Consider the following 57,671-nt stretch of genomic DNA (forward strand, 5'->3'; position numbering starts at 1 on the left):
AAAATATACAAAAAAAGACAATTTCATTTCGAAAATTGCCTATATACAATAAAAAACCTATGTCCTTACGAAAAGGTATAGGCTTTTGTCAACAATCTGAGAGGAAGATCGAATCTTCCTTTTTTTTGATTTAAACGTAAAACAAAGTCAATTATGTTATTCAGACATATATACCATATGTACACAACATATAAAAACATTATCATACAAAACAGATAACGTTTACATTGATAAAAAGACTTGAATTTCAAAATCATGAGAACTAAAATACGAGCGTATAGAAAAACGAATTTTGTCTTAATTCGTAAATTCACGGATTATCTCCATCGTTTTTTATTGTTTTGAAAGGAGGAGCTATGGAAGAGTTCACAAAAGAACTACTCGACCAGTTAAACGTTGACACCGCGTTTACTATCGGTCCCTTTGCGATTAGTGAATCTGTTGTCATCACATGGGTTGTCATGGCTATACTTGTTTTACTTTCTGCTTGGTTAACACGAGGACTCAAAGTTCATAATCCAGGCAAGAAACAAATTGTAGCGGAAAGTATTGTCATATGGCTAGATAAATTCACAATCTCCATGCTTGGTGAAAATGCCAAAGAATACAGTACCTACATTTCAACCATCCTATTATATATAGGTCTTGCGAATATCATTGGTATCTTTGGTATGAAACCCCCGACCAAAGATATGAATGTCACTATCGCACTAGCACTTATGAGCATTGTATTGATTGAAATCAGTGGAATACGAGCTAAAGGCATGAAAGGCTGGATCAAAAGCTTTACTCAACCCGTCGCCGTTGTTACACCCATCAATATTCTTGAAGTGTTTACACGTCCTTTATCACTGTGTATGCGTCTATTTGGTAATGTCATTGGTGCCTTCGTCATTATGGAAATGATCAAAATGGTCGTTCCTGTCTTTATACCTACTGTATTTAGCTTGTACTTTGATTTCTTTGATGGATTCATTCAAGCTTATGTATTCGTCTTTTTAACATCACTATTTATCGCAGAAGCGACAGAAACAGAATAAAATTAGGAGGAAATAAAAATGAGTTTAACAGCAATCGGAGTTGGAATGGCAGCACTTGCCGTTATTGGTGGAGGATTAGGTATTGGTTTTGCGACAAGCAGTGCCGTAAAAGCCATCGCCCAGCAGCCAGAAGCTCACGGGAAAATTCGTAGTACTTTATTAATTGGTGCCGCATTAGCCGAAGCAACAGCCATCTACGGATTTGTATTAGGTATTTTAATCATCTTAATGGTGAAATAGGTGGGATAATCTATGTTAAGAATTGATTCCAATATTCTTTGGACAATCATCAATCTACTTATTTTATATGCACTGATGAAACATTTTCTATTTCAACCAGTACATGACATTCTTGAAAAGAGAAAACAAGAAATAGAATCTGATTTTGCCTTGGCAAATCAAAAGAAACAAGAAGCTCTTGAATCAAAAAATAAAGCAGATCAACAGCTTGAAAATATGCAAACAATTTGTGATGGCATGCTAGCGGATGCAAAAGAAAAAGCCAGCCTTGAATACGAACAAATTATTGCGGATGCAAACAAGAAATCCGATGAAATGATTGAACAAGCACGCACCAAAACGATTGAAGCTGCCAATGAGGAAAAGGCAAAAGCTAAATCTGAAATTGCGGATTTGATCAATAAAGCGGCTGATAAAATCACAAATACAAAGAGCGATGAAAAACTATATGATGATTTTTTAAAGGAAATGAAATAAATGAACAACGAAAATTTAAACGCAAACTTACGCTGTGTAACAAGGCCTAGTGCAGCGCAAGAAGAAAAAATAAAGACATTCCTTAAAAATAAATACCAGGCCGAAAATATCACACTAACTATCTCTATTGATCCAAGTGTACGTGGAGGCTTTATTCTAAGCGCAAACAACGATGAATACGATTGGTCTACGCGTTCTCGCCAACAACAGCTTCAAGAACAAATTCAGGCGGCTCGAGATAAAGCTATTCAAATGAAAAAAGATGGAACACTTATGTCCATTTTAAAAGAGGCTATCGAACAATTTGAAGCCACTTCCCAAGAAAATGAAGTTGGCTATGTCGAAACAATTGGAGATGGTATCGCAACCATTTCGGGACTAGATCATGCGATGTATGGAGAAGTTGTTGTTTTTGAGAATGGTACAAAAGGAATGGTACTCGATATCACAACCGAAAACATCGGTGTTATTCTATTTGATACAGAAGGTACTATTGGTCAAGGTACAAAGGTTTCTCGAACAAAAAAACAAGCAGGTATGCCAGTCAGCTCTAATTTTCTAGGACGTGTCGTGGATCCACTTGGAAATCCAATTGATGGACTTGGTCCTATTGAAGCCGCTGAAATGCGTCCTATCGAAGAACCCGCCCCAAGCATTATTGACCGTAAACCTGTCACAACTCCTATGGAAACCGGTATTCTATCCATCGATTCTATGTTCCCTATTGGAAGAGGACAGCGTGAATTAATCATTGGGGATCGTCAAACGGGTAAAACTTCCATCGCATTAGATACTATACTAAATCAAAAAGGAAAAGACTGTATTTGTATTTATGTCTCTATTGCCCAAAAGGCAAGTACAGTGGCTAACCTAGTCAATACATTAAAGAAAAATGATGCGATGGGATATACCGTTATTGTAAACTCTACAGCTGCCGATTCAGCCAGTCTACAATATATTGCCCCTTATTCTGCGACTTCTCTAGCTGAATACTTTATGCATCAAGGCAAAGACGTACTTATTGTCTACGATGATTTAAGCAAGCATGCTGTTGCCTATCGTACGATCTCCTTATTACTAGGAAGATCTCCAGGACGTGAAGCCTATCCAGGTGATGTATTCTATTTACATTCTAGACTACTAGAACGTTCTTCTAGATTAAATTCAGGAGGATCCATCACAGCTCTTCCAATCATCGAAACCCAAGATGGAGATGTAAGTGCATATATTCCAACCAACGTTATTTCAATTACAGATGGACAAATCTTCTTGGAAAGTGATTTATTCTTTGAAGGACAAAGACCTGCTGTTAATGTTGGATTATCTGTTAGTCGTGTCGGTGGTGCCGCTCAAACTAAAGCCATGAAGAAAGCATCTGGATCTTTACGTATCAATTTAGCTCAATACCGTGAAATGAAGGAGTTTACACAATTTGCCTCCGATTTAGATGATGCGACAAAACGACAACTTCAACACGGACAAGTACTTATGGAGCTTTTGAAACAACCTTTAAACCACCCTATGTCACATGCAGACATGGTTATTATTCTAGTAGTTGCAGACGCAGGAATTCTAGATGATTTGAATTCAAAACAAGTCAAAAAAGAAGAAACAAAATTATTAGATTGGTTTAATGAAAATCACAGTGAAATCAGTCGTGAGATCAACACAACTAAAAAAATGGATGACAATTTAAAGACAAGAATCATTACATTAGCCAAACAATATAGAGGACAAGAATAATGTCACAAATCCGAGAAATCAAAGATCGAATGAATGGTATTCAATCGACTATGAAGATCACAAAAGCCATGTATATGATTTCTTCAACCAAAATGAATACGGCCAAACAAAAATCCGCAAATACCGATCCTTATTTTTACTCATTACGAAAACAAATTTTGACAATTCTTCAAAATCTTCCTGATCACTTTGAACATCCTTACTTAGATAGTCGAGAATATATTGACGAGAAGCATCAAAATAAGGCCATCATATGTGTTACTGGAGATAAAGGGTTGGCCGGTGCCTACAACCTTAATGTTTTAAAGCTAACTGAACAAATCATTAAGGCTCATCCAAACTATAAGCTCTATATGATTGGAGAAGTTGGAAGACAATACTTTTTAAGACGACACATTCCGGTTGAAGAAAGTTTTCTATATACAGCGCAAAATCCAACTTTGAGTCGTGCAAGATCCATTTCGAGTAAAATGCTTGAACTGTATGCTGAAAAAACAATCGATGAAGTATTAATTATCTATACACGTATGGATCAACACAATCAATTTACGGTCGATGTTGAACAGTTACTTCCTTTGTATCGTTTAAATCAGGAAGTTGAAGTTGGTGGACAAACCATTCACTCCATTCAGTTGGAGCCAAGCCCTGCTGAATTATTAAACATTGTCATCCCTGATTATTTATCTGGGTTTATTTATAGTGCCCTTGTTGAATCTTATGCATCCGAAAACTTTGCGCGTATGCAGGCAATGGATTCAGCAAATAAAAACGGTGAAGAATTATTAAACAGTTTATCTTTACAATACAATCGTCAAAGACAAGCAAAAATCACACAAGAAATAACAGAGGTTGCAGCTGGTGCCAAAGCTAGAAGGCAACAGCTACAAAAGAAGAAAAGGAGTCAATCCACATGCAAATAGGAAAAATCACACAAGTTATGGGTCCTGTTGTAGACGTACATTTTGATGAAACGCCACTTCCATATATTCAAACCGCTTTGCAGGTTGATAACCACGGCAAAAAAGTTGTAATGGAAGTTATGCAGCACATTGGAACCGATACAGTTCGTTGTATCATGTTATCGCCTAGTGAAGGCTTACAAAAAGATATGCCTGTCTTATCTACAGGAATGGGCATTGAAATTCCAGTTGGAACACAAAATTTAGGTCGTTTGTTTAATGTTTTGGGAGATACAATCGATGGAAAAGAAGCGATTGATACAGATACATATTGGCCTATTCACAGAAAACCACCAAAATTTGAAGATCAATCTCCTGTTACAGAAGTTCTTGAAACAGGAATCAAAGTTATTGACTTATTAGCACCATATGCCAAGGGTGGAAAGATTGGATTATTTGGAGGTGCCGGCGTTGGAAAAACCGTACTGATCCAAGAATTGATTCGAAATATTGCCAGTGAGCATGGAGGCTATTCCATCTTTACAGGTGTTGGAGAAAGAAGTCGTGAAGGAAACGATTTATATACTGAAATGAGTGAATCCGGTGTAATCAAGAACACTGCACTTGTCTTTGGACAAATGAACGAAAGTCCAGGAGCCAGAATGCGTGTTGCCGAAACCGGACTGACTATGGCCGAATATTTCCGTGATGTTGAACATAAAGATGTATTATTATTTATCGACAACATCTTCCGTTTTGTACAAGCTGGATCAGAAGTTTCTTCTTTACTTGGACGTATGCCATCTGCCGTTGGATATCAACCTACTTTAGCTAATGAAATGGGACAACTTCAAGAACGTATTTCTTCCACAAAAAATGGATCTGTTACTAGTGTACAAGCTGTATACGTTCCTGCAGATGATTTAACTGACCCTGCTCCTGCAACAACATTCGAACATTTGGATGCGACAACCGTCTTATCTCGTAAAGTTGTTGAACAAGGTATTTATCCTGCTGTAGATCCACTTGAATCAAGTTCAAGAATTCTTCAACCCGATATTGTAGGTGAAGAACACTATGAAACAGCTCAACGTGTTTTACAATACCTTCAAAAATATAAAGAACTACAAGATATTATTGCCATTCTAGGAATGGATGAACTAAGTGATGAAGATAAAACCGTTGTAGCTAGAGCCCGTCGTTTACGTAACTTTATGGCTCAACCATTCCATGTAGCTGAACAATTTACTTCAATTCCAGGAAAATATGTTCCTCTACAAGATACAATCAAAGGCTTTAAAGCAATCTTAGATGGAGAAATGGACGAATATCCTGAAAGTGCTTTTTTCAATGTAGGAACCATTGAAGAAGTCAAAGAAAAAGCGAAAGAAGTATAATTATGGAACTTTTTGATTTAAAAATCATGGCCAGTGATCACGTGTTTTATAATGGTAAAGCACAAGTATTAACAATACATACGCCAAATGGAAGTAAACAATTTCTTGCACATCATGCCAAAGCCATCTATGCGATAACGCCTGGACTTTTAAAAATTCGAAAAGAAGATAATTCTGAAATTGAAGTTGTTAGTGGATTAGGATCCATGATCTTTTCAAACAACCAAGCCGAAGTTTTAGTTGATACATGTGAAACACAAGAAGAACTAGACGCAAGAAGAGCCAAAGAATCTTTAGAACGTGCTAAAGAAAGAATGAGACAAAAACAATCCATTCGTGAATATTATATGTCACAAGCCAGTATGGCAAGAGCCTTAGCTCGTTTACAATTTAAAGATAAACACATTAATTAATAAACACATAAAAAAGCCTATACCTTTCATGAAGATATAGGCTTTTTTCCTTTATATAAAGATCTTTTACATTTTTTCTAGTCTCAATTTAGTAAAATCATACACTTTTTCCGGCCTAAACTATAAATTGAAAATTCAATCAAGAAAAGAGATTTCTAGCTTAAAAGCTCTTTTTACATACAACATTTTATTTTTAATTTATACTTTATTTAAAGTAAATATTATAAACAACTGTCGAATAAATTCGAATTATTCATTGGCTTTTAAGCTTGAAACCATATCAATTGTTTTAATTTTTCTTGCCAACAACTTATTCATTACATACGAAACTAAAACGGTTCCTATGATTGCGTACACATAAGAAATCCATTCTACAACGGCTGGAAAATCATATGTCTCATTTAAAGCATTTGTATAAATATACGACAACATATAATAGCCTAGTGGCAAACCAATCACCATTCCCACCAACATGATCCATGTGTTTTGTTTGATAAAGATTTCTTTGATTTGTTTATCCTTAAAACCTAACACCTTTAAAGTCGCAAACTGATATTGTTTTTCAGTAAATGATAACACGCCCAAGTTATATAAGATGACACAGCCTAATAAGGCCGCAAATACAATTAATAAAACCATCATCGACTTCATCGCTTCAAGCATACTCTCTACACCTTCTTGAATCGATTCAATACTGCTAACTTTAGAAACACCATCTATTTTTTTAGCCTTTTCATTTGTATAAATAGAATCTGGACGATATGTATATCCTAACTTTTCAAAATATTTCTTTGACATTGTGAATTGTTGTGTTTGAGGATCACGATTCAAGCTAATAACCTTACTTGTATGCCAAGAAGAATCTCCAGTCAAATGCCAAGTAACTTTGTCCCCTACTTGAATCCCATACTTTTCAGCTAGTTTTTCTGTTAAATAGATTCCATTTGATTGAACAGACATAACTTTTTCATCATGATCTGTGATATTCAATTTATCTTTTCCATCCAATACAAGCATCGATCTTGTTTCGGTTTTTCCCTTATTTTTAAATTCAATCGCAACACTTTTACTTGTGGCTGCTCCATACAAGTGAGTTAAATGATCATATTGTTCTTTTGTATAATCACTATTTAAACTAATTTTATATTGATATGTATTGATTATTTTATATTCCCAATCCATATAAGATTCAATCGTATCCCACAAACCAAACGAACATACAAGTAACATTGTACATCCAATAATTCCAACACATGCTGCAATACTTCTTCCTTTATTGCGAGCTATATCTCGAATATTCCATCTTGTCGATAATTTACATTTATTAAATTTTACAGACCAATCCAAACTATTCTTTTTTACCTTTGGCACTTCTAGACGCAAAGCCTCACTTGCCGTTTCCTTTAAAATCTTTCTTGAAGAAAGGTACGTTACTAAAGAAATCAAAGCTACAACCAAAACTGCTGTTTGAATCACAACCGGCAACAATACAGTATGTATATTTGGCATTTCAAAATAACTAGCTTCCATATCAATAAAGAATTGACCAATTGTTAGATATCCAACCACAACACCTAATACAGCCGCAATCAAGCTAATCATAAAACCAAACCCAATATAATGGATATAGATTTTTCGATTTTTAAATCCAAGTGCTTTTAAAGTACCAATCTGCACTCTTTGTTGGCGAACAAAACGATTCATTGTACTCATTACACTTAAAATTGCAATCATTAAAAACAATCCCGTAAATACAGGTGCATAAGTTTGACCTTCTTCTACTTCCGCTTGGTAACCTGCATATGAAAAAGAATTGTCACGATCTGTTACAGATAAAAAATTAAAATCCTTTTGAATCTCTTTTTTTACTGATGACACATTATTTTTCTTATCCACATCTACATAAGCCTTATTATATGTAACATCCACATGCATTGCGTCTTGAAAAGTTTGAGCGGACATATATACAAAGCCATAGTTTTGATGTGTTGGAAATATTTCTGTAGAATCTTTCACAAAATAAACATGATCCGGTGTGTTTACTAACCCCTTAACTTTTAGCTTCAAAGTCTGTCCAGAAACATCCAACTTTAAAGTATCTCCCACATGAATATTTAAATGATTCGCCAAATAACTATCAAACCATAATCCCTTTTTATTCGATGCATACTTTTCCCCCTCAACAATATGCATTTTAGAAATTGTATTCTCTTCCAAAACATTTGTTTCTAAAGTCACATCTTTGTATCCCTTTAATTTTGAATTTAAAACCAATGCTCGATTTACATCACTTATATGATCCATAGACTTTAATTTCTCTAAATCCGAATCTGCAACATTCGTATTTGTAATCCATAGATCCTGTAAATTATATTCTTTATAATACTCTTTAGCACTTTCATCCATACCATCCATATAGCCATGGATACCACTAAATGCCAACATTCCAATAAACACCATCAGAAAAATTGTAAAGAATTGTCCCTTATAATGCCAAAGATCACGATATAGTTTTCTTCTCAACATTACCAGTTCACCTCATCTATGTTCTTTGGTTGTTTATTCACAACATTCTCAATAATTTTTCCATTCTTTAAACGAATTACACGATCCGCCACATCTGCAATCAACGCATTGTGCGTTACAATCACAACTGTATTGTCTTTTGTACATTCGCGTAATAACTTTAAAATCTCTACTCCCGTATTTGAATCTAAAGCCCCAGTAGGTTCATCGCAAAGAAGAAGTTTTGGATTTTTCGCAATGGCACGTGCAATCGATACACGCTGCTGCTCCCCTCCACTTAATTGATTCGGAAATTTGTTTTCTTGTCCACCTAAACCAACTTTATTCAATATTTCAATGGAATCCTTTGCGTTTTTTACTACATCATGAATCAAATCCACATTTTCCTTCACCGTCAGTGTCGGCAAAATATTATAAAACTGAAAAATAAACCCAATATTTTCAGCACGATAATCCGTTAATTCTTTTTCACTATACCCACTAATATCGAGCCCATCCATATATACTTTTCCATCAGTCACATGATCCATTCCACCCATAATATTTAAAAGTGTCGACTTACCCGCTCCACTTGGGCCTAAAATCACAACCATTTCATGTTGATCAATCGAAAAAGAAACATCATCCAATGCATAAAATGCTTTTTCTCCTACTTCATACTTTTTTGATACCCCATTAAATTCTATACATTTCTTCATAATCATTCTCCTGTTAGTTATATCTAACTTTATGGTTAGTATACTCTAACTTAAAGCGTTCCTCAAGAATAAATTACGCCAATAGCGATTAAAAAGTTTTTTAATCTTTTCTTTCATGCTAAGATAAGGATACAAAAAAGAACATACAAATATGTAAGTTCTGGAGAATTTTGCAGTAAAAACTACCTACAAACTTTGTGAGAGTTGGCGTAGGTAGTTTTTATATTGTTTATTCATTTCTTTTTGATTAATTCAATAAGAAGCTAAATTACAGTGCCAATGTGAAATAGACATTAAATATACACATACAACATTATATTTTTCACATTCACTTTATATAAAGCATAAATCTATGTTTGCTGTCGAAGAAAAAAAGAACAAGATTTCTCTTGTCCTTAATTTAATTGATATCTACATTCTTGATTATTGACTAAATTCTTTAGACTTTCCAATGAACAATGCACCATATCATAAGATACTTGATCTGTATAGAAGGCTGCATGCGGTGTTACGATCACATTAGGATAAGCCTTTAATATCAATAAGTCTCGATTCTTAATAACATTATAATTATGGTCAATGTGGATAACTTCCTGTTCATTTTCAAAAGAATCAATGCCTGCTCCACCAATAATGCCATTTTCAAGACCTTCAATCAATGCATTGGTATCAATAATTTCACCACGTGATGTATTGATCATTAATACACCCTTTTTTATCTGTTTTTCACAAGTTCTTACAACCTCTTTCTTATGATATACTTCTAGTATGTGTACAAGCTTTCGATATACACCTAAAGTAGCCAAAGCCTTTGGTTTAGAAGAAAAAGACATTCATCCAAGTGACAAATGTCTTGTACTTACTCGAAACCAAAAGAAAATGGTGCCATTTGGGTATAAAACCAACAATTTAATTTTAAATGCTAGACAAGAAACGCTCTTAGAAAAGCCTTTATTTAAAGATTCCATGCATTGTATTGTGCCTGCTGGAAGTTTCTACGAGTGGGATTTAGGTAAAAATAAAGTGGAATTTTATTGCGATCACATTCTCTATTTTGCAGGAATTCTTATTGATGATCACCTTGTCATTGTTACCACGGATGCCAATGCATATGTAAAACCTGTGCATTATCGAATGCCAGTCATACTTGAAAAAGAAGATATAGATCCTTGGTTAAAAGATATTTCTAGAACCCAGGAAATCTTATCCAAACCAGGCATTGCACTTCAAAGAAAGCAGCTACAAGAACCACTTTTCTAAAGGAGATCTTATGAATATTACAGAGTTTCAAAAATCTAGATTCGGACTTTTTATCCATTGGGGAATCTATTCCATTCCAGCACGAGGTGAATGGGTCAGAAGCAACGAAGAAATGAAAGAAGAAGATTATATTCCTTTTGCGAATGAATTTGACCCAGATCTATTTGATCCACACCAATGGGCTAAATTGGCCAAAAAAGCCGGTATGAAATATGCCGTAATGACTGCCAAACACCACGATGGATATTGTATGTTTGATACAAAGACTACAGATTGGAAGGCAAATCATGATTATGTCAGAGAATTTTTAGATGCGTTTAGAGAAGAAGGATTAAAAGTCGGTCTATATTATTCCCTACTTGATTGGCATCATCCGGACTATCCTCACTATAAAGATCGACATCATCCAGAAAGAAACAATGTAAAATATGATAAACCGATTTGTTTTTCAAACTATTTGAATTATATGCATACTCAAATCAAGGAATTACTTACAAACTATGGAAAGTTGGATATCATGTGGTTTGACTTTTCTTATGACAATATGACAAAAGATGTATGGGATGCCCACAAAATCGTAACAATGGCAAGAACTTACCAGCCAGACATGATCATCGACAATCGTCTAGAAGGAGATGGTGTACATCCTGGAACCATTATGGATGCACATCCTAGTTTTACAGCCGGTGATTTTACTTCACCTGAACAAATGATTCCTCCTCAAGGTTTACCTGTGCCTTGGGAAGCTTGCATCACTATGAATGAACATTGGGGATATTGCGCTAAGGACACGAATTATAAATCTGCTAAGCTAATCATCCGTACTCTAGTTGAATGTGTATCCAAGGGAGGAAATATGATTTTAAATGTGGGACCGGATGCTAGAGGACAATTTCCTAAAGAATCTATCCAAGTATTGAATGAAATCAGGGAATGGATGAAATTAAATGAAGCTTCTATTTATGGATGCACAAAATGTGAATTAGATAAACCCGAATGGGGAAGATACACACAAAAGGGAAATAAAATTTATGCGCATATTTTAGATGAGAGTATTTTTGATATACCTATTAAAATTCGAAAAGAAAAAATCCAAGGCATAAGAAGATTGTCTGATCATTCTCAAATCAAAATTCAAACGCCTTGGAACGCAGAAAGTTTTCCTGACTATACATTTATCCATATTGATTCCAATTCACACCATTGTCCAGATCCAATTGACACAGTGATTGAAATCACATTAAGAGACTAGCTTAAATTCTTGCTGGTTTCTTTTACTATATAGATCGGTCTTTGTTTACTTTCCATATAATCTTTTGTCGTATATTGACCTAAAATGGCCACAAATAACATTTGAAGTCCACTCAAGAACAGGATCAAACATACTAAATGAAACATGGATGTGACATGTACTAATAGTCCAAATATAGCCATTATAATCGATGAAATCATAATAACGGTCCCTATATTTCCAATCCATACAATCGGTGCTATAGAAAAGGAAAACATACCTTCCATCGCATATGCGAATAGTTTAGAGAAATTCCATTTAGAATTACCTGCTGCTCGTTGTACATTATGGAATTCAATCCATTTTGTATCAAATCCTACAAAAGAAAATAATCCTTTCATATAACGATTGTATTCTTTTAATTCTAGAATCGCATCCACCATTTGTCTTGACATCATACGAAAATCACCACAACCATCGCTCATATCCATTTTGCACATCTTCTGCATCACTTTATAAAAGGTATGCGATAAAAAGTTACGAATCTTACCTTCACCCGTACGGTCCACTCTTTTTCCTGCACAACAAGCATAGCCTTCTTCACTAACCGCCTTATACATTTCTTTTAATAAGACAGGAGGATGCTGCAAATCGGCATCCATGATCACAACATAATCGCCACTTGATTTCTTTAATCCGGCAAACATGGCAGCTTCTTTACCGAAGTTTCTAGAAAAAGAAACAAATTCACAACGATCATCCTTTAAGCTTAATGCTCTTAATATATCTTTTGTATGATCCTTGGATCCATCGTCCACAAACAACAATTCATAGGTGATTCCTTCTATTTCATTCAATACTTCACTTGTCTTTTTATAAAACATAGAAAGAACTTCTTCTTCGTTAAAACAAGGAACGACAACGCTAATTTTGTTCATACAACATTTCCTCCTTCTTAGAAAATATATGGGATTTACATAAGAAATAATTGGCCAAAACAGTAATCACACTGACTAAAATCTTAGATAATAAATTTGAAATATGTAAGCCATCAATACAAATAGCCAATAGTAGGTTTTCAACAAGTAATGTCATAAATCGAAGTCCAAAAAACTCAATACACTCTTTTTTCATATCATTACTTGAATGAAATACAACTTTACGGTTTGAAAAATACGCAAAAATAACGGCTACCATCCAAGCTAAACTATTACTAATTAGCCAATGGATTCCTATTTTTAAACTTATAAAATAAACCATATAATTCACAAGAGTTGTCATAACTCCAACGATTCCATAGCTTATAAATTCTTTGACTTTTTCCATATCCATAATCCTCCTATCATAATTGAAAGAACACTTATACATAGTCCTAGTTTTTTTAATGGCGCATGAAATTGAATCGTAATTGTGTGGCTTCCTTTTTTGATTTTGCATCCCACAAAAGCCTTATTCACAATTTCAACATCCTGTTTTTTTCCATCCATATATATTTCATATCCCTTTTCATAAGGATATGAAGTTACAAGATAGCCATCCTTCTTTACGTTTACCTGTCCTTTAAACACAGCATCTGATCTCATCTCATTTACTTTCGTTACACTTCTTTTAAAAGCACCCATATCACATGTATATACACGAATATTGGATATCTTATATTTTCCTTTGGATAAAGTAACATCAAATTGTTTTAATTCTTTTCTAGAAAGAATATACGTAAAATGTTTATTTCCGTTTGGATATACAGAATGTTTTTTTGACAATGTATTCTTCATTCCGTTTATAGATATAAAAACTTTTTTATTCGTATAATTCTTTATATCAAAATCAATACAGATCAGTTTATTTTTAGCATCAAAATCAATGGGTATTATTTTTTTCGTTTTCTTTTTGTTCTGAATCAAAATCGATTGATCTAAATTCTTTATAAGTTTCATCTTTGAGGCATAATCATTACTTGTTTCACCATTCACAATCGTACGATTATAGATGGTATCCAAATTATATGGATAAAAGAGTTTATCAAACTCAGATTCACTCAACGTATCACTTGTGACATAGACCATTGGAAATACATTTTTATTCTTCAATAATTTATATTTTCCTTTACTATCTACTTCTTTATATCCATATAAATTAGAGTCTTTACTCAATACATTTTGAATCCCCATCATACTCAAATATAAATAATTCTCACTATCCGTTATGATTGTTCGATTGGATTGGGAAATCGGACTTTTTATAATGTCATAAATGAAAGTGTTATATAAAGAATTGCTTGTTGACGTATAACTTGATGCCTTCATTTCTTTTAAATCATATATGTGATTGACACTATAACCCACCTGATCTAAATCGGCTGTTCTTTGTTTCAAATCATTTCTTTGCATCAATTTTTGTTTATCCTTGGAATACATTGAATTATAGAGTTTTAAATCTAAACACTGATTGTAGTTGAATCCTGTAAAGACAATCATAGGTACAAGGGCATACGTCATTAGACATTCTTTTTTATCCATAAAGTAATAGCCAATAAGCACAAGTGAAATTAATAATCCAAGAAGTGTTGTTTTTGTACAAAGAAATAAACTAGCTAAAACAAGTAAACCTTTATTCAACTTTCTTTCTTGTAACCAATAGGAAAGGATCATAAGCACGAGTGGTAAACATAGCACCAATATTTTTGTGCGTGCATATAAAGTTCCATTCAATATATAAGAGAACATTGGAAAAACAAACATTAAAATCAACAGAATCGATAGTTTCCTTGTCTTTTCAAATTGAATTCCTTGAAATAGGGCAATCCAGCTAATCACAGTCAATCCACATCCATAGCTATCATAGACAAGTCCTTTTAAAGTAACGTTTGGGATTAATAAATTGAATAGGTTGGTTTGTACAACAGATTTATGATTGTTTAAAATCAAATATCCGGTTGGCAGCCATAAAATCGTAGCCATACCAATACCAATAAGAATCGGAATCAGAATATCTTTTATCATATGGTTTTGATCATAATCATATAAAAGCAGAATCAATATCATGCCTGGTGTATAGAAATAGTTATGGAAAAGTGCCATAACTACACATAGACTAATCCATTGTCTTTTATTTTTATCGATTAGAATGAATGAAAGAAATAAAAAGGGTAAAATTTCTACAAACATGATTTGTTGGTGGGACTGAAAGAAGCAATTGGCGCATATGCAACACACGCTTGAAAAGAAGCTTACTGTGTCTTTGTATCCTTTATTTCTTAGCCAGTAATAACAAAGTCCTCCTGTAGATGACCATAGAAGTGTTGCATAACCTATAATAAAGAAATGTATTGGAATATTTGGAAATAAATAAGAAACTAAAACGTCTGGCCTTAATAGTCCATAATATGAAAAGCTAAAGGCATTGGCTTGTCCTTGAAGATTCGCAAAACTATCTGGAAGTAATTGTTGGGTCTGTCAAAAATAGTCTGCCAAAGATATATGTTGGGATAACCAATCTAACTTTGATCCATACATGGAATATGTGGATACACAGAGCACAAATAAAATGGGTAATATAAATAGTATTGTAATGTAAAACGTATCTCTCTTTTTCATGGTTTTACTATACAAAATAAATCTTAAGTATCGACAAAAGGAAATATTAAACTTTCCTAAATATATTAAGAAGATTTAAGAAATGCATAAGTAGAGTGTTAAGAAATGTTTGATAGAATTTTTTTGGTGATAAGTGTGAAAAAGTTATTATTATGCATCTTAAGTTTAATACTTTGTCTAAATACATCTGTAATTCATGCCCAAGAGCCTGAATCTTTAATGATTGTGGCCCATCCGGATGATGAAACAATTTGGGGTGGATCTCATTTAATCAATGGAAATTACACGGTTTTATGTATTACGAATGGAAACAATAAAAAAAGAAAAAAAGAATTTATGAAAGTCATGGAGAAAACACATTCTAAAGGTATTATTTTATCTTTTCCTGATAAGACAAAGGGTAAGCGTGATAACTGGAAATCTTGTAAAAAGGATATCCAAAGAGAAATCAAAAAAGAAATCGATTCTAAGGATTGGTGCAAAATTGTAACGCATAATCCAGATGGAGAATATGGTCATATCCATCATAAAAAGGTATCTAAGTATGTTACTATGATTTTAAAAAAAGAAGATAAGACAGATCAGCTTATATATTTTGGTACGTATACATCAAAGAAAAACAAGGCTAAATTAGAGAATGAAAAGAAATTATCCAAAATAGATTATGATAAGAAATTGGATATCATTCAATTGTATTCTTCTCAATCGAAAGTGATGGATCATTTACATCATATGTTGCCTTATGAAAATTGGAAACCCTATAGTAATTGGGGTAAAATAGAATAAAAGAAAGGGGATGTGAACATGCAAACGCGTATTTTAGTGGCGGATGACAATGCAGAAATCCGTGAAATATTAAGAATTTTATTAACTGGCGAAGGATATGAAGTGATTGAAGCTAAAGATGGAAATGAGGTCCTTCAATTGTTTGATTCTTCCATCGATTTAATCGTCCTTGATATTATGATGCCGAATATGAATGGTTACCAGACTTGTTTAAAGCTTCGTGAAACAAGCAATGTTCCCATCCTATTTTTAACAGCTAAAGGATTAGATTCGGATAAGACGCTTGGTTTTTCAAGTGGTGCCGATGATTATTTGGCAAAGCCTTTTTCGTATAGTGAATTAACGGCAAGAGTTAAAGCTTTACTTCGTCGTTATCAAGTTTACAAGGGTAAAAAAGAAGAAATATTACTTGATACAGAAAAGGATTTAAGTATGGATGGTCTTACTTTGCGTTATGCCCAACAAAATGCAGAGGTCAACGGAAAGGAAGTTGAATTAACAGATATTGAGTTTAATATTTTGAGTACGTTAATGAAGAATCCTAAACAAATTTTTTCAGCTGAACAATTGTATGAAAAAGCATGGAATGAGCCGTATTATTATTCGGCAAATAATACAATCATGGTTCATATTCGTAATCTTAGAAAGAAAATCGAGAAGGATCCCGCCAATCCAGTATACATAAAAACAATTTGGGGAAAGGGGTATCGTTTTGAATAAAAAAATAACGAGACTGTATCTTTCCCTTCTTGTTTTTTTATTGAGTTTTTTCGCAATATATTCTCAAAGATTTGTCGTATACGATTATTTAAATACTCATTATAAGTATTCGGATACTTTATCTAAGGAAAAAATAAAAGAGGCGAAGGCTTATTTAGATGAACAAGAACAAGTGGATTTTATGAACCACACTCAAATTCGTAAAGATTTAAATCAATTATTAAAAAAGGGAAGTTATCAAGTCATTTTATATAAAACAAAATCAAATAAACCAGATGATAAAGTCATCGATTCTATACTTGCGTTTTGTGGTCGGGCTCCTTTAAAAAATGCACAAAAGTATAATATTTTTATAAACAGTTCAAGTAAAATAAGTTGTATTGAGTGGTATCCATCTTTCACGAATTATTATCATTCTTATCGTATTTTCGACTGTATTTTAAGTCTTATTATAACAATTCTTTTTTATTTACTTTTAAAAAATCTTAAACCACTCCGTTCAAAGAAAAACGTCTTCTATTCTTTATCCAGTCGTATGATGTTCTCTTTTCTTTGTGCAACATTGTTGGTATTAACTTCTTTTTCATTTCTATATTTAAATCGCAGTGCTGTCTTTGAGTTTTTAATGGATACTTTTTATCAATCGGAAGATTATTCTTCTTATGTAAAGAAATTAGAAAAACAACTCCAAAATTTTGATTTAACGAAAGAAAACAAAAAAGTCATCAATCATATATTAAAAGAAAATGCACTCAATCATGCGTATGTGGAATTATATGATCAGGATGGAATCTATTTTACGGACAAATCTCCATTAAGCAGCAATAATTTATTGTTTTTATATAGTTTTGATGATTTAGATGTCTTGGAAGCCCCATTGTACTATGATTATCCAATACATTTTAAAAACCAATCCGTTTATTTATATATCACTTCTTTTCCAATGATTCCATTCCAAATTCCTTATATTATTCTTTCACTTTTGGTTTCCTTCTCTTTCTATTTGATTATCCTACAAAGCTTTATCCGTAAACGAATTCAGTCCATTCAAAATTTACAGGAAGATGTGTTTACTTTAGCGATTGGTGATTGGAATCATGAAATTACAGTTAGTGATAAAGATGAGATTGGACGTTTAGCTCAGGATTTGAATCAAATGCGTATTGCCTTTCTACAAACAATGGACAATGAACAACAGGCGCGTGTTGCAAATAAAGAATTAATTTCTTCTTTATCCCATGATTTAAGAACTCCACTAACAACATTAAAGGGGTACCTTGAAATCATGAATTTAAAAAGGGATGATATTAAATTTCGTGATCAATATCTTCAAAAATGTTTAGATAAGGTTGAAGAAATCACGTATCTTTCCAATAAAATGTTTGAGTATTCTCTTGTCTTTTCAACAGAATATAATTCGGATTTATCGAGTATTCCTGTTCAAAAGGTCATGGATACATTGGTTGATCATATTCAGTATTTAAGAGAAATGGATCTTCATATTTTATATGAACCTTTACAAACTTCTCTATCTATGGATGCGAATTTTGCGATGATGCAAAGAATACTAAACAATATATTCTCAAATATTCAAAAATATTGTGATCCTTGGAAAGATATCGTGATTCAAACAACGATTGAAGAAAATCAATTAAAAATGAGTTTTACAAATTCAATCAATCATCATTTGGATAAAGTCGAAAGTAATGGAATTGGTTTAAAGAGTGTCAAAAAAATGATAGAAATCCATCATGGAACTTTCTATCAAGACGAAACAAATGATTTATTTACTATTATATTGACTTTCCCTATTTATCAGTAAGAGTGATTCTTACTGATTTTTTATTACAAAAACAAAAAAATTATGATATTATTACTAGCGTTCGCTTTTTGGTACATATTGGAAACGTCTTTGATTGAACAACACAAAAAGTCATTTAGGAGGAGAAAATATATGCCAAAAACAAAATTCGAAAATATTGTATTCACTTTATTCATGTCTTTTTTAATGGTTTATGCCATGATTTGTTACAACATCGCACTTAATATGGGTGGAATGTCTAATCAAGTCTTTTTATTAGCCTTTCATGAATTGGTTATCATGTGGCCGATTGCTTTTATTTTAGAATATTTCTTTGTTGATAAACTAGCACATTACTTTGCCTTTAAAGTTGTAACACCGAAGGATCGTCCTTTCTTTATCACACTTGCGATTTCTTTCTACATTATTTGTATTATGTGTCCAATCATGAGTTTGATTGCGACCATTCTATTCAAAACACCAGGTGTCCAAATTATTTCAGTTTGGTTTATGACTATTTTATTTAATTTTCCAATGGCTTTCTTTTGGCAAATTTGTTATTGTGGACCAACTATAAGATGGTTGTTTGGAAAGCTATTTAACTAGAAGCAAATGTTGCTTCTTTTTTTTCTTTGATTATAATTAGATTGATATTGAAAGGACTGTTTTAATATGAATAAAGAGTTGATTGAAGAACTAAAAGCACAAGATTTTAATGTAGTGGCTGTATCTAAAACGCGTACAAAGGAAGAAATTGATGAAGTCGCAAAAATGGGTCTAACTACTTTTGGAGAAAATCGTGTACAGGAATTTATAGATAAGTATGATCCAAAATATACTTGGCACATTATTGGGCATCTACAGACAAATAAAGTGAAGTATATTGTTGGAAAGGTTGATGTGATTGAAAGCTTGGATTCATTGAAACTTGCTGAAGAAATTGAAAAACAGGCAAATAAACATGACATCATTCAAAAAGTATTGGTAGAACTAAAAATTTCGGAAGATCCAAACAAAACGGGATATCCTTTTAAGGATGCGAAAAATTTTATTTCTCAATTACAGGAATTTAAACATATTCAAATCAAAGGAATTATGTGTGTTGCTTCAAAAACAGAAGATCAAGCATTAGTAGAATCTGAATTTGAACAGATGCACACCCTTTATTTAGAGCTAAAAGAGCAATATCCAGATATAGACACTTTATCCATGGGTATGTCTCAAGATTATAAGTTAGCAGTTAAGCATGGTTCGAATACAGTTCGAATTGGACGCGCAATTTTTGAATAATTTTTTAAACAGTGCTATACTAATCCCATGCAAAATTCAAAGAAAAGAAAGTTGAAACCACAAAACCTACTTATTGTTTTGGCATGTATATGTTTGATTATAGGGACTTTCGTAGTTTTATTATCCAATCACTCAACTTCTAATTCAGATTCAAAGGCAAAAACAGGCAATAAACATTACGAAACGATTGCGACTGTCATGATTGATGCTGGACATGGTGGTTATGATGGGGGAACCATTGCAGAAGATGGTACTACCGAAAAAGATTTAACTTTGGCTTTAGCTTTAGAAACAGGTAAACAACTAAAAAAACTAACTCCAGAAATCAAAGTTGTCTATACTCGTACAAGCGATAAAGTAACGTGGCCAGAAGATGAAACAGAGGATTTAAAAGCGAGAGTTAAGATGGCAAAAAAAGAAAAAGCCGATTATTTCTTCTCATTCCATATCAATTCAAATGTAGATCCTACTTGTTCTGGATATGTTTCTTATATTCGTCAAGACGATAAAGCAAGTGAACAGATCACAGAATATATATGTAAAAACTTATCTGGTTTAGATTGGACACATGACCGTGGTACTCTTACAACTGAATTTTATCCTCTACATGTGGTTGACGAGCAAAAAATTCCAGCCATATTATTTGAAGCTGGTTTTAGTACGAATACCAAGGAAATACAAAAGCTTAAAAATCCAACAAATCAAAAGAAGGTTGCCCAGGCTATTGCGAAGGCTTTCAACAAATATATTACTGAAAATAAATAAAGGATGTTTACTACGCACATGTAGTTAAACATCCTTTTGTGTTAATGTATCTGGTAAAATCAATCGTACAGATTCTATACGATTTTTTTCTACTTTCAAGACTTTAATGCGAATTCCATTTGGTAAAGTCGTTTCATCATTTGTCTGTGGTAAACGACCAAGTGCATCGATTACTAAACCTCCAACTGAATCAAAGTCTTCACTATCTAAATCTAAATCTAAATAATCGTTTAAATCATGTAAACTTAAATATCCTTTGACATCATATGTTTGATTATTTAATTTCACAATATTTTCTTCTTCGTGTGCATCGTATTCATCCTGAACATCACCGACGATTTCTTCAATGATATCTTCTAACGTAACGATACCTGAAAATTCTCCATATTCATCCATGACTATCGCAAGATTAAATGTGGATTGTTTCATTTCAATCAATAATTCTGATACTTTTTTATTTTCATATGTGAACTTTGGTTTACGAAGAATCTTTTGCATATCAAAATGTGAAAAATCATCATACATCAACAAGTCTTTCATATTGACAATACCTATAATATTATCAATTTTATCTTGATAGATTGGAATACGCGTAAACTTTTCTTCTCTAAATATTTCCAATAAGTCTTTATATGTACTATCCACTTCTGCCATTACAACATGTACACGAGGTACCATAACATCTTTAGCTTTGGCATCCCCTAAATCAAACACTTTATTGATCATATCTTTTTCATCTTCTTCGATGACACCTTCTTCGTGAGAAACGTCTACAATTGTACGCAACTCACTTTCAGTCATAGATATGTTTTTATTTGGATCTTGTATGCCCATTAATTTTAAAATACCTGAACTGAATAAATTCACAAACCAAATAATCGGTGTTAAAACTTTCATCAAAAGTGAAATAATCGGAGCATACGTAATTGCGAGTTGATCTGCATTCACTGTTGCCCATGTTTTAGGTGTAATTTCTCCAAAAACCAAAATTAAAAAAGTAATGATAAAAGTAGCAATACTAACAGCTGCTCCACCAAAGGAATAAGCAATCAATGAGGCAATACTTGCAGCTGAAGTATTCACTAAGTTATTACCAATCAATATAGCACTTAGCATTTTTGATTGATTTTCTAATATTCTTAAAGCTAATGATGCTTTTTTATTTCCTTCATCTTCTAAAGTTCTCAAGCGAATCTTACTAACTGAAACCATTGCCGTTTCAGCTGAAGAAAAGAAGCCTGATAAAGCTAATAAAATAACTAATTCAAGGATTTGTATCCATAAATCCGAGTCCATTTTTCACACTCCCTATATTTTTGAATATTGTATCATACTCACGATATTCTAGGAAGAGCAAGTCGAATCGCTTTCTCTACGATTTCTATTGTTGGATTTTTAAATCCTTTTACTTCTCCATCCATATTCGCATAAATCATTTCATTTTCTGTATCTAAATGAACTGTTTTAGCTTGATACATCGTAACTAAATCTTTATATTGAAGGTGATTTCCTTCTTGATATTTCTTTGCCAATCGAACTATTTGATGTCTCTTTACATCTGAAATCAAACAAACATCCATCCAGCCATCATCAATATTGGCATCTGGACACGGCTTAAATCCTCCACCATAGTATTTTCCATTCGCAAACACAAGGAATCCATATTTCCCTTTTGGTAATTTTTTAGTATCAATCTGAATTTGATAGTCTTGACCTATTGGTTTTCTTAAACTAATCAATGTTGATAAAACATAGGGTATGATTCCTTCTGTCTTTATATTCTTTTTTAATGCATTTACCTGACGTGCAACCTCCACGTCAAATCCAAAAGAAACTGTATTTATTGAATATTCTCCATTCACTTTAATCAAATCACAGTCCATATATTCTGGATCTGAATAATTTGCCAGATTTAAAAAGTCTTCACGTTTTAAATCTTCGAAATATTTCACAAAATCATTCCCCGTTCCAATTGGAATCACAGAAATAGTCACATTTTCTTTTTCGGCACACCCATTAATAACTTCATGCAAAGTACCATCTCCGCCACACACATACAAATGTACAGGTTCATTGGATAGAGCATACTTTTTTGCGATAAACGTTGCATGTTCAGGACCTTTTGTTTTTTCAATGATAATACGTTTTCCTTGAAAATGCTCTTTGACTTCTTGTATTAATTCATATTGACTGTTTTTCCCTGATTTGGGATTTACAATAAATACATCCTTCATATAATTATTACCTCTTTATGACTCAATCAATCTTTGTACACATTCACTCGCAAGTACCAATCCGGCACTTGCTGGTACAAAAATAGCACTAGGCAATGGTTGTCCTGACTCTACTGGAATCGGTTGTTCTAAAGATGCCACCACCCAGATTTTATTGCGTATACGATTTTTTCTTTTCCACTGACGAATCTGTTTAGCCATTGGATCATAACTCGTTTTTTCTACCTCTGTAACTACTAATTTTTTAGGATCTTTACGTCTAGCCATTCCCATACTTGATAAAAACGGTATATTTCGCTCAATACATGCTTGCATCAAATCTTTTTTACTCTGAATGGAATCAATACAGTCTACGACAAAATCAATGGGTTGCGAAAATATTTCATCATCTTTTGTTTGATCATAAAAACATGCATATGTATCTACAATACAATTAGGATTTAGTGTACTAATTCGTTTCTTTAATACATCCACTTTAACTTCATTAACTGTATCTAAAGTCGCTACTAATTGTCGATTGATATTACTTGGTTCCACACAATCTTTGTCTATAAGAATTAAATGACCAATTCCAGTTCTTGCTAAGGCCTCTACGCAAAAAGAACCGACTCCTCCAACTCCAACAACAAGGACTGTCTTATCATTTAGTGCTTCTAACGCTTCTTTTCCCAGCAACAATTCACTTCTCTCATTTGTCTTCATCCATCAACCATTCCTTTACTGCACTATATATTTCATCTCTATTCTGTGCTTCAAACCAATGTACAGGCATCTGATTCTTAAACCATGTATATTGTCTTTTCGCATATTGTCTAGAATGTGTTTTTATAGCTGTCTTTACTTCATCGATACTCTTTTCTTTTAAGAAATAATCTTTAAACTCTTTATATCCAATTCCTTGAAAACTTGTATATTCCCACGTTTCTGGATTTGTAAATAAATCTTTTACTTCTTTGACCAAACCATTCTCGAACATAATATCTACTCTTTTATTGATTCGATCATGTAAAATATCTCGATTCACATCTAAACCTAAAAAATATACATCATACAATGGTATATGCTGTTGTTTGTCTTCTTGTTCTGATTTTGAAGTACCACTATGACAAATTTGTAGAGCACGAATCAATCTCTTGCGATTGTTTGGATGAATTTTTTCTAGAGCTTTTTCATCTTTTTCTTTTAACATTGCGACCAATTCTTCATTCGTTTTCGAATTCAAAAAAGTTGTATAGGCGATATCTTCGTTTTCTTCTTGAAATTCATAGTCATATAATGCTGCTTTTAAATAAAGTCCTGTTCCTCCGCATAAAATAGGAAACTTTCCTCTTTTTACAACATCTTCGATAGCTGTACGACATTTTTCTTGAAAAACCTTTACATTGTAAGGTTCATTATAATTTTGAACATCAATTAATTCATGATGTATGCCTTGCATTTCTTCTTGTGTTACTTTGGCCGTGCCAATATCCATTTTTTTATATACTTGCATACTATCGCAAGAAATAATTTCTCCATCCAATTGTTTGGCTAACCATACAGAAAGGCTTGTTTTTCCAATTCCAGTTGGTCCTACGATTGCTAAAACTTTTTGTCTATCCACGTTCAAATTCCTTTCTCAGCTCACCATCACTCATCACAATAACTGTAGGTCTTCCATGAGGACAGTGATATGGTTGTTTACACTTTTGTAAATCTAAAATGACTTGCTCCATTTCCTGCATAGATAATGGTCGATTAAAACGAATTGAACTATGGCATGCCATAGTCGCAATCATATGTTTTCTAAGTTTTGCCATATCTACATCTTGATTTTCCACAAAATAATCTAATAAATCTTGTAAGAATTGTTTTTGGTCCACATCATGAAACCATAATGGAATTTCACGAAGAATCAATTGATCCGTTCCAAATGGTTCAAATTCAATCCCAAAGAATGCTGTTTTTTCATTAATAGTCATATATTGAGCCAATACATTACTTGAGACGTCCAATTGAATAGGAACCATAAGCGGTTGTTTGTTTGTACATTGAACCAATAATTTTTCGTTTAACTGCTCATAATGATATCTTTCCTGAGCAGCATGCTGATCCACGATAACCAAACCTTCTTCATTACTACATAAGATATAGGAATCATGCAATTGAGCTAATACTTGAAGGTGCAAAAAAAATTCTGGACCTTTATCATTCTTATCTTCCTTAGGAATTGGATATGAAATCGGTTCTTCCTGTATTTTTATTTCAGGAGCTGGTTTTTCTTCATATATCTGTATCTGCTCCTTTTTTTCTTTGATAACTACAGGATTATAATTTTTAAAACTCTGTTCAATCGATTTATTCTTTTTTGGCTCTTGCTTAACAGGATATGAATATTGTATTTCTGGCTGTTCAAATGCAACACTCTTCTTTTCAGGTTTACTAACAGCTACTGTTTTTAAAGAAGCATTTAAAGCATCTTGAATTGTTGTCTTGATTAAATCTAGCATTTCGCCTTGTTTTGACAAACGAACCTCCCATTTATTAGGGTGTACGTTTACGTCAACCAATTGTGTATCTGAATCCATTTGTAAAACAACGATTGGAAAACGATTCGGCGGCATATAATCACTATATGCATCTAGAATTGCTTTTTGGATTGCGACACTGCGAATCAATCTTGTATTTAAAGTTAAAAACATAAAATATTTTGTGGCCCGATTGATTTTGGGCTGGATTGCATATCCATGAATATGAAAATCTTCATTGTTTCCTTCAAATGGAATTGCATTCTGAGCTACTTCTTTACCATACATTTGGTATAGAATTTCTTGGATATTTCCATTGCCACTTGTTTGAAACACTACTCTTCCATCATGAGATAGTTGAAAACGAATTTGTGGATGGGATAATGCCATCTTATTCATTAAATCGGCAATTACAGAAAATTCATAAGAAATACTCTTTAAATGTTTGAATCTTGCGGGTGTTTTAACAAATAATCCAGAAACATCTAATTTTGTTCCTCGTGGACAATTACAACTTTCATCAACATCCAAACTTCCATAGTTGTATCTTAATAAAGTACCTTCTTCACCATTGCTTGTCTGCAATTCAACTTGGGTAACAGAAGCAATACTTGGTAAAGCTTCCCCTCTAAATCCCATAGTTTGAATATTGAATAATTCTTCTTCTGAATGCATTTTACTTGTGGCATGTCGCATAAAAGCTAAATGTGCATCTTCATGATCCATTCCACAGCCATCATCTGTAATCACAATTCGTTCAATACCACCTTGGTATACTTCAACTTCTATGACTGTAGCACCTGCATCAATACTGTTTTCAACGCATTCCTTTACAATTCCAGCTGGTCTTTCTACGACTTCACCAGCCGCAATCATATTTGTCAAATGTTCACTCAATACATGTATCTTAGCCATACTTCGCACCTCCATTCATATGAATTTCATATTTATGATTCAATTTTTTCACTTAGTTTTTTTAACTCATAAAGACAATCCAAAGCATCTCTAGGAGTCATTGAGTCGATATCTAATTCTTGTAGTTGTTGTAAAAGTTGTGACTTTTCTGGTTGAACTTGATCCATCACAAATAAACTTGGTTGATAATTTTGATTGTTATCTTGATTTTCAAAATTCAATAAAAGTTGTGAAGCTCTGTCTAAAACCACTTTTGGTAAATGTGCGAGTTTAGCAACATTGATACCATAAGATTTATCAGCCTTTCCTTCAATAACACGATATCTAAATTCAATCTCATTTTTTTCTTCACGAACATCAACATGTACATTGCGCATAGATTGATGTTCTTCCGCCAATTCCGTTAATTCATGATAGTGCGTCGAAAATAATGTTTTTGCTCCGATTGCTTCATCAATATATTCAAGCATTGCTTGAGCAAGAGCCATACCATCATAAGTTGCAGTTCCACGACCAATTTCATCAAATAAAATCAAGGAATGTTTTGTAGCATAACGTAAAGCTGTATTGGCTTCCATCATTTCCACCATGAATGTACTTTTTCCTGTCAATATATCATCCGATGCGCCGATTCTCGTAAAGATTCGATCAAAAATTGGAAGTTGTGCTGTTTTAGCTGGAATAAAACTTCCCATTTGTGCCATAACTACAAGTAAGGCATTTTGTCGCATATATGTAGATTTACCACCCATGTTTGGTCCAGTAATCAATTGTATATGTTCTTCTTCTGACATTTTCCAATCATTTGAAACATATCTCTTCTTTTTCATACGATCATCCAAAATTGGGTGCTTACCCTCTACCACATTAACATTGTAACCTGGATGGAAAACTGGACATACATATCCTTTTTCACTGGCAAGAATTGCCAAAGATACAAGGACATCAATTGTAGATAATGCTTGTGCACATGCATGCAAATCAAATAAATCTCTTTTGATTCGCATTAATAAATCATTAAACAAACTTTGTTCTAGTTTTACCTTTGTCTCTTGTGCATGTAAAATTTGTTCTTCTTTTTCTTTTAATTCTTGTGTAATGAATCGTGTCGCATTCGCAAGTGTTTGTTTCGGGTGATACCCAAATTCTTCTTTAATATTACCTAAATTTCCATTACGAACTTCAATATAATATCCAAATACACGGTTATATCCTACTTTTAATGATTTAACCCCTGTTCTTTCACGTTCTTTCGCTTCTAATTCCAGGATAAAGTCTTTTCCTTGTTTTGCTATTTTTCGAACTTCATCCAATTCTTGATTGTATCCATCATTAAAGACTCCACCTTCTTTTAGTGTTAATGGTGGATTTTCTATAATCGCATTTTTTATTTCATTGTATAATTCTTGGCAGTCTGGCACATCATTAAATTCTGGATATGAATTCAACGAAGACGCTAAATCTAAAATAGGCTTTGCGTGTTCTAATGTTGCTACAAGTTGAAGTACATCTCTAGGACTTGCATTCCCATAAGCCATACGACTCGCAAGTCTTTCCATATCATACACATACACTAAATGTTCTTTTAGATTTTCTCTTAACATAAAGTTTTCTTTTAAATCTTTGACCGCCACTTGTCTTTTCGCAATCTTTTCTGCATCAATCAATGGATATTCAATCCATCGTTTTAACATTCTTGATCCCATTGCACTTTGACACTTATCCATAAAAGACCATAGACTTTCTGCCTTGGCATTCGAAGATTGACTTGAAACCAACTCCAAATGATTCTTTGTTTCATAATCCATAACAAGCACTTTATCTTTGTCCATAGATTCTATGGGCAAAAAATGATCAATCCGTTGTTTTTGTGTGTCTTTTAAATAGGCCATTAAAAGTGCAAATGCTTCTTTCAAAGATTCAGATTCAATTCCATTTAACAAAGGTAGATCCTCAAGATCAATATTTGCCTTTTTATGTTTTGAAATGAGCATCGTATCCATTTCTTCTAGGGCAGCCATCCATTTTTTATCCATTGTCATCGGACAAACAAGCTCACTTACATTTTGTTCCAAAAGAGCCTTTTGTAGCGCCACCAAAGATCTTTGTAGCGTTTGATACTTTAATTCCCCTGTGCTTAATTCACAATATATGACTGTAATTTCAAAACTTGAAACATCACAAGATGCCATATAATTTGTTGACTTGGCATCCATTGTTGCATCCATATAAGTTCCAGGTGTAATTATTTTAATAATTCCCCGGTCAACCAATCCTTTTGCGCTAGACGGATCTTCCAATTGTTCGCAAATAGCTACTTTATACCCTTTTTTGACTAATCTTTGAATATATGAATTTGCGGCATGAAAAGGAATACCACACATAGGTACCTTTTCTTCAACGCCTGCACTTCTTCCTGTTAATACTAAATCTAATTCTTGAGAAACCAATTTTGCGTCTTCAAAAAACATTTCATAAAAATCTCCTAAACGATAAAACAAAATCGAATCTGGATTTTCTTCTTTCATTTTCAAGTAATGCTGCATCATTGGTGTATATTTTTTTTCTGCCATAAATCATCATCCTAACATGACTATTATACCAAAAATTCGAGATAATTATGTTATAATTAAAAATACTGAATAAGGAGGTTTTGTTAATGAAACAAACAATTCAATGGAAAAACAAATCCATCCAAATTGATATTGGTTTGATTCTAATTCTTATCCTTTTTGGTATGACAAGTTGTTTTGCACTATACAATTCTTTTAACCTGATAAAATTTGGAAGCGGAAGTTCCTACTTATATCGTCAGTTATTTTGGTTTATTGTAGGATTTGTCGCAATGTTTTTCCTTTCAATTCTTCAAAACAAAAAAATATATTCATATATGGATATGGCCTATAAAATTTTAATGCTATGTCTTGTTTATTTATTTTTCTCACGCTTATTATTTAATTTTGTGGGAATCACACTTCCTTTTGCCAGTGAAGTTAATGGTGCTATTTCATGGTTTCAATTGCCTTTGATTGGTAGTTTTCAGCCAAGTGAATTTATTAAAATTGTTTTAATTGTTTTAGTCTCACAAATTATCGTTGATCATCAAAATGCACATCCAAATCCAACACATAAAGATGACTTGATGTTGTTGTTGGAAATTGCAAAAATATTATTTCCCCCATTATTGTTAATTATGATGCAGCCAGACACTGGTGTTTGTATTATCATCGTATTCAATATCTTCGTCTTAGTATGTTGTAGCGGTATTCGTAAAGAGTATATTATTGGAATTTTTGCCGTTGCGATAATCGTTGTAGGAACATTTTTATTCTTATATTTTGAGTATCCCAATATTCTTACCTCATTTATATCTGCATATAAACTTCAAAGAATTGATGCCTGGTTAGAACCAGAAAGTAACATTCGAGGTAGTTCGAATCAGTTATATACTGCGTTATTGTCATTAGGTAGTGCCGGATTAACTGGATATGGATTACAAGCAAATATCATCTCTATTCCAGAAGCACATACCGATTTTATCTTTGCTGCTTTTGGGCAATGCTTCGGCTTTATTGGAACAACATTTATCTTATTATTATGTTTATTATTAGATATTTATTTATGTAAAATAGCTTACGCAACAAAAAATAAAAAAGATCGTTTTGTTGTAATCGGTATTATCGCAATGCTGCTATATCAACAACTACAAAATACAGGGATGATTGTTGGATTACTTCCAATCACTGGTATCACATTACCGTTGATTTCTTATGGAGGTAGTAGTATTCTTTCTTACTTCATTTCATTCGCAATTATTTTAAACATTTCACCAGCAACAAAAAGAACGATTCGTTTGAATCGTTCAAAAAGACGTAAGTTAATTAATATAAATTCTTAAGTCGAGTCAAATATGAATAAGTACGGTATCTAGCGAATCGTACTTTTTTTGTGCTCGAATGAATAATTATTTCAGAAATTGATTCTAAATCTCTTTCTAAGTGATCATAACATACATGTGCATAGGCAAGCGTATCCCCTCTAACTCCTATTTTTCGCGTATCATTCATAATGTATGGATTTTTTAAAGAATGATGGTTCTTATGTGAGATAGGCATGATTTCACAAAGCTGTAAAACCTTTAAACCTGGATCCACAACTGCTCCTTTAAGTGCTCTATTCACAGCAGTAGAACCAGATTGTGTACTCACACAAATACCTGAGCCTTGACTACTTTCAAAAAATTCATCATCTATCGAAATATCAAGTACCAATGTTTTAGCTAAACTCTCAATACGAACTTCATTTAATGCATATAATGTTTCATTGACTTGAGGAAGGTCCATTTGTAGTAAATTAAACTCTTCAATTTTTGGCTGATTATGTTTTAAATCATAAACCAAATGATCCACTTCATCTTGCGTATAATCGGTAAAAAAGCCTAAATTCCCTGTATGTATCGCAACGAATTGAATTTCATCCAATCTATCTATATAAGTGTGAATTGCTCTTAATAGAGTACCATCTCCTCCAACAGAAAAAATAACTTCAGATTTTTCATCATCATATTCCCATCCGATAGCTATACATTTTTTCTTTAGAGTTTCTGCAACTCTTTTTGAGTTATCGTCTCCTCTGTCTACTATACTGAAACGCATCAAATCACTTCCTCTTTTGTTAAATCTATTGTAACATATTTATGGGTGATATGAATGTACGATAATATTGAAAGAGAATTGAAATTATTGATTAATGAAAAAATTTATAATGAATTACTCCATTCATATGATTTTCATAATTTAATAACACAGACAAATACATACTTTGATACAGAAAATCAGGATGTAAAAAAACAACGTGGTGCAGTCCGGATTCGAACAATTCAAGATAAAAAAATATTCACATTAAAAATCAGAAAAGATGAGTACACACACTATGAATTCGAAAAGGAAATATCTGCAGAAAATATTAATGAGATTGAAGACCCAGAAATATTAAATTGGTTCAACCAATATCAAATTCCTAAAAATTTACATCCGACAGCTAGTTTTACTACATTAAGAAATGTATATACATTTGAAAACGGAGAATTATGTTTAGATAAGACATATTATAAAAATCATACAGATTATGAAATTGAGTATGAATACACATCCGATCATGATGGAATCCATTTTTTTAATTCTATATTAGAAAAATATGGTTTAAAATGGGTAAAAAATTGCCCTAGCAAAATCGCTAGAGCGTTAAATGATTAAAATTTGTGTGTTAAACGATAGAAGAAGGATTTAGAGTTATATTCTTCTTCTTTTTTCTTATAATTTTCCACTTCTTCTTTGTTCTTATTATAAAGTTCTTCTACTTCTTTTAATTTCTGATTTTCAGATTCTAATTCAGAAATTTTCTCATCTTTTGTTTGTGTTTCTAATAGGAAAGTTTGTTTACTCTTTTCGATTTCTAATTTAAGCTTTTCTTGATATAATTGTTCAATCTGGGCTTGTGCCTTCTCTTTTTCTTCTATAATGGCTTTAAGCTTTTCATTTTCAAATCGAAGTTCCATTTCAACTGTAGATAATTCATGTTTTTCTTTTCTAAAATAAGTAGATAATCTTTCAACACCTTCAGCCTTAATTGTAATACGACGAGTGGCTGGATTTTTGTATTTCCAATCTTTATCCGGATTATCTTTTACCAATTTTGCAATTGCTTTATCTACTGTGTTTCTTGATTTATTGAAATGTTGGCATATCTGCGCAATATCCATATCATAATATACATCAATTGCTGATGCTTCTTCAGGCATATTCACGTCCCCTTCCTATGAAATTCATAATAATAATCTAACGAGTCACGATAAGTCTATCATAGTTTTATCAAGAATGCTATACCTATATATGAATTTCCTATATTATTTATTACTTTTTAATATGCTATTCAATTTTTCATATATTTCTCACATGAACCTTCATATATGCTTATTTATTGAAATCATATTCTATTTCATATTTTATATTTTCATATCTATATCACATGAATTTAATTATTCCATTCATATTCAAAATTTATAATTCATATGATTAATATACATAGCATTTAATATTCATATGAACACTCAGAAGTCTATTTTTGGAGTTTCTTTCTCTTCATGTGATAATTATATGAATAATCTTTATTTAAAGCACTTTTATGCTGTACTATATGATTTTACTATATAGTATACTATTTTGTTCATATGAATAATTAATTCTATATGATTTTTGCACTTATTTTCCTATAAATATAAAAAAATCGTATGAAATATCATATATACTTCATACGATTAAGCATATTTACGAACTTTTACGTCCTTCAAACGCTTTTAACAACGTCATAGCGTCTGTATAGTCCAAATGACTACCTACAGGGATACCATGGGCAAGTCTGCTTACCCTACACTTCCCTTCTAATAATTTAGATATATACAAAGCAGTTGTTTCTCCTTCTACTGTAGGATCTAGAGCTAATATAACCTCTTCTGTTCTTTCATTCACTCTATTTAAAAGAGTCATTATATTCAATTGATCAGGTAATACTCCTTTTTGAGTATTGATCAATCCATCTAGCACATGATATACACCATTATATTGCTGCATAGACTCTATTACTGATATATCTTTCGGATTTTGTACCACGCATATGATATTCTGATTTCTATTAGAGTTCTTACAAAACTCACAAAGCTCATCTTCTGTTAAATTACCACATCGCGTACACTTCTTTACTTTCTTTTTTAAATTTACTAGCGTTTCTGCCAATTCAGATATTTCTTCATCAGACCAACCTAATACAGTAAATGCATATCTCTCTGCCGTTTTAGCACCTACTCCTGGTAATTTCTGAAATTCATATATTAAATCATCAAATGTTTTTGGATACATGCTTCACCTTCTAATCTTCTTTTATTTCTATATTAGGAAACAAACTTTTCATATGATCTTCAATGCTCATATTATTTTCAGATTCTGCGTCTTTTCTTTTTAAACGAACTTGATATGGTTCTGGAAGATTACCACTAATCATTCTTTCTTTAAACTCATCCAATACGCGAGATTGTTGTGTCTTATCTAATGCGAATACTTTCTTAGCTTTTCCTAATAACACTTCCGTAAAATCTTCATATCCATAATTCAGTTCAAATTCATTTATTTGTTTTGCAAAGATTTCACTAGATACACATACGACAATATAATTAGATCCACTAGCCATAATACTACTGTTTCTCAATGTAGCCGCATATTTTCCAAATTCTAAACTTGATATGAATTGTCCTATATTATTGAACTTATTCGTATCAATACTTCTTTCCATCTTTGTAGCTCCAACTAACAATTGAATGACAAATTCATCGTTTAATATGATTTTATTATTTGTATTTTCTGACTGTTTTAATGTTTCACGTGAAACATCAGAAATTTCAGATTTTTCTAAAACCCCATTATTATCATCTTTTTGAGTGTTTTTCTCAATTATATCTGAGTCATCAGAAGTATCGTCATATGATGTTTCATAGTTTTCTTCTTCCTCTGCCTCTTTAAAATCATTATGATCTGAATCAATAATATGTGTTTTCGATTCATATGAATAACTTGAAATCTTTAATAAAGAGGCGTCTAAGTAATCTAGTGCGTTAGATGCATATGTATATTTATTATATGTATCCATTAATTCTTCCATACACTTAATTCTGAAATTAATAGGTGCTAATTTGAAATATTTCCTAATCATATCTTTATTCATATCCGAAACTAGAGTTGAATTTTCAGAATAATCTAAAATCAGGCTATCCTTCAACATATGAATAAAGTCTGCTGTCAATCGTTTAATATCCATTCCCATATCTGAATATTTCTGAATATCTTTGACAAAACTATCTACATCTTTTTTATATACTGAATAAAATAATTTTCCGATATCTTCAGATGTTACGACACCATAAATTTTACGAATATCATTCACATCAATATGAGATGAACAGTATGCAACACATTGATCCAATATGGATAACGCATCTCGCATTCCTCCATCAGCTAATTGAGCAATTAACGTTAATCCATTCTCATCAATTTCAATTCCTTCGTTTTTACAAACAACAGATAATCTATATTTAATGTCATGCATACTCACTTTATTAAAGTCAAATCTTTGGCAACGAGAAATAATAGTTGGTAAAACTTTATTAGGTTCTGTAGTCGCAAAAATAAAAATTACATGAGCAGGAGGTTCCTCGATTGTTTTTAACAATGCATTGAATGCTCCAGATGTCATCATATGAACTTCATCAATAATATAAATTTTATATTTTCCCTGCATTGGAGCATACTTCACTTTATCAATCAGATTTCTTACTTCATCAACACCATTGTTGCTGGCGGCATCAATTTCAATAATATCTGGATGACTTCCATTCGCTGCCATTTTACAGTTCTCACAAACTCCACAAGGAGCATCTTGACTATTCGTACAATTTAATGTTTTCGCAAATATTTTTGCGATTGAAGTTTTTCCTGTTCCTCTAGGACCACAGAATAAATAAGCATGAGCAATACGATTTTGAACAATCGCATTTTTCAATGTCTGAATTATATGTGTTTGTCCAACAACTTCATCAAAATTCGTTGGTCTATATTTTCTATATAACGCTTGATATGCCATTCGTAAAATCCTTTCTATATGTTTATCTGTATCTTATTTTATCATAGTTTTACTTATTTTATTTGATCGAAATAGGGAAGTACAATATATATGAAAAGCAGAAATCTTTCAAATTTATGATTTCTGCTTCTTTTTCATATCTCTTTTCTTCTTAAAAAAATGTTTTAATAAATCTGAACATTCAGATTCAAGAATTCCTTTTCTATATTCAGGATGATGATTAAATTCAGACACTTCAAACAAATTTGTACATGTACCCACACAGCCTCCTTTAGGATCGGATGCTCCATATACAACTTCTTTAATTCTAGATTGTATAATCGCACCTGCACACATAGGACATGGTTCTAAAGTTACATATAATATACAGTCCTCTAATCTCCATGTATTTAATTTTTTACATGCTTTTTGAATTGCCATAATTTCTGCGTGTGCAATGCTTTGTTGTAAAGTCTCACGCTTATTATATCCACGAGCAATCACTTTATCATCTTTCACAATGACACATCCAATTGGAACCTCATCATAGCTTTCTGCTTTTTTAGCCTGCTTGATAGCTTCCTTCATCCATTTCACATCATCCATACTCATATCCTCAAAAAATAAAAAACTACTACACATGATGGAGCTTACTTAAGGCTGCTTCGTTCCCGACCTGACCTGATTCATAAGACATCATTGTAGTAGCCAAGTTATTATATCAAATCCATTTTCAATTCGCAATAGAAAAAAGCTGTCAAAGACAGCTTTTAAGATTAACCAATTTTCTTTTTACCACCCATGTAAGGTTGTAATACTTCTGGAATCAAGATTGATCCATCTGCCTGTAAATTGTTTTCTAAGAATGCAATCAACATTCTAGGTGGAGCAACACAAGTGTTGTTTAATGTATGCGCAAAGTACTTTTCTCCATTTTCACCCTTAACACGAATCTTTAAACGACGTGCCTGAGCATCTGTTAAGTTAGAGCAACTTCCAACTTCGAAGTATTTCTTTTGACGTGGAGACCACGCTTCAACATCCACTGATTTACATTTTAAATCTGCCAAATCACCTGAACAGCATTCCAATGTACGTACTGGAATATCTAATGTTCTGAAGAATTCTACAGTATTCATATATAATTTTTTAAACCATTCCATACTTTCTTCTGGCTTACAAACAACGATCATTTCTTGTTTTTCAAATTGGTGAATACGATACACACCACGTTCTTCAATACCGTGAGCCCCTTTTTCTTTACGGAAACAAGGTGAATATGAAGTGTAAGTATATGGAAGATCTTTTTCTTCAAGAATTGTATCCTTGAATTTACCAATCATAGAGTGTTCACTTGTACCAATTAAATACAAATCTTCACCTTCGATTTTATACATCATACCTTCCATTTCCGCAAATGACATTACTCCATCAACTACTGAACTACGAATCATATACGGTGGAATTACATAAGTAAATCCTTTTTTATCAATCATGAAATCACGAGCGTAATTTAAGATTGCTGAATGTAGACGAGCAATATCTCCCATTAAATAGTAGAATCCATTTCCAGCTACACGACGTGCTGCATCTAAATCAATTCCGCTTAAACGTTCCATGATTTCAGTGTGATAAGGAATTTCAAAATCAGGAACAACTGGTTCACCGAATTTTTCTAATTCAACATTTTCACTATCATCTTTTCCAATAGGAACACTATCATCAATGATGTTTGGGATCTGCATCATTTTTTCAGTAACAGACTCTCTTAATTTTATTTCTTTTTCTTCCAAAGCTGTTAGCTCGTGAGCAATCTCAGCCATTTGTTGCTTAATTTCTTCAGCTTCTTCTTTTTTACCTTGGCCCATCAACTTACCGATTTCTTTAGAAATCTTTTTACGATTAGCACGTAAATCGTCTGCATGTTGTTGTGTTTGGCGAAGCTCTTTATCCTCCATTAACACTTCATTTACTAAAGGCAATTTGTAGTCTTGGAACTTTTTCTTAATGTTCTCTTTGACAATGTCCGGATTTTCACGGACAAATTTCATATCTAACATGATATCCTCCTCTGCATAAAAAAAGAGACACTCGCACCCATAAAGGGACGATGTCTCGCGTTGCCACCCTTTTTACCATATATATACATATATGATCTCTTAACATGATAACGGTATGTACCGGATCAAACTACTAATTTCATTCGATCACTCTAAGGTGCTATTCAATTATTCATATCAGTATTTTCACCAGCCATACTGTCTCTATTTAATATATGGAATAATCTACTTATCCTTATCTTTGTTTTCAACACATTTATACCATTAAAACAAAGCTAAAGTCAACCGCTTATTCTGTGAAATAGCTTCATTAAATCGGATTTATCATATGATTCTACTTATCTACAAATCATATTTAATATTACAACGATATAAAGTATCAAAATATAAGAAATCCAGCTGTAATCCTTTCACATATACAGTAAAACTAAATGAATAATAGTAAGCCTAGTAGGGAAAAGAAGGCATAAATTCGTTTTGATGAATTATCATAATACAAATAATATAAGCCAATTACTGCCATTGCAAAAATAGCACCAATACATAAAGATCCTATAATGCTTCCATGACCAGAAATATAAACACATGCCGCAACAAAGATCATACATACTAAGGAAATTTTATCTGCTTTTCTATCTTGTCTAAAACTTTCCATTTTGTATACATCTAAATTGTGAATAATATTTGTGACTTCTTCATTCGAATAATTCAAACTCTTTTTACATGATATCAATTCAGCCACAGAAACATGCAAAGATTCAGATAGGGCAGGTAACAATTGAATGTCTGGATATCCTATTCCACGTTCCCATCGGCTAACAGCTTTATCTGTGACATGTAGCTGTTGAGCTAATTCCATTTGCGTCATATTGTTTTCTTTTCTTAACTTACAGATAAACATTCCCATATCTTTTGCGTTCACATATATCACTTCTTTCTATAATAATTTATATACATTCCATCAAATTGGCAATCAACGTGTCGTTTATATAATGCTTTTGGGTTATTTCTATCTGATTTATCATATGAAAAAGGAGTAAAATCATAATTCTACTCCTTACATGCTTTATTCTTCTGTGTTTCCTTCTGATTCTGCTTCAGGCTCTTCATGATCTACCAATGTCATACGCGTTACTTTCGCATCTCCATTTAAGTTGATCAATCTTACACCTTGTGTATTTCTTCCGTAGATTCCTACATTCTCTAAAGCTACACGGATCATGATTCCATCACTCGCAACAATCATCGCATCTTCTTTACCAGTAACCGCACGCATACACATTAGCTTACCTGTCTTTTCTGTGATATTAATTGTGCTAACACCTTTTTTACCACGAGAAGTCAAACGATAATCTTCGAACTTACTACGCTTACCATAACCATTTTCAGAAACAACAAGAACTGTATCACCTTCACTTGATAATGCAGCACCTACAACTTCACTGCCATCACAATTGAATCCTAATACACCACTTGCACTACGTCCCATGATACGAACTTGATCTTCATTGAATCGAACAGCTTTACCATTTGATCCAGAAATAATTACTTCGTCTTGCCCCGTAGTTAATTTCACAAAGCGTAACTCATCATCTGGTTTTAAACTAATCGCAATCTTACCATTACGATTGATATTTTCAAATTCAGATACAGATGTACGTTTCACAATACCATTCTTTGTAACAAATAATAATGTTTCACTTTCATCATCCTTAGGAACAGCTACAAGAACATTTACTTTTTCACCTTTTTCCAAAGTCATTAAATTCACAATTGGAATTCCTTTAGATGTTCTAGATCCACTTGGAACATTGTATCCTTTTAATCGATATACACGACCCTTATCTGTAAACAACAACAAGAAATCATGTGTTGACATCGAAATCATAGTATCGATAGAATCCTCTTCATTTAATGTCAATGATTTGATTCCACGACCACCACGATTTTGAGCACGATATGTATCTACAAGCTGACGCTTAATATATCCAGACTCAGTTAATGTGATAATTACATCTTCCACTGGAATTAAGTCTTCATCTTCCATATCAACAGAAGCATCACTAATTTCAGTTCTTCTTTCATCACCATATTTCTGATCAATTTCAGTTAAATCGTCACGAATGATTTGAAGAACACGATCATGATTTGCCAAGATATCCTTCAAATCTTCAATCGTTAATAATAATTGTTGATATTCATTTTCAATCTTATCTCGTTCCAATCCAGATAATCTTCTTAACTGCATAGCCAAGATTGCTTTTGCCTGAATCATACTCAATCCAAACGCATCACATAAATCTTGAGATAAACCGGCCTCATCTTTTTTTGAACTACGAATCATATGAATAACTTCATCGATATGATCCATCGCAATTCGTAAACCTTCTAAGATATGTGCACGATCCTGTGCCTTCTTTAAATCAAACTGTGTTTTTCTTACAACTACATCAACCTGATGATCAATATAATCATGAATAATATCTTTTAAAGGCAATTGTTTAGGACGACCATTTTCAAGTGCCAACATATTGATACCAAATGAAGTTTGAAGTGGTGTTAATCTAAATAACTGATTTAAAATTACTTCTTCCTGCGCATCCTTCTTTAGCTCCATTACAATACGAATACCTTCACGGTTACTTTCATCATTTAAGTAAGTAACACCCTGAATAGCTTTATCACGAATTAAAGAAGCCATTTTAGTAATTAAGTTTGCCTTATTGACCTGATAAGGAATTTCATAGAAAATAATCTGTTTCTTTCCATTTGATAATTCTTCAACACGATACTTAGAACGAATCATAATGGATCCACGTCCTGTTTCAAATGCTTGACGAATACCTTTACGACCCAAAATGATTCCTCCAGTAGGGAAGTCCGGTCCTTTAATGACTTCCATCAATTGAGGAACCGTAATATCCGGATCATCCATTACCGCAAAAATGGCTTGAATCGTTTCTGATAAATTATGAGGTGGAATATTTGTTGCCATACCAACCGCAATACCCACAGCACCGTTGATCAACAAGTTTGGAATACGACTCGGAAGCACAACTGGCTCGCTTTCTTCACCATCATAGTTTGGAATAAAATCGACCGTATCCTTTTGAATATCTCGCAGCATCTCCATAGAGATTTTTGACATACGAGCTTCCGTATAACGCATTGCCGCAGCTCCATCTCCATCTAGAGAACCAAAGTTTCCATGACCATCCACTAATGGATATCGATACGAGAAATCCTGGGCCATACGAACCATCGCATCATATACAGCTGTATCCCCATGAGGGTGATACTTACCAATAACTTCACCAACAATACGTGCACTCTTCTTATGTGCAACACCTGAAGTAATTCCCAATTGATTCATCGCATGCAAAATACGACGATGAACTGGTTTCATACCATCACGAACATCTGGTAATGCACGTGAAACAATAACAGACATTGAATAATCTAGAAAGGCTGTACGCATTTCTTTGGATATTTCAACATCTTCTACATAGTCATATCGCTTATTTTCTTCTTCCATAAGGACCTCCTACTAGTAATCCAAATTAGCGTATACAGCATTTTCCTGAATATATTCACGACGAGGCTCTACATCCTCACCCATCAACATATCAAATACACTGTCCGCTTCCATCGCATCATCAATAGTGACACGTTTCAATACTCTATGATGTGGATCCATCGTTGTTTCCCACAACTGTTCTGCATCCATTTCCCCTAAACCTTTATAACGCTGAACTTTGTACCCATCTTTAAATTCTTCACGCAACTGATCCATTTCCTGTTCCTTATACGCATAGGCAATCTTTTTTCCTTTTTGCACCTTATATAAAGGAGGTTGTGCAATATAAACATATCCACCTTCAATAACAGGTTTCATAAAACGATATAAGAAAGTCAACATCAATGTACAAATATGACTACCATCGACATCGGCATCGGTCATAATAACAATTTTGTGATAACGTAATTTTGATACATCTACATCTTCTTGAATTCCACATCCAAAAGCAGTAATCATACTACGAATTTCCTGGTTTTCAAAAATACGATGCGTTCTAGCTTTTTCAACATTTAAAATCTTACCACGCAAAGGTAAAATAGCTTGTGTTTTCGCGTCACGACCTTGTTTCGCGCTGCCCCCGGCAGAATCACCTTCGACGATATAGATTTCACATTCACTTGCATCTTTACTTGAACAATCCGTTAATTTACCTGGTAATGAACTAATTCCATCCAACGCAGATTTACGACGTGTTAATTCACGAGCTTTTTTTGCCGCAATTCTTGCCTTGCTAGCAATTTCTGCCTTTTCTACAATAGCCTTGGCAATATCTGGATTTTCTAAGAAGAAACGATTGATCTGTTCACCCGCAATATTTGAAACAATCTTACGAACTTCACTATTTCCTAATTTTGTCTTTGTCTGTCCTTCATACTGAGGATCCGGGTGCTTAACGGAAATAATTGCAACCAATCCCTCTTTAACATCATCCTGAGATAAACTTTCATCCTTTTTGATCATATTATTATTTTTCGCATAGGCATTAATACAACGAGTCAAAGCCATTCTGAAACCATCTTCATGATATCCACCTTCATGCGTATGAATATTATTACAGAAAGAATAAATACTAGATTGATAGCCATCGTTATATTGCAAAGCAACTTCTGCAAGAATACCATCCTGCAATCCCTCTACATAAATGACTTTATCACTGATTGTACTCTTATTCTTATTTAAGAATTGTACATACTCAATAATTCCACCCTCATATTTATAGTCATTACTTGGACCATCTGATGTTCTTTTATCTGTTAAAGTTAAACGTATATCCTTATTTAAGAATGCAAGCTGGCGCAGACGAGAATTCAACGTTTCATAATCATAAACTGTTGTATCCTTAAAAATCGTTGGATCTGCTTTAAAACGAACTAAAGTACCTGTTTCTTCTGTTGTACCAATAATTTTTAAAGGCTCCACCGCATGTCCACCATTTTCAAAACGAATAAAATAGATTTTACCATCCTGATAAACAGTAACCTCTAACCATTCACTCAACGCATTAACGACACTGGCACCAACACCATGCAAACCTCCGGAAACCTTATAAGCGCCTCCGCCAAATTTACCACCTGCATGTAATACCGTCATAATTGTTTCTACTGCGCTAATTCCTGTCTTTTCATGAATTCCAACTGGCATACCACGCCCATTATCACGCACTGCAATTACGTCACCAGGTTCAATTGTCACATCAATTCGATTCGCAAAACCAGCCAAGGCCTCATCAATACCATTATCCACAATTTCCCAAACTAGATGGTGAAGTCCACGTACAGAAGTGGAACCAATATACATACCTGGTCTCAAACGAACCGCTTCTAACCCTTCTAACACCTGAATATCATCCGCTGTATACGAATGTTCTACTTGTGTAGCTTGTGTTTCTAATTCTTCAAATTCAAGAATCTCTTTTTGTAATTCATCCTGACTCATTTGTAGACCTCCTTGATTCTCCCTTGTTCTATATCATAGAATCGAACTTCACGATTCCAATGCATATTCAATCGTTCTGTTGTTGTTATAAAAATCTGCATATCATTAGGAAGCTTTTCAATTAATTGTCGCTTTCTAAGATTATCCAGTTCACTAAATACGTCATCCAATAATAAAATTGGATATTGCCCACTCTTTTCAAAAATAATTTGGGCTAACCCCAATTTAAGTGCCAGTACAAAACTTCTTTTCTGCCCCTGACTAGCCACTTCACATACAGGTTTTCCATTCAATTCAAATAAAATATCATCCCTGTGAATTCCAATCAAAGTCTGATGATATTTTTTTTCTTTTTCAAAAACCTTGGCATAAGCTTCCTTCATATCTCCATCCAAATCAATAAACGTTATATACTTAGCATCTATATATTCTTTTTCATTTGAAAAGAATGGATATAGCTCACGCGCTTTTATCATCAAAGAATTCAAAAATTCATTTCTTTGTTTCATAATGATTTTTTGAACATCTATCATCTGATCCAAATAAATTTGAACTAAACACTCATCCACTTTACTCTGTTTCAAAGCTTGATTTCTCTGCTTTAAAATTTTTTGATACGAAGATAACGTAACCGTATACGTTTTTGACAATTTCATTAACTCCATATCAATAAATCGTCTTCGATTTTTTGGAGATGAAGTAAATAAAGATAAATCGTCTGGACAAAATAAGATTGCATTTTCAATTCCAATAAAATCGGAATACTTCTTAACTGGATTTTGAAAACGAAACAAATGCTTTTTTTGATGATCCACGATCACTTTCAATTCTTCTTTTCTGTGATTAGACTCCACCGTTGCCTGAACACAAAATTCATTGCACCCATGCATGATCATACTGTCCAATTGATTTGTTCGAAACGAACGCAAATGACTTAAAAAATAAATAGCTTCAATTAAGTTCGTTTTGCCCTGTGCGTTTTTTCCATATAAAAAATGAATGCATTTTGGTGTAAAAGAAAAAGACATGGTTTCATAATTACGGAAATGAAAACATGTCAGTTTTTCAACATTCATTTCACTTCAATCCTTATTCCATTAGTTTCTACAATATCTCCATGGTAGATCTTTTTTCCACGACGATTTTCATTAACGCCGTTGACTAATACTTCCATGTTTGCTAAATATTCCTTGGCCTGTCCACCACTATAGACAACATCGCAAGCTTTTAGCAATTGTGCTAATGTAATATACTCATCTTTAAGTTCAAATTCCATGAAAATACCTCTTTTCGCACTATAATTATATCATAAAACGACATAAATAGCTATGCGTACAGAGATACCGATATAAAAAGAAACCGTTTAAAACGAGTTTAAACGGCATTTTCTTTAATCATAACTACGAATTGGCACTAAAATCATTAAGACTGAAGCATCTTCCGGATTTGATACCTTGATAGGCTTCATAAATCCAGAAAATTCAATTAATACTTTTTCACATCCCAATGCCTTGATTGCATCCAACATATATGTACCATTACATGTCAATGAAATATCTTCTCCTTCATATTCACACTTAGTCAATACTTCATCAGAGTTTCCAATTTCACTTGAATACGTCTTAACATGAGTTTCTGCAGTTGAACATTCCAATTTAATTAAATGTACTTTATCATTACGAATGAAGTTAGTACGATCAATTGTACCTGCAATTTCATATGAATCCACCAACATCTTAGATACACAACTTGTAGGAATAATTCTTTGTACATCTGGGAAAGTTCCATCAATTAAACGAGTTTGGATAATTGTTTTATCAAATACAAACTGTGCTTTTTTAGAATCTGCATAAATATCGATTGTATCATCATCCGAAACAGAGCGAACAACCTCAGTTAAAGATTTACTAGGAATTGTGATATTAAAATCTTGACTTGAATTCAATTCAATGGTTTTTCTAGCTAAACGATATGAATCTGTTCCAGAACAATACAACATATTACCTTGTGAATTGAAGTTTACCCCCGTTAATACCGGACGTTGATCTTTGTCGCTGCACGCAAATGCAGTCTGAGAAACGATTGATTTTAAATCTGTTGCCTTCAATACAAAATGATGATTAGGTTGTGTAAAATCAATATCAGGATATTCATTAGAACGAATACCATTTAAGTTAAATTGACCATTATCACTAGAAATACGAACTAAAGAGTAGTCAATGACTTCAATTTCAATATTTTTACAATCCAACTTACGAACAATTTCTAACAAATACTTAGAATCAATAATAATAGATCCTTCTTCTTCAATATCTAAATTATTCAATTCACCAGGAACAATTACAGTACGAATGGATATATTTGAATCACTACCAGTTAAAATCATTGAACCATCTTTTAAATCAATACAAATACCTGATAGTGCAGGTAATGGAGAAAAGACACTAATAGCTCTAGAAACAATAGATAGCTTGTCATAAAAATATTTTCGATCAATAGAAAAATGCATAAAATCCTCCTTTTATTAATATATTTATATATAAATTATAATATAAGGGACTGTATAAGTGTGTAAAAATTGCACAGACCCTTTAAAATACGTATTCTACGCTAATTTTTTGGATGTGGATTCCATGAGGAATACAGTGTATAAATTAAGAATCCAAAGTGCTACGAATTTTTTCAACAGCTGTTTTAAAAGCTTCATCTTTTTGAATTAATTTCTTAGCACGCTCATACGAACTAGAAATTGTCGTATGATCACGACCCCCTAATTCTTGCCCAATAGATACATAAGATTTATGAAGCAAGTCTCTAGATAAGTAAACACAGATATGTCTTGCGTTCGCAATAAATTTTTGACGACATTTACCCTCTAAATCCTTGTAAGATAAGCCATAAAAACGTGTTACAGCCTTCTTTATCTTTTTGATTGTTAATTCATCCGATTGCGATACAATAGGCTCTTTAACTAATACTTTACGCGTAAAATCCATATCGATTACATCTGGATTAAATAGTGTCGCATTAAATATCAAGCGATTTAAAGTCCCCTCTAGATTTCTTACGTCATTTGAATATTTACCAGCTAAATAATCAATAACATCTTCGCTCATATTCACACTTTCTTCACGACCTTCGATTTTCTTCTTTAAAATCGCTTTGCTAGTTTCGAATTCTGGTTTAGAAATACTGATTGTAAGCCCAGAAACAAAGCGTGAAATTAAACGAGACTGTAATCCACTAATTTCACTAGGATGCATATCACTTGTGATAATAATCTGTGTATTCTTTTGAATCAACTGATTATAGACAGTGAAGAATATTTCCTGACTGCTAGAATGTTGCTGCAAATTTTGAATATCATCAATTAAGAAATAATCACAGTCTAGAAGTTGTTCCTTGACTCTTTCTACAGTATTGCCATGAACATTTTTGGTTTTCATAGCTTCAATCAATAAAGAAACTAAATCTCCACTATACATATAAATTACTTTACATTCAGGATGTTCCTTAGCTAGATAATTTCCCATCGCATGTAGTAAATGGGTTTTACCTAAGCCAGAATTACCATACAACATAAGGGGATTGAAGGGATGAGAAGTCGTTTGTGTACAACAAGCTAAACATGCGGCATAAGCCTCCGCATTAGAATTACCTTCGACAAAATTTTCAAATGTATAAGAAGGATTGAATTTATTTTCTAATAAAACATTCGTTCTTTGTTTGACAACCTCTTCAGGCATCATCTTTTCCATTTCTCTTTGGTGGATAAACTGAATTGTTAATGTATCGCCCCAGACCTCACTTAAAGTGGATTCAAACAGTTCTTTTTCTTTCTGTTTCTTTAAAATACTAAAAGTGATTGTAGAACGATAGGCTACATAAGCTATATTATCCTCTATTTTAAATAGAGTGGTTTTTGAAATCCATGAATTGAATGTATGACTATCAAAATAGTTGGATTCTTGTATTTTTTGTAAAGTTTCATTCCATATCGATGCATAAGACATGGTAGACATAGTAAAACCTCCTTGCAGTATTACTATTATACACGATTTTTACACTTATCCCCATTTATTCTTTTGGGATAAATTTTTTCCCAATGTGGACTTATGTGCAAAAAAAATGAACAAAATCGGGATAACTCACTTTATATTCATATTAAATACATAGAGAATTATTGATAAACAAAGGCTCTCAATGACTTTTCCCAAGTTATACAGAGAATGAATTTAGAATGCCTTTATCCACTGTATAACTTATGATTTTATATACATTTTATATGTATATTTTGAATTAAAATAAAATAGAATACAGATCCATGTATATAATATGTGGATAATATATAGACCATTTTGTGTAAAACTAATAAAATGTTATAATGAAGTGCAGGAATATAAAGGGGTATAAAAGTATATGTATATTTTTAAATCGAATATAAATCAAAAAGAATACGATCACTTTGTAGAAAATCATCCTAGTTGTAGTTTGCTTCAAAGCTACAAATGGGCAAATATAAAAAATAATTGGAACGCCATTTATACAGGGGTTTATGAAAAGGATACATTAGTAGCCGCTGGGTTGGTATTGATTCGTCCATTACCACTTTCTTTTTCTATGTTTTATTTGCCTAGAGGACCAATTTTAGATTATAAAAATAAAGAGTTATTGAATTTTTACTTTACAGAATTAAAGAAAATTGCCAAAAAAGAACATTGTTTATTTATTAAATTTGATCCAAGTATTTTAATTTCAAGCTTCCACTTAGATGAAGAAAGAAAAGAATTTAATTATAAGGAAGAGTTTGAAAATATTAAATCATGTAAAGCCATTCATTATGGATTCAATAAAGATTTTGAGACAACCATTCAACCAAGATACAATATGGTAGAGTATGTGGATGATTTTGGAATGGACAATTTATCTAAAAAAGGGAAAAAGAACATTAAAATTGCTCAGAAACAAAATTTAGATATTCAATTTGGACACAAAGAATTATTGGAAGACTTTGATAAAGTCATGAAATGTACAGAGGAAAGAAAAGGAATTTCTTTACGAACAAAAGAGTATTATGAATTACTTCTAGATACATATGCAGATGATGCATTTATCACTTTAGCCTATTTCCATATCCACGATATGTTAATAGAGACAAAAGAAAGATATGAACAGTGTTTACTAGATTTAGAGAATTGTCCAGAAAACGCAAAGAAGAAACGTTTTACATTGGAAGAATTAAAAGACTCATTAGAGAAGAAAATCAGTAAATATGAAGAAGATGTGAAAACATATGGTGAAACAGTCTGTGTTTGTGGAACACTAACCGTAAAATATGGACATACATCAGAAATTTTATATGCAGGAATGAATGAAGATTTTAAACGTTTGATGGGACCCTATTTAACTTGGTATAAAACAATGGAAAAATGTTTTGAACTTGGATGTAAAACAAGTAATATGGGTGGAATTGAAGGAACTCTTAAGGGAGGACTTGTTGATTTTAAAGAAATATATCATCCTAGAATCAATGAATACATTGGTGAATTTGATATTCCGGTTAATTCATTATTGTATAATGTTGCATTTAAATTTTATAAGAAGATTAAGGAAAGAAACGCAAAACACAAATAATTTAAGCATGATTTAAGTACGACTATCTATTATATCCAAGTAAGGATGGAATTTGATATGTCGTATTTATTTTTTAAGAACATAAACCGTGAAGAATTTGATGAATTTGTGAAAAATCATGAATATTGTAATTTACTACAAAGCTACAATTGGGCAAAAGTAAAAAATAATTGGGATCACATGTATACAGGTGTATATAGAAATAATGAATTAGTCGCAACAGGCTTAGTATTGATAAAAAGATTACCAGTATCATTTTGTATGTATTATTTACCTAGAGGTCCCATTATGGATTATAAGGATAAAGAACTTGTTCAATATTATTTTGATCAATTAAAAAAGGTCGCCAAAAAAGATCATTGTATCTTCATTAAATTTGATCCAGCCATTCATGTTAATGATTATGATTCAAAATCATATAATACAAATAGATATAAGGATACAGATACATATTTAGAAATATTCAAATGCTGTAAAGCTATACATCATGGCTATATAATGAGTATTGCGGATACAGTACAGCCTAGATTTCAATCGAACGTATATTCATATGAAAATATAGAGGAAACATTGCCAAAACATACGAAACGTTTAATTAAGGATGCAGACCGTAGAAATGTTCAAATTATTCATGGACAAGGTGAATTGCTAGATGAATTTAGCCGACTTGTAGAATTGACGGAATCAAGAAAAGGCGTTGCGCTAAGAGATAAAGAATATTTCAAGACATTATTAGAAAATTATCCTGAAGGAAGCGTCATCTTTTTAGCGACTTGCAACGTATATCAATTAGATAAAGAGGAAAAGGAAAAGAAGGTACAGCTCGAAAAAGAAATGGCCGCAACACCTGAAAATGCTAAAAAGAAATTGCATCGTTTAGAAGATCAATTACGAAGTGTAGATAAAGATATAAAAGAATTTAAAGAAATATTTTCTGAATTTGGCCAAGAAGATAAAGAGATTGCGATTGCCGGAATACTTAGTATTCAATATGGAAATACTTGTGAAATGTTGTATGCTGGAATGGATGAAAGATTTAAAAAATTCATGCCTCAATATAAGGAATATGTTGAAAACTTTAAATGGGCCTTTGATAGAGGATGTCTGTGGAGTAATATGGGTGGTGTAGAAGGATTTTTAGATGATGGATTGACAAAATTTAAAGATAATTTTAATCCAACTATAAATGAATTGATTGGAGAATTTGATATACCAGTTTATCCATTTATGTATCGTTTAACACAAAAAGCATATGAAATACTGAAAAGTAAGCATAAGTGATAATTATTTTATTGACAATCATTTTAATTTGTGTTTATAATGTTTGAGCAATCTTATTTGAAAATTTAGAATGAAGAAAAAGACTGAGAGGTGTAATCAAGATGAAAAGAACATATCAGCCAAGTAAGAGAAAACACCAAAAAGTTCATGGCTTCCGTGCTCGTATGGCAACTGTTGGTGGACGTAACGTTCTTTCTAGAAGAAGAGCGAAAGGCAGAAAGGTTTTATCCGCATAGAAATCACCTGCTAGGTGATTTTTTTGTCTGGATAGGGAAATAACATGAAAAAAGAATTTCGTGTATTAAAAAACTATGAGTTTTCTTCCATCATCCAGAATCGACAATTTGTTAAGTCGTCGTCTTTTGTTTGTTATTTTCAAAAACGTAAATTAGACCATGCAAGAGTCGGAATCAGTGTTGGCAAAAAATTAGGAAATGCGGTCTGTCGAAATAAAGTGAAAAGACAGCTTCGTAGTATAGTAGATGATATTTTTACATTTGAAGAGGGATATGATCTTATTATTATAGTCCGACCTGCCTACGCAAATAAGTCGTTCGAAGAAAATAAAAACGAAATGAAAGAAAATCAAAATCGGATAAATAAAAGATTTTTGAAAAAGTAGAGGAATAAAAAATGAAACAATTTTTGCAGAAAAAAGCAAAATTGGTCTTTCTATGTATGTTGGTATTATTAACATGTACGGCTTGTGCAAATCCAAGAGGTAGAGATGGAAAAACATTAGCAGACCAAATTATTGCAAGTGAAGAAACTACAATTGATGCAAGTAAAATCAATTACAAAGACATTTCTGATAAGGAATTAAAGAAAGAAATTAAAAAGAATATCAAAGATGGACAATATACAATTCAACCAACAACTTTTAAAAATTCTATGTCTAAAGGATGGTTTGAAGGTTTAATTGTTTGGCCAATCGCACAAATTATTAACTTAATTTCATCAAAAACAGATGCCGGTGTAGGTATCATTTTAACAACATTGTTAATTCAGATGCTTGTATTTGTATTTACACGTAAATCACAAATGTCTACACAAAGAATGCAGGAAATTCAACCTGAAATTCAAAAGATTCAAAATAAATATAAAGATAAAACAGATGAGCGTTCTAAAATGCAGATGGCTCAAGAAATGCAGAATATTTATCAAAAATACGATATTCACCCATTTGGTTCAATGTTAATTACTTTCATTCAGCTACCAATCATGATGGGTATGTATTATGCAACAATGCGTTCAGTAAGTGTTGTTAGTGGAAGCTTTATGGGTATTTCTTTAGCAGGTACTCCACTTGATGGATTTAAAGCACTTGATATCGCATATATTTCAATTTATGTGTTGATGGTTATCTTCTATATTGTATCAATGAAATTACCTCAATGGTTAAAGAAATGGCAAGATAAGAAAGATAACGTTAAAGTTAAAAAATATGCACAGGAACAAACAAATCCTATGGCTAACAGCATGAACATGTCAATGTACTTCATGACAGCAATGATCTGTATTATGTATATTTCATGGCCAATGGCGATGTCATTCTATTGGTTAGTATCAAGTGTAATTCGTGTATGTCAATCATTGATCCTACACAAAGTTATGAACAAAAAGTAGGTATAACATATGGAATTTGCTAAATTTACTGGAAAAACTTTAGATGAAGCTTTAGCAGCTGCTTGCAATGCTAAAGGATGTACAAAAGAAGAACTTCATTATGAAGTTACAGAAGAAAAAAGTGGTTTTTTAGGAATCGGAAAAACAATTGAAATTGAAGCATATTGCCCAAAAGATATTGAAGATTTCATTAAGTCATATATTCAAACATATTTTGACAATGCAGAATTAGATGGAACTGTTGAAATTGAAAATGATCATGGTTTCTATCGTATTACTGTAAATACAAAAAACAATGCGATTATGATTGGTAAAGCGGGTAAGTCTTTACAAGCATTCAATCGTTTAGTTAAAGCTGCAGTAAGTGCAGCATTTAAAAAGCGTATCGGACTTTTAATCGATGTGAATGGTTATAAGGAAGAAAGATACGAAAAAATCTGTAAAATGGCAGTTCGCATCGCAAAAGATGTACGTCGTACAAAAGTAGATGCCGTATTAGATCCAATGCCAGCCGATGAAAGAAAAGCAATTCACAATGCTTTAGCAGGAATGAACGATATTTCTACTAAGAGTGAAGGTGAAGGCGAAGGACGCCGTTTACACATTTTATATACACCAGGAAAAGATGAAGAATAACGGGATTATCCCGTTATTTTTTTGAAGGAGGGCTTCATGAAAATTATTATTGGATTAGGGAATATTGGTAGAGAATACGAAAACACACGTCATAATGCAGGTTTTATGGCGATTGATAAATTGGCACAAATGCTAGAAATGGATTTTAATCAGGAAAAGTTTTCGGCTTATTTTGCGAAAAAGAAAATTGATGGAGAAGACATAATTTTATTAAAACCAACCACATATATGAATAATAGTGGTATCGCATTAAGACAATGCATGGATTTCTATAAAGTGTCTTCTGAAGATATCCTTGTATTATATGATGATATGGACATGCCTGTTGGAAAACTTCGTTTGCGTCAAAAAGGTAGTGCTGGTGGTCATAATGGAATCAAGAGTATTATTTCTCATATTGGCACACAGGAATTTGATCGTATTCGCATAGGAATTGGTAAAGATAAATTAATTCCAGTTGTAGACTGGGTACTAGGTAAATTCCCTCAAGAACAACAAGAGGATTTAAATCATGCTTTAGAACAAGCCGCAAAAGCAGCTAAATTTTCAATAAAACACTCTTTTAGTGACACAATGAATAGGTATAATAAGAAGTAGAAGGTGGTATTTTTGAGAGATACAATATTAAATAAATTACAGTCCAATCCAGTAGCTCAACAAATGCTTCAATTTGGCAATAATATTGGTAACTTATTTCCAAATGAAGAAGCTTTATGCATGGCCAGTGCTTTTATGCAGGATAAACAAACACGAATTGTAGTTAAGAAAAATCGTTATGAAGCGCAACAACTCTATCAAAGATTGAAACCACTTATTAATGATACATTATTATTTGTGATGGAAGAATCTTTGCGTGTACAAGCCATCGCTTCAAGTCCAGAAGATAAACAAGAACAACTCTATGTATTAACTCAGCTTGTGAAAGAAGATAAGCCACGTATTATTATATGTAATACGGCGGCCTTTTTGCGTTACTTACCCGATAAAGAATTATTTAAAAGTCTTTGTTTTAAATTTGAAGTAGATCAAGAAATTACGATGGCAGAATTGAAACAAAAACTAAATCGTGCCGGCTATACAAAGGTCAATTATGTAGATCGTCCATGTACATACGCAAGTCGTGGAGGAATTGTCGATGTATATTGCCTTGAATATGAACATCCAATTCGTATTGAATTTTTTGATACAGTGATTGAATCCATTCGTTTATTTCATGAAGAAACTCAGCGAACAATTCAAACAATTGATTCTGTATTGATTAATCCAGCTACAGATTTATTGTTTACAGATGATCAGATTGAGTATCTTCAAAAAGAAATTGATTCTGAATTAGAAAAACAACAGGCAAAATTAATTCAAGATGATTATGACTTTTTATTGGATTATATTGAAAAAGATAAGATTTCTATAGAAAACTATGATATTGATCCACATTTGTATATTTATTTTAGTTATTTAAATGCAAATAAATTAACTGACTATGTCAATGGACACATTATTTTCTCAAGTCAGGAAGAAGTGGAAAGTGGATATAAAAAATTGAATGAGGAAACGATATCTTTTATTCAGGAAATGGTTGAATCTCATCAATATTTACCTAAATATAGCATGTTTCATGACATATTCACATTTGAAAAAGAACATACGATTCAGATGTTCCATGATTTCTTAGATTTTAAACATCCAATCTTCTCAAAAATAGAGACATTAGAAAAATCAGATCAACCATTGATTCAAATTCTAGAGAATCTAAAAGGGGAAAATATTTATATTTCTTTGGATGAGGAACATACAAAAAAAGTGCAGGAAGCCTTAAAAGCTTATTCAATTCATAGGAATATCACATTTATTGAAGATGACTTTTATGAAGGATTTACATATGAAGATATTTCTGTTTATACACAACAGGAATTATTTCATCATCCTAGTCAAATTAAGCGTTATCAGAAAACATTTAAACAAGGTCAGATTTTACAGAATATTCTTGAACTAGAACCAAATGATTATGTTGTACATGAACAATATGGTATTGGCCAATATGTTGGAATTACAACGCGAAAAATAAAAGGAAAGACATTAGATTATTTACATGTTTTATACAATGGAGGCGATGAATTATTTGTCCCATTATCACAATTTCAGTTGGTAAGAAAATACGTGTCCAAAGAAGGTGTGGGCATCAAATTATCGCAATTGGGTTCTAACAAATGGAAAAAGACGAAGGAAAAGGTTTCTAAAAAGGTTGAAGAAATTGCGTCTCGATTAGTTGAGTTATATGCGAAGCGAAATGAAGATATTGGTTTTGCGTTCAGTAAAGATGATGATCTACAAAGAGAATTTGAAGAAGCCTTTGAATATGAGGCAACACCAGATCAAATGAAAGCTACAGAAGAAATCAAACGAGAAATGGAAAAGCCAAAACCAATGGATCACTTATTATGTGGAGATGTAGGGTTCGGTAAGACAGAAGTAGCTATGCGTGCTGCATTCAAGGCTATTTCAAATAATAAACAAGTAGCTTTACTGTGCCCAACTACAATTTTATCTATGCAACATTATCAGACGTTTATAAAGCGTTTTGAAAATGTAGGTGCTAATATTCGTGTAGTGAATCGTTTTGTGCCAACAAAAGAAATGAGTCAGATTAAAAAAGAATTGGCGGACGGGCAAGTTGATATTATTATTGGTACACATAAATTATTGAATAAATCTTTTCAATATAAAAGCTTAGGTTTATTGATTATTGATGAAGAGCAGCGATTTGGAGTTGAGCACAAAGAAAAAATTAAAGAGATGAAAAACACAATCGACGTTTTATCTTTAAGTGCAACACCAATTCCTAGAACTTTACAGATGTCTTTGATTGGGGTACGTACGATTTCACAATTGAATACACCACCATTGCATCGTCATCCAATTCAAACGTATGTGATGGAAAACAAAAAGAGTGTCGTGAAAGAAATCATTCAAAGAGAATTATCTCGTGGAGGACAAGTTTTTTATTTGTATAACCACGTATCGAATATCTATTCTGTAGCTAAAAATATTCAGAATATGTTCCCTGATGCCAAAGTAGCAGTGGCACATGGACGTATGGATAAGAATGATATTGAGCAGACGATGATTGATTTTGAACAAGAGAAATATCAAATTTTAGTTTGTACAACAATTATTGAAACTGGACTAGATATTGCGAATGCGAATACGATGATCATTGATGATGCTGATCGTTTTGGATTGTCTCAACTTTATCAGATTCGAGGCCGTGTTGGGCGTCGTGAAAAAATCGCATACTGTTATTTATTGGTACAGCCACAAAAAGAATTGACAGAACAGGCACATAAAAGGTTAAAAGCCATTAAAGAATTTACATCTTTAGGCAGTGGATATAAAGTGGCTATGCGAGATTTAACAATTCGTGGAGCCGGAGACATGCTTGGGCCGCAACAAGCAGGATTTATTGATGATGTAGGATTGGATTTATATCTTGAAATGTTGGCAAGTGCCATTAAGAAAAAGCAAGGCAAGCCAATTGAGAATAAAAAGAATGATAAAGTGGCTCAAGTTCAGTTATCGGGATATATACCTAAAAAATTCACAGATAATGATGGAGATAAATTGGAAATCTATCAACACATTAAGAAAACAGAGAGTCTTACTGAATTGATTGAATATGAAAAACGTGTTGAAGACTTATTTGGGCATATTCCAAATGAAGTAAAACAATTGTTTGAACAGAAAAAACTGGATTTCTTTGTGAATCGAGAAGGTGTTGAATCATTAAAAGAAACAGATGACGTCGTTATAATCACAATGAGTGCTGAATGGTCAAAGAATTGTGATGGTGTTAAATTGTTTGGTGCTATTAATGATATTAGTCGAAAGATCAATTTGAAATTAGAGAGTGGAAAAATTAAGATCATGATTTCTAAACGATTAAAGAAACATATTGAATTGATGGTGCAGGTTATTGATAAATTAGAAGGAGAGTTTTGATGCGATTAGATAAATATTTAAAAACAGCACGAATCTTAAAAAGAAGAGAAGCCGCTAAAGAATTAGCTTTACAAGGACGAATTTGGGTCAATAATCGAGTTGCCAAACCAAGCACGGAATTAAAAATTGGAGATACAATTCGTATTCGTTTTGGGGCAAGACTTCTTGAAATTCGTGTATTAGATATTCAAAAACAAGTTTCTAAACAAAACGCCCAACTGTTGTTTGAAATAATTCATGAAGAAAGAATTGAAGATGAACAAGCTTAATGTTGTGTGCGGAGCTCTTGTGATTGATGGAAAAGTGATGATTGCCCAAAGAAATTATGGTTCAAGCAAAGGTTTCTTTGAATTTCCTGGTGGAAAAGTTGAGAAAAGTGAAACAAAAGAAGAGGCATTAATTCGGGAATGGAAAGAAGAATGTGATATTGACATTTACAATGTGCAATATTTAGCTTCTAGCGTGGATTATCAAGATGGATATGAAATTCACTTAACTTGTTTCACATGTACTTCTAATGAAAAACCAACAAAATTAAGTGTGCATTCAGAATATATTTGGACAACTCCAGATCATATATATGACTATAACTTCTTTAAATCTGATAAAATGCTTGTAGAAGCATTAAAGGGGGTATGGCCATGTTTAACAAAACCAATGAAACCAAAGTATTAAGAGATCCTGTGCATGGATATATTCATGTGAAGTATCAAGTGATATGGGATTGCATCAACGCAAAAGAATTTCAAAGATTGCATCGCATTCATCAATTGGGTGGGGATTTTCAAATCTATCATACGGCGGAGCATTCCCGGTTTTCTCATAGTTTAGGTGTATATGAAATCACAAGGCGAATGTGTGAAGAAGTGGATTCAATTGCGGCTACTTTAAGTGAATATGAAAAAATTCAGGTTTTATGTGCTGCTCTGTTGCATGATTTAGGACATGGACCATTTTCTCACTTCTTTGAAACACTTCACAAGAAACATCATGAACAAATGACTTGTGATTTAATTTTGGATCCAGAAACAGAAATTCATAAAGCACTTATTAAAGAGGATGAGGCTCTTCCACAAAATATTGTGTTGATTCTAACACATCAACATTCAAAACCAATGATGTATCAAATGATTAGTTCACAACTGGATGCGGATCGAATGGATTACCTATTAAGAGATGCCTACGAAACGGGTACAAGCTATGGTAATTTCGATTTAGAAAGAATTTTGAGAACTTTACGAGTAAAAAATGATTCTCTATGTGTGAAAATGAGTGGAATGCACAGTATTGAAGACTATATTATGGCAAGATACCACATGTATTGGCAGGTGTACCTTCATCCAGATGCCAAATCATATGAAATTATGATTCAACAATTCTTTAAACGATATGCACAAGTACGAAACATAGAAGTATTTGAACCATTATTGAATGGCGAGTTATCGAATAAGGATTTTTATTTAATGGATGAACATCGAATGTTCTATGGTTTTCAACAAGCTCTAGAATGTGAAGATGAAATTCTAAAGGATTTCGCAAGTCGAATTTTGAATCGTCATTTGTTTGAGTGGATAGAAGATCCAAGTCACCAACAAATTCAAGAAATCAAGAATAAATTGGTGGCCTCCGGATACGACTTAGATTATTACTATTATGAAGCTATTTCACATTCTAAAGCATATTTGCCTTATACAGAAAATGATGAGAATCAAATAATA

The 57,671-nt window shown here is 32.6% G+C and carries 53 protein-coding genes, 1 other RNA gene and 1 other annotated feature (1 of these 55 running past the window's edge); of the genes, 28 read left to right on the forward strand and 26 right to left on the reverse strand.

The features are described 5' to 3' along the window. Window positions 1–356 precede the first annotated feature (356 nt). The 7 genes from NE544_RS00635 to NE544_RS00665 are packed head-to-tail and all read left to right on the forward strand — an operon-like array spanning window position 357 to window position 6,209. A complete protein-coding gene (locus tag NE544_RS00635; protein WP_227992372.1) occupies window positions 357–1,040 on the forward strand; it encodes a F0F1 ATP synthase subunit A in 684 nt (227 codons plus the stop codon). Between the two features lie 18 nt (window positions 1,041–1,058). Then, window positions 1,059–1,280 (forward strand): ATP synthase F0 subunit C, encoded by a 222-nt coding sequence (gene atpE, locus NE544_RS00640; RefSeq protein ID WP_040466409.1) that lies wholly within the window; start codon window positions 1,059–1,061, stop codon window positions 1,278–1,280. A 12-nt stretch (window positions 1,281–1,292) separates the two neighbouring features. Continuing rightward, window positions 1,293–1,757 (forward strand): ATP synthase F0 subunit B, encoded by a 465-nt coding sequence (locus tag NE544_RS00645; protein WP_118114459.1) that lies wholly within the window; start codon window positions 1,293–1,295, stop codon window positions 1,755–1,757. After that, window positions 1,758–3,500, forward strand: coding sequence for a F0F1 ATP synthase subunit alpha (gene atpA, locus NE544_RS00650; RefSeq protein WP_256267991.1), 1,743 nt, complete (start codon window positions 1,758–1,760; stop codon window positions 3,498–3,500). It begins immediately after the preceding gene. Then, window positions 3,500–4,420 (forward strand): ATP synthase F1 subunit gamma, encoded by a 921-nt coding sequence (atpG, locus tag NE544_RS00655; protein ID WP_256267992.1) that lies wholly within the window; start codon window positions 3,500–3,502, stop codon window positions 4,418–4,420. Before atpA ends, atpG begins: the two co-directional genes overlap by 1 nt. Continuing rightward, complete coding sequence (gene atpD, locus NE544_RS00660) at window positions 4,405–5,796, forward strand: F0F1 ATP synthase subunit beta (protein ID WP_370866033.1); 1,392 nt, start codon at window positions 4,405–4,407, stop codon at window positions 5,794–5,796. The genes atpG and atpD overlap by 16 nt, the downstream gene beginning before the upstream one ends. A gap of 2 nt (window positions 5,797–5,798) precedes the next feature. Further along, entirely contained in the window at window positions 5,799–6,209 is a 411-nt protein-coding gene (locus NE544_RS00665) for a F0F1 ATP synthase subunit epsilon (RefSeq protein WP_117925749.1), read from the forward strand. Window positions 6,210–6,458: 249 nt separating this feature from the next. Here the strand turns inward: NE544_RS00665 and NE544_RS00670 are convergent, their stop codons facing one another. The 3 genes from NE544_RS00670 to NE544_RS00680 form a co-directional block, all read right to left on the reverse strand. Beyond that, on the reverse strand, window positions 6,459–8,735 hold the full coding sequence (locus NE544_RS00670; RefSeq protein ID WP_256267993.1) for an ABC transporter permease: 2,277 nt from the start codon (window positions 8,733–8,735) through the stop codon (window positions 6,459–6,461). After that, complete coding sequence (locus NE544_RS00675) at window positions 8,735–9,433, reverse strand: ABC transporter ATP-binding protein (protein WP_118114453.1); 699 nt, start codon at window positions 9,431–9,433, stop codon at window positions 8,735–8,737. Before NE544_RS00675 ends, NE544_RS00670 begins: the two co-directional genes overlap by 1 nt. Before the next feature lie 395 nt (window positions 9,434–9,828). Further along, a complete protein-coding gene (locus NE544_RS00680; protein WP_256267994.1) occupies window positions 9,829–10,266 on the reverse strand; it encodes an NAD(P)-dependent oxidoreductase in 438 nt (145 codons plus the stop codon). Here NE544_RS00680 and NE544_RS00685 point away from each other — a divergent pair. Together NE544_RS00685 and NE544_RS00690 are read left to right on the forward strand one after the other, a co-directional pair. Continuing rightward, window positions 10,202–10,693, forward strand: coding sequence for an SOS response-associated peptidase family protein (locus tag NE544_RS00685; RefSeq protein ID WP_256267995.1), 492 nt, complete (start codon window positions 10,202–10,204; stop codon window positions 10,691–10,693). The genes NE544_RS00680 and NE544_RS00685 overlap by 65 nt on opposite strands. A gap of 10 nt (window positions 10,694–10,703) precedes the next feature. Continuing rightward, window positions 10,704–11,945 (forward strand): alpha-L-fucosidase, encoded by a 1,242-nt coding sequence (locus NE544_RS00690; protein WP_256267996.1) that lies wholly within the window; start codon window positions 10,704–10,706, stop codon window positions 11,943–11,945. Here the strand turns inward: NE544_RS00690 and NE544_RS00695 are convergent. The 3 genes from NE544_RS00695 to NE544_RS00705 are packed head-to-tail and all read right to left on the reverse strand — an operon-like array spanning window position 11,942 to window position 14,926. After that, window positions 11,942–12,862: a glycosyltransferase family 2 protein gene (locus tag NE544_RS00695; protein ID WP_256267997.1), complete on the reverse strand. Its 921-nt coding sequence runs from the start codon at window positions 12,860–12,862 to the stop codon at window positions 11,942–11,944. The genes NE544_RS00690 and NE544_RS00695 overlap by 4 nt on opposite strands. Continuing rightward, window positions 12,849–13,250 carry a GtrA family protein gene (locus tag NE544_RS00700; protein ID WP_118114448.1) on the reverse strand — a complete coding sequence of 134 codons (402 nt, stop codon included), beginning with the start codon at window positions 13,248–13,250 and terminating at the stop codon, window positions 12,849–12,851. Before NE544_RS00700 ends, NE544_RS00695 begins: the two co-directional genes overlap by 14 nt. Continuing rightward, window positions 13,226–14,926 (reverse strand): YfhO family protein, encoded by a 1,701-nt coding sequence (locus tag NE544_RS00705; RefSeq protein ID WP_256267998.1) that lies wholly within the window; start codon window positions 14,924–14,926, stop codon window positions 13,226–13,228. The genes NE544_RS00700 and NE544_RS00705 overlap by 25 nt, the downstream gene beginning before the upstream one ends. Before the next feature lie 729 nt (window positions 14,927–15,655). On the opposite strand from NE544_RS00705, the gene NE544_RS00710 reads away from it, so the two are divergent. The 6 genes from NE544_RS00710 (at window position 15,656) to NE544_RS00735 (ending at window position 20,882) form a co-directional block, all read left to right on the forward strand. Beyond that, the gene (locus NE544_RS00710; protein ID WP_256267999.1) at window positions 15,656–16,306 is read left to right on the forward strand and encodes a PIG-L family deacetylase; all 651 of its coding nucleotides are present in this window, start codon (window positions 15,656–15,658) and stop codon (window positions 16,304–16,306) included. Window positions 16,307–16,324: 18 nt separating this feature from the next. After that, window positions 16,325–17,026: a response regulator transcription factor gene (locus tag NE544_RS00715; protein ID WP_117925741.1), complete on the forward strand. Its 702-nt coding sequence runs from the start codon at window positions 16,325–16,327 to the stop codon at window positions 17,024–17,026. After that, on the forward strand, window positions 17,019–18,848 hold the full coding sequence (locus NE544_RS00720) for a histidine kinase dimerization/phospho-acceptor domain-containing protein (protein WP_256268000.1): 1,830 nt from the start codon (window positions 17,019–17,021) through the stop codon (window positions 18,846–18,848). The genes NE544_RS00715 and NE544_RS00720 overlap by 8 nt, the downstream gene beginning before the upstream one ends. A gap of 132 nt (window positions 18,849–18,980) precedes the next feature. Further along, on the forward strand, window positions 18,981–19,433 hold the full coding sequence (locus NE544_RS00725; protein WP_256268001.1) for a DUF2798 domain-containing protein: 453 nt from the start codon (window positions 18,981–18,983) through the stop codon (window positions 19,431–19,433). Window positions 19,434–19,499: 66 nt separating this feature from the next. After that, window positions 19,500–20,117, forward strand: a complete 618-nt coding sequence (locus NE544_RS00730) for a YggS family pyridoxal phosphate-dependent enzyme (protein WP_256268002.1) — start codon at window positions 19,500–19,502, stop codon at window positions 20,115–20,117. 93 nt (window positions 20,118–20,210) lie between these two features. Further along, the gene (locus NE544_RS00735) at window positions 20,211–20,882 is read left to right on the forward strand and encodes an N-acetylmuramoyl-L-alanine amidase (RefSeq protein ID WP_256268003.1); all 672 of its coding nucleotides are present in this window, start codon (window positions 20,211–20,213) and stop codon (window positions 20,880–20,882) included. Between the two features lie 24 nt (window positions 20,883–20,906). On the opposite strand, the gene NE544_RS00740 is transcribed toward NE544_RS00735, so the two are convergent. From NE544_RS00740 to mutS, 6 genes are read right to left on the reverse strand one after another with little or no spacing between them, the layout of a single operon-like run. Then, window positions 20,907–22,178: an HlyC/CorC family transporter gene (locus NE544_RS00740; RefSeq protein WP_227993711.1), complete on the reverse strand. Its 1,272-nt coding sequence runs from the start codon at window positions 22,176–22,178 to the stop codon at window positions 20,907–20,909. Window positions 22,179–22,216: 38 nt separating this feature from the next. Beyond that, window positions 22,217–23,116 (reverse strand): diacylglycerol kinase family protein, encoded by a 900-nt coding sequence (locus tag NE544_RS00745; protein ID WP_118114439.1) that lies wholly within the window; start codon window positions 23,114–23,116, stop codon window positions 22,217–22,219. Between the two features lie 15 nt (window positions 23,117–23,131). After that, window positions 23,132–23,818, reverse strand: coding sequence for a ThiF family adenylyltransferase (locus tag NE544_RS00750; protein ID WP_256268004.1), 687 nt, complete (start codon window positions 23,816–23,818; stop codon window positions 23,132–23,134). Continuing rightward, entirely contained in the window at window positions 23,805–24,719 is a 915-nt protein-coding gene (gene miaA, locus NE544_RS00755) for a tRNA (adenosine(37)-N6)-dimethylallyltransferase MiaA (protein ID WP_118114437.1), read from the reverse strand. The genes NE544_RS00750 and miaA overlap by 14 nt, the downstream gene beginning before the upstream one ends. Beyond that, window positions 24,712–26,538: a DNA mismatch repair endonuclease MutL gene (mutL, locus tag NE544_RS00760; RefSeq protein WP_256268005.1), complete on the reverse strand. Its 1,827-nt coding sequence runs from the start codon at window positions 26,536–26,538 to the stop codon at window positions 24,712–24,714. The genes miaA and mutL overlap by 8 nt, the downstream gene beginning before the upstream one ends. A 32-nt stretch (window positions 26,539–26,570) precedes the next feature. Further along, window positions 26,571–29,111 (reverse strand): DNA mismatch repair protein MutS, encoded by a 2,541-nt coding sequence (gene mutS, locus NE544_RS00765; protein ID WP_256268006.1) that lies wholly within the window; start codon window positions 29,109–29,111, stop codon window positions 26,571–26,573. An 86-nt stretch (window positions 29,112–29,197) separates the two neighbouring features. On the opposite strand from mutS, the gene NE544_RS00770 reads away from it, so the two are divergent. Beyond that, window positions 29,198–30,436, forward strand: a complete 1,239-nt coding sequence (locus NE544_RS00770; RefSeq protein ID WP_118114434.1) for an FtsW/RodA/SpoVE family cell cycle protein — start codon at window positions 29,198–29,200, stop codon at window positions 30,434–30,436. On the opposite strand, the gene NE544_RS00775 is transcribed toward NE544_RS00770, so the two are convergent. Further along, on the reverse strand, window positions 30,420–31,193 hold the full coding sequence (locus NE544_RS00775) for an NAD kinase (RefSeq protein WP_256268007.1): 774 nt from the start codon (window positions 31,191–31,193) through the stop codon (window positions 30,420–30,422). The two genes, NE544_RS00770 and NE544_RS00775, sit on opposite strands and share 17 nt — an antisense overlap. 54 nt (window positions 31,194–31,247) lie before the next feature. Between NE544_RS00775 and NE544_RS00780 the strand changes: the two genes are divergently transcribed. Next, on the forward strand, window positions 31,248–31,793 hold the full coding sequence (locus NE544_RS00780) for a CYTH domain-containing protein (protein WP_256268008.1): 546 nt from the start codon (window positions 31,248–31,250) through the stop codon (window positions 31,791–31,793). Here NE544_RS00780 and NE544_RS00785 read toward each other — a convergent pair. From NE544_RS00785 to dnaA, 13 genes are all read right to left on the reverse strand, one after another. Next, window positions 31,790–32,338 carry a hypothetical protein gene (locus NE544_RS00785; protein ID WP_118114431.1) on the reverse strand — a complete coding sequence of 183 codons (549 nt, stop codon included), beginning with the start codon at window positions 32,336–32,338 and terminating at the stop codon, window positions 31,790–31,792. The two genes, NE544_RS00780 and NE544_RS00785, sit on opposite strands and share 4 nt — an antisense overlap. A gap of 526 nt (window positions 32,339–32,864) precedes the next feature. After that, window positions 32,865–33,452 carry a recombination mediator RecR gene (recR, locus tag NE544_RS00790; RefSeq protein WP_117925506.1) on the reverse strand — a complete coding sequence of 196 codons (588 nt, stop codon included), beginning with the start codon at window positions 33,450–33,452 and terminating at the stop codon, window positions 32,865–32,867. 10 nt (window positions 33,453–33,462) lie between these two features. Next, window positions 33,463–35,226, reverse strand: coding sequence for a DNA polymerase III subunit gamma/tau (dnaX, locus tag NE544_RS00795; RefSeq protein WP_256268009.1), 1,764 nt, complete (start codon window positions 35,224–35,226; stop codon window positions 33,463–33,465). 114 nt (window positions 35,227–35,340) lie between these two features. Continuing rightward, window positions 35,341–35,817 (reverse strand): tRNA adenosine(34) deaminase TadA, encoded by a 477-nt coding sequence (gene tadA, locus NE544_RS00800; protein WP_199519615.1) that lies wholly within the window; start codon window positions 35,815–35,817, stop codon window positions 35,341–35,343. 13 nt (window positions 35,818–35,830) lie between these two features. Next, an RNA gene (gene ffs, locus NE544_RS00805) (signal recognition particle sRNA small type) lies at window positions 35,831–35,916 on the reverse strand. A 65-nt stretch (window positions 35,917–35,981) separates the two neighbouring features. Then, the gene (gene serS / locus NE544_RS00810; protein WP_118114428.1) at window positions 35,982–37,265 is read right to left on the reverse strand and encodes a serine--tRNA ligase; all 1,284 of its coding nucleotides are present in this window, start codon (window positions 37,263–37,265) and stop codon (window positions 35,982–35,984) included. Between the two features lie 40 nt (window positions 37,266–37,305). Then, window positions 37,306–37,516: a binding site (T-box leader), on the reverse strand. Window positions 37,517–37,692: 176 nt separating this feature from the next. Further along, window positions 37,693–38,187 (reverse strand): helix-turn-helix transcriptional regulator, encoded by a 495-nt coding sequence (locus NE544_RS00815; RefSeq protein WP_256268010.1) that lies wholly within the window; start codon window positions 38,185–38,187, stop codon window positions 37,693–37,695. Between the two features lie 144 nt (window positions 38,188–38,331). Beyond that, window positions 38,332–40,800: a DNA gyrase subunit A gene (gene gyrA / locus NE544_RS00820; protein ID WP_256268011.1), complete on the reverse strand. Its 2,469-nt coding sequence runs from the start codon at window positions 40,798–40,800 to the stop codon at window positions 38,332–38,334. Window positions 40,801–40,812: 12 nt separating this feature from the next. Next, the gene (gyrB, locus tag NE544_RS00825) at window positions 40,813–42,780 is read right to left on the reverse strand and encodes a DNA topoisomerase (ATP-hydrolyzing) subunit B (protein ID WP_118114425.1); all 1,968 of its coding nucleotides are present in this window, start codon (window positions 42,778–42,780) and stop codon (window positions 40,813–40,815) included. Further along, a complete protein-coding gene (gene recF / locus NE544_RS00830; RefSeq protein ID WP_118114424.1) occupies window positions 42,777–43,856 on the reverse strand; it encodes a DNA replication/repair protein RecF in 1,080 nt (359 codons plus the stop codon). The genes gyrB and recF overlap by 4 nt, the downstream gene beginning before the upstream one ends. Beyond that, window positions 43,853–44,056, reverse strand: a complete 204-nt coding sequence (yaaA, locus tag NE544_RS00835; RefSeq protein WP_117573367.1) for a S4 domain-containing protein YaaA — start codon at window positions 44,054–44,056, stop codon at window positions 43,853–43,855. Before yaaA ends, recF begins: the two co-directional genes overlap by 4 nt. 114 nt (window positions 44,057–44,170) lie before the next feature. Further along, on the reverse strand, window positions 44,171–45,289 hold the full coding sequence (dnaN, locus tag NE544_RS00840) for a DNA polymerase III subunit beta (protein ID WP_117573365.1): 1,119 nt from the start codon (window positions 45,287–45,289) through the stop codon (window positions 44,171–44,173). Between the two features lie 145 nt (window positions 45,290–45,434). Then, window positions 45,435–46,802 carry a chromosomal replication initiator protein DnaA gene (gene dnaA, locus NE544_RS00845; RefSeq protein ID WP_199519649.1) on the reverse strand — a complete coding sequence of 456 codons (1,368 nt, stop codon included), beginning with the start codon at window positions 46,800–46,802 and terminating at the stop codon, window positions 45,435–45,437. Window positions 46,803–47,199: 397 nt separating this feature from the next. Between dnaA and NE544_RS00850 the strand changes: the two genes are divergently transcribed. The 11 genes from NE544_RS00850 to NE544_RS00900 form a co-directional block, all read left to right on the forward strand. Then, entirely contained in the window at window positions 47,200–48,414 is a 1,215-nt protein-coding gene (locus NE544_RS00850; RefSeq protein WP_256268012.1) for a peptidoglycan bridge formation glycyltransferase FemA/FemB family protein, read from the forward strand. A 57-nt stretch (window positions 48,415–48,471) separates the two neighbouring features. Next, the gene (locus tag NE544_RS00855) at window positions 48,472–49,695 is read left to right on the forward strand and encodes a peptidoglycan bridge formation glycyltransferase FemA/FemB family protein (RefSeq protein ID WP_256268013.1); all 1,224 of its coding nucleotides are present in this window, start codon (window positions 48,472–48,474) and stop codon (window positions 49,693–49,695) included. Window positions 49,696–49,796: 101 nt separating this feature from the next. Beyond that, window positions 49,797–49,931 carry a 50S ribosomal protein L34 gene (rpmH, locus tag NE544_RS00860; RefSeq protein ID WP_003865695.1) on the forward strand — a complete coding sequence of 45 codons (135 nt, stop codon included), beginning with the start codon at window positions 49,797–49,799 and terminating at the stop codon, window positions 49,929–49,931. A 44-nt stretch (window positions 49,932–49,975) separates the two neighbouring features. Beyond that, the gene (rnpA, locus tag NE544_RS00865) at window positions 49,976–50,317 is read left to right on the forward strand and encodes a ribonuclease P protein component (protein WP_117571459.1); all 342 of its coding nucleotides are present in this window, start codon (window positions 49,976–49,978) and stop codon (window positions 50,315–50,317) included. Window positions 50,318–50,328: 11 nt separating this feature from the next. Next, window positions 50,329–51,321 carry a YidC/Oxa1 family membrane protein insertase gene (locus NE544_RS00870; protein WP_256268014.1) on the forward strand — a complete coding sequence of 331 codons (993 nt, stop codon included), beginning with the start codon at window positions 50,329–50,331 and terminating at the stop codon, window positions 51,319–51,321. Between the two features lie 9 nt (window positions 51,322–51,330). Then, entirely contained in the window at window positions 51,331–51,957 is a 627-nt protein-coding gene (locus NE544_RS00875; protein WP_118114420.1) for a R3H domain-containing nucleic acid-binding protein, read from the forward strand. A 36-nt stretch (window positions 51,958–51,993) separates the two neighbouring features. Then, window positions 51,994–52,554: an aminoacyl-tRNA hydrolase gene (pth, locus tag NE544_RS00880; RefSeq protein WP_118114419.1), complete on the forward strand. Its 561-nt coding sequence runs from the start codon at window positions 51,994–51,996 to the stop codon at window positions 52,552–52,554. 3 nt (window positions 52,555–52,557) lie between these two features. Beyond that, window positions 52,558–55,953 carry a transcription-repair coupling factor gene (gene mfd / locus NE544_RS00885; protein WP_256268015.1) on the forward strand — a complete coding sequence of 1,132 codons (3,396 nt, stop codon included), beginning with the start codon at window positions 52,558–52,560 and terminating at the stop codon, window positions 55,951–55,953. Then, window positions 55,953–56,222, forward strand: coding sequence for an RNA-binding S4 domain-containing protein (locus NE544_RS00890; protein ID WP_256268016.1), 270 nt, complete (start codon window positions 55,953–55,955; stop codon window positions 56,220–56,222). Before mfd ends, NE544_RS00890 begins: the two co-directional genes overlap by 1 nt. Beyond that, window positions 56,209–56,628, forward strand: coding sequence for a (deoxy)nucleoside triphosphate pyrophosphohydrolase (locus NE544_RS00895; protein WP_256268017.1), 420 nt, complete (start codon window positions 56,209–56,211; stop codon window positions 56,626–56,628). The genes NE544_RS00890 and NE544_RS00895 overlap by 14 nt, the downstream gene beginning before the upstream one ends. Further along, a protein-coding gene (locus NE544_RS00900) for an HD domain-containing protein (RefSeq protein WP_256268018.1) crosses the window boundary here: on the forward strand, window positions 56,595–57,671 show its 5' portion. 123 nt of this gene lie beyond the right edge of the window; only the first 1,077 of its 1,200 coding nucleotides appear in the window; its start codon is at window positions 56,595–56,597; its stop codon lies off the right edge, out of view. The genes NE544_RS00895 and NE544_RS00900 overlap by 34 nt, the downstream gene beginning before the upstream one ends.

This window comes from Holdemanella sp. MSK.7.32 (genome assembly GCF_024460475.1).
Taxonomy (GTDB): domain Bacteria; phylum Bacillota_I; class Bacilli_A; order Erysipelotrichales; family Erysipelotrichaceae; genus Holdemanella.

Excerpts from the sequence above, each read along its gene's own strand:
- gyrB (WP_118114425.1), bottom strand. The coding sequence starts at position 42,780 with ATGAGTCAGGATGAATTACAAAAAGAGATTCTTGAATTTGAAGAATTA.
- NE544_RS00745 (WP_118114439.1), bottom strand. The coding sequence starts at position 23,116 with ATGAAGGATGTATTTATTGTAAATCCCAAATCAGGGAAAAACAGTCAA.
- dnaX (WP_256268009.1), bottom strand. The coding sequence starts at position 35,226 with ATGGCATATCAAGCGTTATATAGAAAATATAGACCAACGAATTTTGAT.
- NE544_RS00705 (WP_256267998.1), bottom strand. The coding sequence starts at position 14,926 with ATGATAAAAGATATTCTGATTCCGATTCTTATTGGTATTGGTATGGCT.
- NE544_RS00670 (WP_256267993.1), bottom strand. The coding sequence starts at position 8,735 with ATGTTGAGAAGAAAACTATATCGTGATCTTTGGCATTATAAGGGACAA.
- NE544_RS00785 (WP_118114431.1), bottom strand. The coding sequence starts at position 32,338 with ATGCCTGAAGAAGCATCAGCAATTGATGTATATTATGATATGGATATT.
- NE544_RS00665 (WP_117925749.1), top strand. The coding sequence starts at position 5,799 with ATGGAACTTTTTGATTTAAAAATCATGGCCAGTGATCACGTGTTTTAT.
- NE544_RS00855 (WP_256268013.1), top strand. The coding sequence starts at position 48,472 with ATGTCGTATTTATTTTTTAAGAACATAAACCGTGAAGAATTTGATGAA.
- tadA (WP_199519615.1), bottom strand. The coding sequence starts at position 35,817 with ATGAGTATGGATGATGTGAAATGGATGAAGGAAGCTATCAAGCAGGCT.
- NE544_RS00725 (WP_256268001.1), top strand. The coding sequence starts at position 18,981 with ATGCCAAAAACAAAATTCGAAAATATTGTATTCACTTTATTCATGTCT.
- atpG (WP_256267992.1), top strand. The coding sequence starts at position 3,500 with ATGTCACAAATCCGAGAAATCAAAGATCGAATGAATGGTATTCAATCG.
- recF (WP_118114424.1), bottom strand. The coding sequence starts at position 43,856 with ATGAATGTTGAAAAACTGACATGTTTTCATTTCCGTAATTATGAAACC.
- atpA (WP_256267991.1), top strand. The coding sequence starts at position 1,758 with ATGAACAACGAAAATTTAAACGCAAACTTACGCTGTGTAACAAGGCCT.
- yaaA (WP_117573367.1), bottom strand. The coding sequence starts at position 44,056 with ATGGAATTTGAACTTAAAGATGAGTATATTACATTAGCACAATTGCTA.
- rnpA (WP_117571459.1), top strand. The coding sequence starts at position 49,976 with ATGAAAAAAGAATTTCGTGTATTAAAAAACTATGAGTTTTCTTCCATC.
- NE544_RS00645 (WP_118114459.1), top strand. The coding sequence starts at position 1,293 with ATGTTAAGAATTGATTCCAATATTCTTTGGACAATCATCAATCTACTT.
- NE544_RS00715 (WP_117925741.1), top strand. The coding sequence starts at position 16,325 with ATGCAAACGCGTATTTTAGTGGCGGATGACAATGCAGAAATCCGTGAA.
- NE544_RS00680 (WP_256267994.1), bottom strand. The coding sequence starts at position 10,266 with ATGTCTTTTTCTTCTAAACCAAAGGCTTTGGCTACTTTAGGTGTATAT.
- NE544_RS00675 (WP_118114453.1), bottom strand. The coding sequence starts at position 9,433 with ATGAAGAAATGTATAGAATTTAATGGGGTATCAAAAAAGTATGAAGTA.
- serS (WP_118114428.1), bottom strand. The coding sequence starts at position 37,265 with ATGTTAGATATGAAATTTGTCCGTGAAAATCCGGACATTGTCAAAGAG.
- NE544_RS00740 (WP_227993711.1), bottom strand. The coding sequence starts at position 22,178 with ATGGACTCGGATTTATGGATACAAATCCTTGAATTAGTTATTTTATTA.
- NE544_RS00695 (WP_256267997.1), bottom strand. The coding sequence starts at position 12,862 with ATGAACAAAATTAGCGTTGTCGTTCCTTGTTTTAACGAAGAAGAAGTT.
- dnaN (WP_117573365.1), bottom strand. The coding sequence starts at position 45,289 with ATGCATTTTTCTATTGATCGAAAATATTTTTATGACAAGCTATCTATT.
- NE544_RS00875 (WP_118114420.1), top strand. The coding sequence starts at position 51,331 with ATGGAATTTGCTAAATTTACTGGAAAAACTTTAGATGAAGCTTTAGCA.
- NE544_RS00850 (WP_256268012.1), top strand. The coding sequence starts at position 47,200 with ATGTATATTTTTAAATCGAATATAAATCAAAAAGAATACGATCACTTT.
- NE544_RS00890 (WP_256268016.1), top strand. The coding sequence starts at position 55,953 with ATGCGATTAGATAAATATTTAAAAACAGCACGAATCTTAAAAAGAAGA.
- NE544_RS00770 (WP_118114434.1), top strand. The coding sequence starts at position 29,198 with ATGAAACAAACAATTCAATGGAAAAACAAATCCATCCAAATTGATATT.
- dnaA (WP_199519649.1), bottom strand. The coding sequence starts at position 46,802 with ATGTCTACCATGTCTTATGCATCGATATGGAATGAAACTTTACAAAAA.
- gyrA (WP_256268011.1), bottom strand. The coding sequence starts at position 40,800 with ATGGAAGAAGAAAATAAGCGATATGACTATGTAGAAGATGTTGAAATA.
- NE544_RS00730 (WP_256268002.1), top strand. The coding sequence starts at position 19,500 with ATGAATAAAGAGTTGATTGAAGAACTAAAAGCACAAGATTTTAATGTA.
- NE544_RS00700 (WP_118114448.1), bottom strand. The coding sequence starts at position 13,250 with ATGGAAAAAGTCAAAGAATTTATAAGCTATGGAATCGTTGGAGTTATG.
- NE544_RS00895 (WP_256268017.1), top strand. The coding sequence starts at position 56,209 with ATGAACAAGCTTAATGTTGTGTGCGGAGCTCTTGTGATTGATGGAAAA.
- NE544_RS00775 (WP_256268007.1), bottom strand. The coding sequence starts at position 31,193 with ATGCGTTTCAGTATAGTAGACAGAGGAGACGATAACTCAAAAAGAGTT.
- pth (WP_118114419.1), top strand. The coding sequence starts at position 51,994 with ATGAAAATTATTATTGGATTAGGGAATATTGGTAGAGAATACGAAAAC.
- NE544_RS00780 (WP_256268008.1), top strand. The coding sequence starts at position 31,248 with ATGTACGATAATATTGAAAGAGAATTGAAATTATTGATTAATGAAAAA.
- atpE (WP_040466409.1), top strand. The coding sequence starts at position 1,059 with ATGAGTTTAACAGCAATCGGAGTTGGAATGGCAGCACTTGCCGTTATT.
- mutS (WP_256268006.1), bottom strand. The coding sequence starts at position 29,111 with ATGGCAGAAAAAAAATATACACCAATGATGCAGCATTACTTGAAAATG.
- NE544_RS00685 (WP_256267995.1), top strand. The coding sequence starts at position 10,202 with ATGTGTACAAGCTTTCGATATACACCTAAAGTAGCCAAAGCCTTTGGT.
- NE544_RS00870 (WP_256268014.1), top strand. The coding sequence starts at position 50,329 with ATGAAACAATTTTTGCAGAAAAAAGCAAAATTGGTCTTTCTATGTATG.
- NE544_RS00750 (WP_256268004.1), bottom strand. The coding sequence starts at position 23,818 with ATGAAGACAAATGAGAGAAGTGAATTGTTGCTGGGAAAAGAAGCGTTA.
- mutL (WP_256268005.1), bottom strand. The coding sequence starts at position 26,538 with ATGGCTAAGATACATGTATTGAGTGAACATTTGACAAATATGATTGCG.
- rpmH (WP_003865695.1), top strand. The coding sequence starts at position 49,797 with ATGAAAAGAACATATCAGCCAAGTAAGAGAAAACACCAAAAAGTTCAT.
- recR (WP_117925506.1), bottom strand. The coding sequence starts at position 33,452 with ATGTATCCAAAAACATTTGATGATTTAATATATGAATTTCAGAAATTA.
- NE544_RS00690 (WP_256267996.1), top strand. The coding sequence starts at position 10,704 with ATGAATATTACAGAGTTTCAAAAATCTAGATTCGGACTTTTTATCCAT.
- NE544_RS00635 (WP_227992372.1), top strand. The coding sequence starts at position 357 with ATGGAAGAGTTCACAAAAGAACTACTCGACCAGTTAAACGTTGACACC.